This window comes from Shewanella sp. SW32 (genome assembly GCF_025653365.1).
GTDB classification, from domain to species: Bacteria; Pseudomonadota; Gammaproteobacteria; order Enterobacterales; family Shewanellaceae; genus Shewanella; species Shewanella oncorhynchi.
Genome location: NZ_JAKKSJ010000025.1, coordinates 1 through 57,671, shown reverse-complemented (window position 1 = coordinate 57,671; position 57,671 = coordinate 1). Strand labels below are relative to the sequence as shown.

The window sequence follows — 57,671 nt, the reverse complement described above, 5'->3', positions numbered from 1 at the left end:
AAAGGGATCTTTAACAACCGTGTTGTCTTTTCTAGAGTGAGATATCACCGAGCTTATGTAGAGTTTAAATTTATTAAATTGAGCATCCGTACTGATTTGCTGATCAGTTTCAGCTCTATCGTAGTGATGGCACACATATAGGAATTCAATGTAGGCTTTCAGGCGATTGAGGCGTTGATTAAACGTATGCGCTGACACTTCTGGCTGACTGTTGGATGTCGCATGTATCGCATCTCTGATCCTTTTATCAGTCAGGCTGACTACCGTGCTGTCTTTGTTATCGTCTTTTGTGTCCAAATAGAATTTACCAGCACGAATGTAGTCATCAATTTCCTCGATCGATAAAAACGATCCACATGCTACACGCCCAACAAGGTCAATACCGTTCTCCATGAAGAAGGAATATAAAAACTTCAACTCATAGGCATATTTCTTTCGGGTGTAGAATGAAAGTGACTGTTTTGAGGTGCGTGATCTCGTTTTGGAAAGTGGGGAGTTATGATTGTCGTTTAGGTAAGCATTCAGGTACAAGCAGCATGGGAGGCAGCCGTTCCTAACCACGACTGGAAACGAAGCGCCTTTTATATCCTTATATATCCTAACCTGAACATTATCCTTTAAATTATTCATTACATAATTTAATGTCGATTATACATAAATATACTATGATGGGTCTTTGTGGTTTTGTAAAGATAAAAAACAGATTATCTAAGGAATATGTGATACAAACTAAATCTGATTCTTTACTTTATTTTTGGTGGAGAGTATTCGCACAAGTCTTCAATGATACAACTACCACAGCGGGGTTTGCGCGCAAGGCAAGTGTAGCGGCCATGCAGGATAAACCAGTGATGCACATCGACTTTAAATTCTGCGGGAACCACTTTTAGCATTTTTTCTTCCACTTCAACCACGTTCTTGCCGGGCGCAAATTTAGTGCGATTGGCGAGACGAAAAATATGGGTGTCGACGGCGATGGTTGGCCAGCCAAAGGCGGTATTGAGCACTACGTTAGCCGTCTTGCGGCCAACGCCGGGCAGAGACTCTAAGGCTTCGCGGTTTTCTGGTACTTCGCCATTGTACTTTTCAATCAAGATCTCACAGGCTTTGATCACATTGATGGCTTTGTTGTTATATAAGCCTATGGTTTTTATGTATTGCTTTAAACCCTCTACGCCAAGGGCATAAATGCTGTGGGCTGTGTTTGCCACAGGAAAGAGCTTGTCTGTTGCCTTGTTGACGCTCACATCTGTTGCTTGGGCCGATAACGTCACTGCCACTAGCAGCTCGAAGGGACTTGAAAAATTGAGTTCGGTTTCAGGTTTGGGATTGTTATCGCGAAGACGAGTGAGGATCTGGATACGTTTTTCTTGATTCATGTACGATTCCTGCGCTGTGGTGGGGTTCAACTCTCAACCGCTCATTATTAATATCCTATTAATGATGATTGATGAGTTTACAACCCACGTTCGCTGATTTTCTGATGCTTTGAGTTTTGCCGCTCATCATGTGCTAGGCACACATTAAACGTGTTAACACTAGGGCATATCTGATCGCCATAATGCCTGTCGTTACTTGAAAGCCTAACCTACCTTAGTGATCCGTGCGCGGGTAACACTCGGCTCTGCGGCGACTTGAGGTTGGCGTTCTTTGACTTTTTTATCAATCACATTTTTCAATGCAATCAATAATCCCATCACGATGAATGCGCCGGGTGGCAGCATAGCAAGGAGAAATGGGGTATCGACTTGCCATAGATGCATGGTTAACGATTTAGCCCATGGGCCGAGCAGTTGATCCGCTCCATCAAACAGTGTGCCTTGACCTAAGATTTCCCGCGTTGCGCCCAGCACTGTAAGCACTAAAGTAAAACCAAGGCCCATCATTAGACCATCGAAGGCGGCACTAAACGCATTATTACGCGAGGCAAAAGCTTCGGCGCGGCCGATGATGATGCAGTTAGTCACAATTAATGGCAGGAAGATCCCAAGGGATAAATACAGGCCGTAGGCATAGGCATTGATGAGCAGTTGCACTGTGGTAACTAGCGCGGCGATGATCATCACAAACACAGGAATACGAATTTCTTTGGGTACATAGTCGCGCACCAGTGACACCAAAATGTTAGAGCCAATCAGCACCAGCATAGTGGCTAGACCAAGGCCAAGGGCGTTAGTGATCGTTGCAGTAACCGCAAGTAGCGGACATAAACCTAACAGTTGCACTAGGCCTGGGTTGTTTTTCCACAGTCCTTGCCACGCAATTTCGCGATAATTAGTCATGGTTGGCCTCACAATTTAGCGGCTGGCTGAAAATTTGTGCTTGGTTAGTGCTGAAATACCATACCGCGTTTTTGACTGCTTTAACATAAGCGCGCGGGGTAATGGTTGCACCGGTAAATTGGTCAAAATCGCCGCCATCTTTTTTAACTAACCATTGCTTATCATCTGCAGAGCCCAACACTTTACCAACAAACTGAGTGACCCAATTCGATTTACGTAGTTCAATTTTGTCACCCAGCCCAGGGGTTTCTTGGTGGGACAAGGTACGTACGCCTAAGACTTCACCTTGGATATTAATCCCAACAATTAATTTGATATTACCGCTATAGCCATCGGGTGCGATGGCTTCCATGGCGATAGCGACAGGCTTGCCTGCATGGGTAGCAATATAGGCCGGCATTGGACTATCCGTGCCTAATGCTTCTTTGTTTAATAGCAAGGTACACTGAGCGGTAAGCTCGTTATCATGTATTTCATCAGGGATTAATTGTTGCAATACTCGCATCAATTCCTGTTGTTCTTGCTGCTTAATCTTGTCAAAGGTTTGTTGATTGACCGCGGCGACGAGACCCGTGCAAATCAAGGCAAACAGCGCCAATAAAAAACCATTTTTAATCATCGGATTTTTCAACTCTTTTTCCTTAAGCTCTCGTTGCCAGCAGAATGACATTATCTTGTAGCATGACTTAGTCCGCCAAATGGCCTTAGCTAGCTGAATGACCATAGGTGCGTGGCCGCACATAGTAGTCAATAAAGGGGGCGCAGAGGTTAGCCAATAACACAGCAAAGGCAAAGGCGTCAGGGTAACCGCCTTTAATGCGGATGATATACACCAACACACCAATTAACGCGCCGAAGATAATGCGACCTCGGGGGCTGGTTGCAGCTGTGACGGGATCGGTTGCGATAAAAAATGCCGCTAACATGGTCGCGCCAGAAAATAAATGTAATAGGGGACTGCCTTGGGTATCGGGCGACAGTAAGAAACCAATACTCGATGCGACAAAGAGTCCCAATAACACGCCAGTACTGATGTGCCAACGAATGGCTTTCAGTTTAAGTAACACTAAACCGCCAGCCAGATAAGCTAAATTCACCCAGAACCAACCTACGCCTGTGCTGCCATCAAAGATGGCTTTAGTCAGGCTTTCAGTGGTGGTTAATCCTAGGGATAAATCGGTTTTAAGGGTATCGAGTGGCGTCGCCATTGCGATGCCATCTATTCCTAAACGAAACTGTTCCAAGTTAACGTGGGCGCCAATGTTGAAGATAAGTTGCAAGCTCTCAGCTAGGCTAGGCGAATGCAGCGCAACGGTACTCGGTGCTATCCAAGTGGTCATTTGCACTGGGAATGAGATTAACAGCAATACATACGCCGCCATTGCAGGGTTAAACAGGTTATGGCCTAAACCGCCGTAAAGGTGCTTAACGATAACGATCGCAAAGGCGGTGCCCATCACTATCATCCACCAAGGTGCTAGGGGAGGAATGGCGACACCAATCAAGATTGCGGTCAGCATGGCGCTGTTATCGCTAAGGCTGGCTTTGATATCACGATTGCGAAGTTTCATCACCGCGGCCTCACAGCTTAAGGCAACAAGGATCGCCAGCAGGACTTGCACGAGCGTGCCCCAGCCAAAAAAGGCGCATTGCACCACAAGGCCCGGCAGTAAACATAAAATCACCCTTTGCATCACAGTTGAGGTATGCAAATTACGTGTGACATGGGGTGATGAGGCTATTTTAAACGCCATTGTGTTCCCTTTTTATCATTCTGTTCTTAATCATTAGCAACATTTGAATCGCTCGAAGCTTCGGTTTGTTGAGCGAGTGCCGCTTTTTTGGCTTTCGCCTTGGCGATGGTCGCAGCAATCCGTGCTTTTTTAAGCTCATCGCCTGATAAGGCTGCCGTTTCAATGGGTTCTACAATTTGTTCAGCGGATGGTAAAACGGCTTCGGGTTTAGCTACGACGGCGTCAAGTGCTGCTATCGACGGCGATGCCACGTTAGCTTTAGTTTGAATGTCGTCAACGGACTCTATTTCAGACTCAGCTGCTGATGCCGCAGCTATTTTCTTCGCTTTAGCACGAGCAACAGCGGCGGCCACTTTGGCCTTTTTAATTGCTTCAGCGTCGTTAACGTCAGTAGCGGCTGCTTCTGTATCATCATTCACATCTGCTTGAACGCTAGCTGCGGAATCAACTGCTGGAGTCGCGGTCTGAGTTAAATCATTGTCAGCATTTGTCTCAGCTTGCTGCGCGGCTTTTTTCGCTTTAGCACGGGCAACCGCGGCGGCTACTTTGGCTTTCTTAATCGCTTCTGAATCATTAACGTCACTAACGCTAACATCACTAACGCTAACGTCAGTATTGCTAACTTCAATATCACTAGCGGCGGTTTCTGCTTGCTGCGCCGCTTTCTTGGCTTTTGCCCGCGCAACTGCGGCAGCCACTTTGGCCTTTTTATCATCGGCAGCGCTGGCTTCTGGTGTACTGTCAGCCGTTTCAGCCGTTTCAAGCGGCGCGGTATCGGCTTGCTGAGCCGCCTTTTTAGCTTTGGCGCGAGCAATGGCCGCGGCGACTTTGTCCTTCTGAGATAACGGCGCTTCTTGCGCGATTGCATCTGTTGCTAAGAAGGATTCAGCACTGGCATCAACATTCACCACATTGTTTGTATCAGCACCATTTGTATCTACACCATCGGCATTCACTTGGGCGGCTTTCTTCGCCTTAGCGCGGGCGATGGCTGCGGCAACGGCAGCTTTACCCTTGGGCGCGTCTGTCGTATCAGTGGTTATTACGTTTGATTGATGATTCAATGATTCTTCATTCGACAATTCTTCAGTTGCTGATTGTGCAGCTGCGGCTTTTTTCGCGGCGATCCGTGCCATGGCTTCAGCGACGGCATTTTTATCCGTGCCAGTCATAGTCGCTTGTCGGCGCTCTGCGGCTTCTTTGGCCTTAGCTTCACGGGCAAGCTTTTCTTCTTCAAGACGCGCTAAACGGGCATCGAAACGCTGTTTAGCGCGCTCCGCTTGCTGCTTTTCATCGGCGGCTTGTTTAAGTGCGGACTTGGCAATGCGGTAATACTCGACTAAGGGAATATCACTCGGGCAGACGTAACTACAACAACCGCATTCAATACAATCCTTTAGATTGTAGCTGGCAGCTTTGTCATATTCTTCGGCCTTGGCGTGCCAAAAGAGTTGCTGTGGCAATAAGAGTGCAGGGCAGGCATTGGCGCATTCGCCGCAGCGGATACAGGCTTTTTCTTCTGGCGTAGTTCCTATTTCTTGGCTGCTTGGCACCAGAATACAGTTAGTACCTTTTAAAATAGGCACTTGGATATTCGCCAACGCATGGCCCATCATAGGCCCGCCAATAATCACCTTTTGTTCCGGCTCTGGCGTGAACTCAGTCGCAGCCAGCACATGCTCAACAGGTGTGCCTATCGGTAACCAGTAGTTCCCCGGTTTACCGACATTTTTGCCCGTCACAGTCACAACACGCTCAATCAGCGGTTTACCTTGAGTAACCGCTTGATGAATTGCAAAGGCAGTGCCGACGTTATGCACGACGATACCGAGTTTGGCGGGAATAGCGCCCGAGGGCACTTCGCGGCCAGTAATGATTTGAATTAACTGCTTTTCACCACCAGAAGGATATTTTGTCGGAATGACGGTTACCCGAATACTATCCGCTGGGAGCCCACATTGGACGACTGCAGCTTGCATGGCTTTGGCCGCTTCTGGCTTATTATCTTCAATGGCGATAACAATACGTTTTGGCGTTAATAACCGATGAATAATGCCAATACCGGCGAGGATATCTTGGCTGTATTCGCGCATTAATCTGTCATCGGCGCTGATATAAGGTTCGCATTCGACGCCGTTGATGATGACTAAATCAATTTCACTGACCGGATTAAGCTTAATATGAGTTGGAAATGCCGCGCCGCCCATGCCTGCAATGCCAGCAGCACGGATCTTATCGATCATCTGTTGATGGCTTAAGTCATCAAGCTCATTTTGCACCAGCTCACACCAAGTGTCTTTGCCATCGGCTTGGATAATGCAAGTGTTAACTGGCAATGCTGAAGCATGGTTGCTAGCCCTTGGCTCAATGGCAACGATAGTGCCTGATGTCGGCGCATGCACAGGTAAATGCCAAATAGAGGTGCCTTGAGTTAACGGTGTGCCTTTTTGTACGCTATCGCCGATGTTTACCGCAAGTGTGCAGTTTTCACCGACTTGAGGGATGGGCACTAAGTACGTATCGGCTAAGGGCAGTTGGCTAATCGGCGTCGCGTTCGAGAGGAATTTGACTTCGGGTGGATGTATACCACCGGGTGAGCGCCAAAGGGTTCCTTTATCTAATTGATCTAATAAAGTTAACACCGCTTTTCCTCTTCTAACTGTGGGTCTTGGTTCTGAATCTCTTGAATGAGAGTCACTGGGATGGCATTTAAGCGCCAGTTCCAATTTTTAAGATTCTGGGTGACTGGGATCATATCAATACAATCGACGGGACAAGGCTCAACACAGAGATCGCAACCCGTGCAATCGGTCGTCAGCACAGTATGCATAAGCTTACCTGCACCGATAATCGCATCCACGGGGCAGGCTTGAATACACTTAGTGCAACCAATACATTCGTCTTCACGTATGTAGGCTACCTTTTTCACTTGAGATTGTGCTTCGGCATTCAGCGGCTCGGGCTCGACGCCCATCAGGGTCGCTAATTTTTCCATGGTGGCTGTGCCGCCAGGAGGGCATTTGTTGACTTTATCGCCGTTGGCAATCGCTTCAGCATAAGGGCGACAGCCAGGGTAACCACATTGACCACATTGGGTTTGTGGCAGAATCGCTTCGAGTTCATCGACAATCGGATTGCCTTCAACCTTAAATTTAACGGCGGCAAAACCGAGTAATAGTCCAAAGACTAATGCCAATAGGGTCAACAATATGACTGCAATTAAAATTCCGGACATCTTACTTAACCAATCCTGTGAATCCCATAAAGGCGAGGGACATAAGACCTGCGGTGATCATCGCTATGGCGCCGCCTTTGAAAGGTAAGGGGACATCTGCGGCAGCTAAACGTTCGCGCATCGCCGAGAAGAGAATTAACACTAATGAGAAGCCTAACGCAGCACCAAAGCCATAGATAGCCGATTGGATAAAATCGTGCTTCTCGTTAACGTTCAATAGGGCAACACCCAACACAGCACAGTTCGTTGTGATAAGCGGCAGGTAAATCCCTAAAGCCCGATGCAGTGCAGCACTGGTTTTTTGCACCACCATTTCAGTAAATTGCACCACAACCGCAATCACTAAAATGAAGCTCATGGTTCGCAGGTAGCTCAGATCAAAGGGTAATAATAGATACTGGTTGACGAGGTAACTGAGAATAGAGGCTAACGTCAGCACAAAAGTGGTCGCCATAGACATGCCAATAGCGGACTCCAGTTTACTGGATACCCCCATGAAAGGACACAAGCCTAAGAATTTCACTAAAACGAAATTGTTGACCAGTACTGTACTGATCAACAAGAGGAGATATTCAGTCATCTCAATACTTTTCTAAACGGATCTTGGCCGTATTATCGACTTTTCCGTTTGCATAAACAACATATAGAATGCAGGGTTAACCATCTTTACTGTAAATTTTGGCGACGAATTAACCCGTTAAAGTATTAAATTTGATCTGTAATCGCCATGGCTTGGGGCTGTGCTATGTAATAGCCTTGCAATCCATCAACTAAGAGTTTTTCGAGGGTGAGTTTTTCTTCTTGGCGTTCGACGCTGGTCGCAATAACCCGAATGCCTATCCGTCTTGCAACATCCACCATCATACGGACAAAGAACTTATTATTGCTGTCTTCATCGATGTTCGATGTGTAGCTGCCATCAAGCTTTATGTAGTCTGGGCGCACTTCGCTGAAGAATTTGAAGGACGTAAAGCTCATGCCAAAACGCTCTATCGACACTCGAGATCCAACGCTATGTATTTCGCGAACGAACTTATAGCTTGCCCCTAAGTTAGACTGCATACCTGACTCATTGATCTCAAATACTAAGCGCGAGGCGATGTATTTTTGCTTGCCTAAAATGTCCTTTAGCCAAGCGACAAACATATCCTGATGCGCAGAAAATGCGCTGATATTGATGCCGAAATTACCCGAAATTGTCGGGTTTTCCTTAAGCATTCTTAATGCACTGATCACCACCAGTTTATCTAATTCAGAACTCATACCGTGACGTTCGGCCATAGCGATCACTGTGGTGGTCGGTAAAAACTTACCTTCGCTATTGTAAAAGCGCGCCAACAACTCACGGTAAACCTCTACATCAGTTCGGCAGGGCTGAATTGGCTGTTGGTAGAATTTTAATGCTTGGCGAGTGACTAAATCATTGATCGCCATTTTCCAGCGATCATCACCAAACTGCTCGTCACCATTGAGTTTTTCTTGGATATGATAACTATTAGGTCCAAGGGTCTGCGCTATGCTGACTGCGGTATCCGCAATCGTCAGCAAATTAACCGCATCGGTACCTTGGTGATAGGGAACTAAACCGATATGGGCAACAGATTCCGCTTTTGTCATCTGCAAATATTCATCGAGATAAATTTTTAATTGATCTAAAAATTTTGGCGCATCCTTCAGCATGACATCAGGAATAAAGATGGCAAAATCAGCGCTCGATACCCTGAAACATTCTGCATCTGAATACTTACTACAGGCTTTGCGGATACAATTTGCCACCCTTGAAAGATAATCATCCCCCGCAGTTCGCCCTTGTTTTTGATTGATTTGCGCAAGCTCTGTGGCCTTAACCATTGCCATCAGCCCCAATTGAGGAATATCGGGATTGCTTATGGTTTCTAATTTTTGGGTAAAGCGCTGGCGACTACCAAAACCCGTCACTGTGTCTTGATAGGCCGCTTTATGCAGCTTTTCATTCTCTTGATTGAGTTTATCGATTTGGGCTTTAAGTTGAAGACGACACTCTTCAAGGGATATTCCAATGGGGTTGAGCTCACCTGTGAGTTTTGATGATGCGACAGCAGAAAACCCTAACTCAGGTATTTTTGAAATATAATCAGCAGCATAACGTATCGCCGCCCTATGTTTTGACATTAACAGAATAAACACTAACTGCAAGATAAGGTAAGCCACCAGTAACATGACACCGAGCTTTTGAGTATGACTAATCGAAGTTTCAATCGCTTGGTTTGCACTGAGTTTGACTTGTAAACGACCGGTTGCCAATTTTTGTGTATGACTGAGTTCGATAGAAAATAAACGGGCTAAAGGATGAGGATGTTGGCTGTCTAAACGACCTTCTGTATGACTCCGTTGGCCATCGGTATCATCAATATATTGGAAAAATTGGAATGGGTAATTTTCAGAAAGCTTTTTGAAGAGTTCGGCGCCATCACCTTGCCATTGTTGGTAGCGGGTTAAACTGGTTTTAAAGCTATCCAGTTCTTGCTGTTGTTGGATTTGTAATTGGCTATTTTCGCTTTGATATACCCAAGCAAAAAGACCTAAGAAAATAAGCAGTAAAAAAATTGGATATGATTTTGACATGGCCATAAAAATCCGCTCTATTTTTTTGGGTGAGCTCAAACAGGATAAGTTTAAGTCAAGAATACTTAACTGCAGCTATCTGTGTGATGACACTCATAAATTTTTATTAATAAGCTGATAACAGTGTAACTGCATTTGCTTAAAAACAAAACGGAAAAGAATAGGGTAACTAGAAGCCGGAAGAGGCAAAGGCACGAGAACAAAACGAAGAATAAATTGGCTCCCCTGACTGGACTTGAACCAGTGACATACGGATTAACAGTCCGCCGTTCTACCGACTGAACTACAGGGGAGTAGAGGGTGCGATATTGCTATCGACTTTACAGAAATAACACTTTTTAAATGGCTCCCCTGACTGGACTTGAACCAGTGACATACGGATTAACAGTCCGCCGTTCTACCGACTGAACTACAGGGGAATCGAGGTGCGATATTACTATCGACTTTTTAGCTTGCTTAAATTGGCTCCCCTGACTGGACTTGAACCAGTGACATACGGATTAACAGTCCGCCGTTCTACCGACTGAACTACAGGGGAATCATTTTAATGCTTCAGCTTGATAATGTAATTGGCTCCCCTGACTGGACTTGAACCAGTGACATACGGATTAACAGTCCGCCGTTCTACCGACTGAACTACAGGGGAATTGTTTACAACTTATCTTACTGCTTGTTCTAACTCATTTTTATCATGTGCTTAAAGTGGCTCCCCTGACTGGACTTGAACCAGTGACATACGGATTAACAGTCCGCCGTTCTACCGACTGAACTACAGGGGAATCGTTTCACACAATCGTAGCGACTCGTTGAGAACGGAGCGCATAGTAAAACGCTCTGTTGGATGAGTCAACTCGAGTTACTAAAAAAAGTGTAATTATGCTGTTAAGTGCTCATCTAATGTGCATCGTGGTGCAGAATTCGACATTTTTCGTGAAAAACCACTTAACAATTCGCAATATAGCCATAATTGAGTCCATCGTTTTTAAGCGGTGATTCTATGAAATTGAAATCATTCGCTAAATAATCGACACCGTTTTCGGTACTTGGTCGAGTACTTAAGACTCAAACCGCTCAAAAAAGGATCTCAGGTGGGGTAATGTGAATTTACTCAGTTCTTTATGCCGATAGAAAACGTGGGTTATCTTTTCGCTGTTAAAGCCCGTTTTTCTGTTTTAACAAGTTTGCTGTTGTTGATGGAGGTGTTAATTGAGGCTTTATCGAATTAGCGTGAGCTGTTTTTCAAATGAAGTGATGCACTTCAGTATTAGTTTGGCACCAGATGCGCTACAACAGCTCGCGTTAATTACAGTTAGTGAAATTGATACAAGTAGCAACATTTATCAAATGTAATTAAATTACTAAATGCTGCGAGCCGGTTGTTAAGGCATATGACAGCCTCCAATCCCGCGTGGTTTCTAGGTTATTTCGACTTATCAACAAAATCTGTGGATAACCCTGTGAGTTGTCCTGAAAAATGGCCGCCAAAGCCTTGGGGTATGGGCGGCGGACTTAAAATGCACTATTTTGGGGTTCAAAAATAAATTTAAGCATTATCAAATGCATACTAAAAGCAAGTGGTTTTTGTTGAGGGTGAAAACAAGGTTGCAATTTTGTAATCGAACGAAATTGATTTCTTGTGTATTAAATTGGCATTTTTGCTTAGTTTGCGGGTGTTTTGTGAGCAAAAAACGCTGAAAACGCCTTAGTTTAAAAGTTTCATGTTTCTTCCTTTAAATTGTCATCTTGCGGTTTTAGATCGTATTGATATGACGACAGGAAGGATAACTGTGGAGCTTAGTCGGTGACTTGATTAGAATGGGGCGACTCACTAAAAGGATATGTGCGCGTGTCAGAATCTGTTTTTCAGCTTGAATCGCAATTCGCCCCCGCAGGCGACCAACCTACAGCGATTGCCAAATTAGTCGATGGACTCGAAGCGGGTCTGGCCTGCCAAACCTTACTCGGGGTGACGGGCTCAGGTAAAACCTTCACGATTGCCAATGTGATCCAAAAGTTAGGTCGGCCCACGATTATCATGGCGCCTAATAAAACCTTGGCGGCGCAGCTTTATGGCGAGATGAAAGAGTTCTTTCCCCATAATGCGGTCGAGTATTTCGTTTCTTACTACGATTACTACCAGCCCGAAGCCTATGTACCCGCGTCAAATACCTTTATCGAAAAGGACGCTTCGGTTAATGCTCACATTGAGCAGATGCGTTTATCCGCCACTAAGGCGCTGTTAGAGCGTAAAGATGTGGTGCTGATTGCTTCGGTGTCGGCTATTTATGGCTTGGGCGATCCCGATTCCTATTTAAAAATGTTGCTGCATCTACGCCAAGGCGATGTGATGGGGCAGCGTGACATCTTAATTCGTCTCAGTGAATTGCAGTACAAGCGCAATGATATTGAGCTACAACGTGGTACTTATCGTGTGCGCGGTGAAGTGATTGATATTTTCCCCGCCGATTCTGAGCGTAATGCTATTAGAGTCGAGTTGTTCGACGATGAGATTGAACGCTTAAGTGAGTTTGACCCGTTAACGGGCCATATTATTAAACGTATCGCCCGTACGACGGTTTATCCAAAAACACACTATGTCACGCCGCGAGAAAAGATCATCGCTGCCACTGAGTTTATTAAAGAAGAACTGCGTGAGCGTAAACAATATCTACTCGATAACAACAAGTTAATTGAAGCCCAGCGTATCCATGAGCGGGTGCAATACGATGTGGAAATGATGGTGGAGTTGGGTTATTGCTCTGGCATCGAAAACTACTCGCGCTATTTGTCTGGCCGCGCACCGGGGGAAGGACCACCAACCTTACTCGACTACTTGCCTGCCGACGGCTTATTAATTATCGATGAATCCCATGTGACTGTGCCGCAAATCGGCGCTATGTACAAAGGTGACCGTTCCCGTAAAACCACACTTGTGGAATACGGTTTCCGCTTACCGTCCGCCTTGGATAACCGACCGCTCAAGTTTGAAGAGTTTGAGCAATTGATGCCGCAAACTATTTATGTGTCGGCAACACCGAGTGCCTACGAGCTGGAAAAGAGTGAAGGCGAGATTGCTGAGCAGGTCGTGCGGCCAACGGGATTACTCGATCCTGAATTAGAAGTGCGCCCTGTTGGGACCCAAGTGGACGATTTATTGTCTGAAATCGCCAAGCGAGTGGCCGTCAATGAGCGGGTGTTAGTGACGACGCTCACTAAGCGTATGTCGGAGGATTTGACTGAATACCTCGACGAACATGGCGTAAAAGTGCGTTATCTGCATTCGGATATAGACACAGTCGAACGGGTCGAGATCATCCGCGATCTGCGTTTAGGTAAGTTTGATGTGCTGGTTGGGATCAACTTATTGCGCGAAGGCTTAGATATGCCTGAAGTGTCATTGGTGTGTATTTTAGATGCCGATAAAGAGGGCTTCTTGCGCTCTGAACGCTCGCTCATCCAAACGATTGGCCGCGCGGCGCGTAACGTCAATGGTAAAGTGATCCTCTATGCCGATCGCATCACCAATTCGATGGAGAAAGCGATAGGTGAAACTGACCGACGTCGTGAACGTCAGCGGGCGCACAACTTAAAACACGGTATCACGCCTAAGGGCGTCGTTAAACGGATCACCGATGTGATGGATGTGGATGATGGCCGCGACAGTAAAGCTGTGTATGGCAAAGTGGCTGAGCCTAAGTCCCATTACCATAAAGCCGATGCGGCAGAGTTGAGCCATCAAATCGATCAGCTTGAGAAGAAGATGCATGAACATGCGCGCAACTTAGAGTTTGAACAAGCGGCGGCAATGCGTGATGAAGTCAAGCACCTGCGGGACCTGTTAATCAAAGCCTAGATTTATTCTTGCGCTCTGCATTAAAAAAAGCCGTCCAGCAATCATGCTGCGACGGCTTTTTAATATCTTGACTTGGATTAAGCAGGGACTTTTGATGGGCTCATTTTTAGCTTGATAAACACCGCTAAAGCGCAAATCAACCCGCAGATTAAGCCGACCAAATGCGCCTCGGTTGCTACGCGCGCACCTATCATGGCGGTGACATCACTGCTGGCACCATAAAGCTGTTCGTAACCGACTTTGATGATAACGCCAACGAGCAGCAGATAGCCTGAGCGCAGCTTACGGACAATATCCTGCACTGCGCCGTAGGCGAACAAGCCATGCAACATACCACTTAAGCCGACATAACCAAGCAATTGCGGATAGCCTAAATACAAGCCTATACCTTCAAGTAAACATAACACGAAAAATAGTGCACTTAAGCCTTTGAGATGATAATGAAAATGGTGCAAAAATAGCACCACCCACAGCCCTGCAAGGTTCATCAATAGATGCCATTGATTCGTGTGCAGTAAATTTCCACTGATTAATCGCCACCATTCACCCTCACTAATTGCACTGCGGCGATAGGCGAGCAGGTTGTCGACAGCAGGACTGGCTAAGCCTGCGACATACAAACCCGCACACATCAGACTCACTATCAGCGCGACCCAATAGGGACTGCGTGTCATGCATTTGGCTCGCTAGCGTCAAGCTCAGCCATGACTGTGGTTTTATCCTGCAGATAGTCGTCCAAACCACGTTTACGCAGATGACAAGCCGGGCAATTGCCACAACCATCGCCAATGATGCCGTTATAACAGGTGAGAGTATGGTGGCGAACCAGATCGAGTTGCTGATATTTATCCGCCAGCGCCCAGGTTTGAGCCTTATTGAGCCACATTAAGGGCGTGATGATCTTAAGTTGTTTATCCATGCCTTGAACTAAGGCTGACTCCATCGCTTTAACAAAATCGTTGCGGCAATCTGGGTAACCCGAAAAGTCGGTTTCACATACGCCGGTGATAATCGCTTCAGCGCCTAATTGATAGGCATAAATGCCCGCAAGCGTTAAAAACAGAATATTACGTCCAGGCACAAAAGTATTCGGCAGCCCATTTTCCATTAACTCATGTGAAACGGGAATCGCATCACGGGTAAGCGCCGATATCGCTAACTCATTGAGTAAGGTGACATCCATGACTTTATGGCTGGTGATCTTCAAGCGTTTTGCTAAGAATTTGGCGACTTCAATTTCTTCGCGGTGACGCTGACCGTAGTCAAAGGTGATCCCGTGTACTTCATCGTACTGGGTTAGGGCTTGGATAAGACAGGTTGTCGAATCTTGTCCGCCACTGAATACTACCACTGCTTTGGACGCTAAGGGTTTTGACACTAAGCTCGTTGACATAAAGGATTTCACTTAACCGTAGAACACTCATAAATAGGCCGTTAGTGTAACTCAGGCCATAGGGCTTGCAAACTCTGGCGATCTAGATCAAATAGGCTTTCTCGGCGCAAAAACTTGCAGCTCAAGCTAAAATCCACTATAAATGCCGCCCCAGAAAAGTGGAACGCCAGCATGAACTACCCAGTCAACGAAGTATTTGAAACCATTCAAGGTGAAGGTGTCTTTACCGGAGTGCCCGCCATATTTGTCCGCCTGCAAGGTTGTCCCGTGGGATGTGCTTGGTGCGATACGAAACAGACATGGGATGTGCTTGAAGTGAATAAAGTGACGCAAGAGCAAGTCATTAGCGTAGATGGCACTATTGGACGCTGGGCAGATCATACAGCGCAAAGTCTTATTGCGGCTTTTCATACCAAAGGTTTTACTGCGCGCCATATAGTGATCACCGGCGGCGAGCCTTGTATGTACGATTTACGTGAATTAACCGAAACCTTGCACTGCCAAGGCTTTGCGACTCAAATCGAAACCAGTGGCACCTTCGAAATCAACTGTGCTGATGACACTTGGGTGACAGTATCACCCAAGGTGAACATGAAAGGGGGCTATAAGGTATTAGCGCAGGCGCTTAACCGTGCCAATGAGATCAAGCATCCCATCGCCACTGAAAATCACATTGCTGAATTGGATGAGTTACTGCAAGACATCGATATTTCGGCGAAAACAATTTGTCTGCAGCCGATTAGCCAAAAGCCCAGAGCGACTGAACTGGCTATGAAGGTGTGTATTGCCCGTAATTGGCGTTTATCGATCCAAACCCATAAGTATTTGAATATTGATTAATGCCCTTCAGTTAATCTATAAACGATAAAAAACGCCTCACAATTGTGGGGCGTTTTTTATGGCTGACGTTTAGCGGTGGACTGTAAAGCCGTCGACTCAAGGGATTTCATCGAGTCGATTAATCAAGCTCACTTAACTGGCCGAAATGATTAAATGCTGCAAGTTGGCGCTGATAGGGCGCAATATCGCCGATGTTAGCTGTAATCCAATCTGTATCGTAATAAGTATCAAGGTAACGCTCACCCGAGTCACAAATGAGGGTCACTATTGAGCCTTGCTCTCCACGCGCTTGCATTTGTACTGCAAGTTGCAATGCGCCGTACAGGTTGGTTCCTGTGGATGCGCCGGTTTTACGGCCAATCAATTGTTCTAACCAATGAATCGTCGCCACTGATGCGGCGTCGGGAATTTGCAGCATAGTATCGACAACTCCAGGAATAAACGATGGCTCGACTCTCGGTCGACCTATGCCTTCAATCTTACTGCCATTACAACAGGTTAAGCTGACATCGCCGCTCTGATAGAAATCAAAAAAAACGGAGTTTTGCGGGTCGACTACGCAAAGTTGTGTTGCCAACCTCTGATAGCGAATGTAGCGGCCTATGGTCGCCGATGTGCCGCCAGTGCCTGGGCTCATCACTATCCAGCGCGGGATAGTGTGTGGCTCGCGCTCCATCTGATTGAAAATCGAGTTAGCGATATTGTTATTACCGCGCCAGTCGGTTGCACGCTCGGCGTAGGTGAATTGATCCATATAATGGCCGCCTAGCTCTGCGGCAAGGCGCGCCGATTCGGCGTAAATCTCACTGGAATGATCGACAAAATGACATTGACCGCCATAGAAAGTGATCTGCTCAATCTTCTTTTTAGCTGTGCTTTTGGGCATTACGGCAATAAAAGGTAAACCGAGTAAGCGGGCAAAGTAGGCTTCAGAAATCGCCGTACTGCCCGATGAGGATTCGATAATCGGCGTGCCTTGCTTAATCCAGCCGTTACACAGGGCATAGAGGAAGAGTGAGCGGGCGAGGCGATGCTTCAAACTCCCTGTCGGGTGGGTACTTTCATCTTTGAGATAAATATCTATGCCATCGAGCATAGGTAATTCAAGCTTAATCAAGTGGGTATCGGCGCTGCGCTGAAAATCCGCTTCAATCTTGCCTATCGCGTGGGCTTCCCATGTGGGGCAGAGTCTGTGAGCGCTGTGAGAATCCACTGGTGGTTGAATCGTGTTAGAAATCATAGTAGTCACATCGAAAGGGATCGTTTTCAGAGCATATCACAGGGACGGGCAAAGCGGGTTTTATTGGATGAGCTTGAACTCATTCGCTTAAAGTAGAGCACGACGTAATTGAAATCAAAAAATGTCGTTAACCAAGAGGTTTACTTAACATAGAAATACTAAGAATTTAATTAGATTAAGCTGGAACAGTCAGATTAAGTTGGAACAGACTAAGCGGAAGTGGAACAAGAAGGATATGCGATAGTGAAAGAAATGGTGGAGGGAGAAGGATTCGAACCTTCGAAGGCTGAGCCGTCAGATTTACAGTCTGATCCCTTTGGCCACTCGGGAACCCCTCCACAAACTTTCTTTTTAGCTTTACAACTGACTTTTAAAATTGTCTTTCAAAACATCATCAATAACGGACTTGTTTATCAAGACAAAACTAAACATTGGCCATGTTTAGTTTTTGAAAATGATTCTCTGCGTTAGAGATAAAGATGGTGGAGGGAGAAGGATTCGAACCTTCGAAGGCTGAGCCGTCAGATTTACAGTCTGATCCCTTTGGCCACTCGGGAACCCCTCCACGAATACCTTTAACGCTTTTGTAAAACTCTACATCATTTTCGAACAACACGATAAAACTTGCAGTGCAAATGGTGGAGGGAGAAGGATTCGAACCTTCGAAGGCTGAGCCGTCAGATTTACAGTCTGATCCCTTTGGCCACTCGGGAACCCCTCCTCAATTGCGGCCGCCATAGTAGTCAGAAACCTTTTCCATGTAAATACCCAATTTAAAAATATTCCTAAAGTTATGTATCAAATGGTCGATTAACTAACAACGAATTGTTTTGACGATGTTTTTTTATGCAAATTGATGTTCCTTTAGTCAACGAAGCCCAAATTGGCACCCGCTTAAACGCGGCGATAGAAAACGACAGACGGGGCGAATTCGCCCTGTTGCTGTCGTTACTGTCGGTTGACGCACGGGACATGGCACAATTCCAATGGCAAAATGAACTCGATATGGCGCAAAAATTACAGCGTCAGTTCGAATTACCACCGCAGCAAAGTTTAATGGCGGATTTATCGTCTGCTGAACCAGTGGTTGATAACAGCAGTATTTTTATGGCTCAAGGTCCACGTGCGTTTCAATTACAACAAGCATTGCGACCGGAAGCCTTAGTCATCCGTGGCGGCGAGTCAGTCGCAATGGCAGAAGCGTTAAGTAACTGTGACCATGTCACTCAGCTGAGGCAAAGGGGCCAACTAACCGCGCCCAAAGTCGAGATCATGCACTTTGCTGATCAATTGGCAATCCAACGTAATCTTGTGTCTTTGCTCGCCTCAGCCTAAGGCCGTCTTCCCGCAAGTGATCTTCAATACACATCGGGTCAATCTGATCCATTTCGATAAATAAGCGTGAGCTAAAGCCAGTTATCTTGAAGCTTAATTACCTATAATTCGTATTAACCTATCGAGTTAAAATTTACCACGTTAAAAATTTAACGAGCATATTTTAGTGATGCCGTTAATCAGTCGCTCTATACATTAAGGAATACAGATGAAAGGCATAATAGAAGCACAGAGCCCGACAGTGAACGACACTTGCACCGATTGCGGCAGCTTTGTCGATATCGGCGCCGTTATTGATGAGCACGATACGTTATTGACGTTAAATTTTGTTGGCGATAGCGCTCAAGCGGATGCCGAAAGCATGGCAACACGCGCTCAAACTCGATTTGCTGAAGTGCAAACTGAATTTGTGACTAAGACTGAAGGCGTCGACTTACTGCTGACCTTCAATGTCAGCGCGGAAAAAATGATTTTTCAATTGGAAAACGGCCTGTAATTTTTAGAGCAGCACTTTAGTTTTTAGTCGGTTATAGATGTCACGGAAATCGCGCTAATTGCCTAAAAATGCTGCTATTGTTAACCAAATTGTAATAAATTGTGCCACATGTTGCTGTGCTTACAACAGTTAGTGTAATCTGCCTCCAAATAAGAATAATTCAATCAGCTTAATTCTAAATTTCAAGGTAAGTTTGCTAACAGCAAAGACCTTTAGCCCAACACGAAGTTTTGTAGGGAACCAGCGTGAAGCGACGTCAGCATCAGCATTTATTGGAGTCTTTGGTACAGTCAACTGCAAAACAGCAGGGCGATTTCACAAAGACGGCAGAGTTAACCACAGAGTTGTTGTGCCAGAATTTAGCGGTTTCTTTGGTATCAGTGTGGACTTTTTCATCTGATCAACAAACCCAATCACTCGTCGCACAATTTGGTTCTATGATGTTGCAAGACATTCATCGACCTAAGTTATTACAAGATTGTCCCCGGTATGTACACGAGCTCAAAACTCTGCGCCATATCGATGCAGGCAATGCCCTGACCGATCCACGTTTAAGTGAATTGGCTGAGTGCTATTTTATCCCGCGGCAAATCAACTCGAGTCTCGACATCGCCATTCGCATCAATGGTCATCTCGAAGGTGTGCTCTGCATCGAGCGGGCACAATTGACTCCCCACTGGCATGACAGTGAAATTCACCTCGCGTGCCAGATGGCCGACCAATTAGCCCTGACCTTAGCGACAAAGCACAGCTACGATAAAGAAGAAAGCTTGAGTTTATTTCGCTGTGCCACTGAACAATCGCGACAAATCAGTATGTTAATTAATTTGCATACTGAAAAAGTCGAGTATGTGAATCAGGCGCACAGTGAAATCACCGGCATACCCCGTGAGCAGATTATCGGCGCGAATATTCGTGAGTTGGCTTTTTTCAAGCAGCATGCCCAATTAGCCGAGCAAACCCTAGCGCAAATCTTTAGGGGGGAAATTGCCAAAGGCGAAGTGCAGTTTAGTCGTGCCGATGGCAGTCGTTATTGGCTGACATACGTGCTGAGTCAATTCATTACCGATCGCGGCAATCATTATGCCTTGGTCTCGTGTGAAGAAAATACCGATGAGCATAACTATAAGTCAGAGCTTGAACGGCTTGCTTGGCGTTGTGGATTAACGGGACTACATAACCGTACTCATTTTAATCGAGTCCTTGAACGTACCACGAAGGGACTGTTGTTATTAGTTGATTTAGTGGGATTTAAGCGTTTTAACGATACTTATGGCCATGAAAATGGCGATAGCTTGTTGATAGAAATTGCCCGCCGTTTGAAACATTTTTCTGAGATTAATAAGGCCACCGAAATTGCCCGCGTCGGCAGCGATGAATTTGCAGTGCTATTGACCGATGATAATGCCGTTTACGATCTCGATTATTTTAGTACTCGCCTGTATCAACATCTTGCTATGCCTATTTTAATCGGCCGTGAGCAAGTCGAACCAAAGCCTGCTTTAGCTGTGGTTGATATTGCCTCTGTGGCGAGTTTGTTTGCCCCATTAACCTGTGCCGATATTGCAGTGCAGTATGCTAAAAAGAAAAAAGGCACTGCAATCCAAGTATTTAACAGTACGTTATTGAGCGCATTTAAAGAGGATGCGCAGATAGAACGTGATTTACACAGTGCGATCCGTGGTCGTCAGTTTGAGCTTTATTATCAGCCACTGAGGGATCTTGAGCAGAATACCTATATTGGCGCCGAAGCCTTAATCCGTTGGCACCACCCTAAAAGAGGCGTGTTATTTCCAGCTTCCTTTATTGATATTGCTGAGCAGTCGGGGATGATAAATTCTATCGGCAGTTGGGTTTTAGAGGCCGCATGTCGACAGTTAAACCTATGGCAGCATCATAATGCAGATATGACAATGCATGTGAATGTGTCGGCCCGCCAGTTCTTCAGTGGTAATTTATTCGAGCAAGTGTGGCAGTTGTTGACGCGTTATCGCTTGAAACCTAAGACGTTAATCTTAGAGATCACAGAGACTGAATTGATGGGTGATATTCGTCACGCGACCTTGTTATGTCAAGAGTTAGCGGAATTAGGCGTAGGGCTCGCGATTGACGATTTTGGGACGGGTTACTGCTCTATGCGATATTTGAAGCAGTTTCCGATCAGTAAACTTAAGATTGATCGTTCGTTTATTTCAGATCTTACCGTCAGCCGCGAAAGTCGCGAAATTGTGTCAGCCATTATCGCCATGGCGAATGCATTAAATATATCTTTGACGGCAGAAGGGGTTGAAACCCTTGAGCAAGAAGCATTTTTAGCGAAAAGTTTTTGCCATCAGGCACAGGGTTATCTCTATAGCCCTGCATTACGGGAGCCTGAGTTTGCACAATTTATCTTGTCGGCTAAAAGCGCTTCGGTCATAACCCATTAAAGTTACACATAATCCACTAAGTCACAATTATTTCAAATGTGCTGCTCACGATAAAAAAAAAGGCAACCTAGGTTTGTAATCTAGGTTGCCTTTATTATTCATCTCTGTGCTTGTTCAATCAGCACTATAAACCTTCACCGTCATTCTCCAGTGCAGTTCAGCACTGTATACCTATTAAGATTTTAAGCAGCATTGTTTGAATTTTTTGCCACTATGGCAAATACAGAGATCATTTCTACCGGGTAATTTAGCCGTCATTTGCTGGCCTTGGCTGTAATACCAGCGACTTGCTTGATAGATAAATTCGGATCGCTCATAGATAGCATCAATTTCACCATCGAGCTTATACCAAGCTTTAAAAGTAACAGTGCCATGTCGTTGTTCAGCTATCGCCGCTTGAGCATTGTGGATTGGTGTTTCAGTGCTGCTCTGTACATCTAATCCTAACCAATGTGGGTGAGGACCAGCATTGAGGCTCGTGAGAGTAAGGCCATTTAGATAGTCTGGATGATGTGTTTTTAAAATGTAATCAAAATTTTTCAATACAAATGCGCAGTAGCGTGAGCGCATAAGTTGTTCAGGTGTACGGGCAATGATTTGCCCAGAGTCTACATGCGTATGCAGTGGACCACAGCAATCTTGATAGCTTATCCCACTGCCACAGGGGCAGGCTTGTTTAGTTGTAGTCATGTTAGCTAAATCTTTAGTTTAATTGTATTTGTTTGAATTTATTCGATTTATATCTAAATGCGTTAGATGTGAGACAGTCCATTTAAACGTAATCGGCATTAACATTAGGGTAATTTTTTACCCGCAGGTAAAGGCGGAAATTGGCGACCATAATATAAGTTAGGTACTGGTTTCGCATTCAGATAATAGCTAGGTTCTGCACGGTTATTGGTATCTAAGCTCACTTTCCATTGGGTGGATGAGACTTTTTCTGTACCAATAGCAAATTTGCCCGCAAATTCACTCACAGGTTCGCCAGTTTCTTGTGCTGGGTAAAATCGAACCAAATAATAGCCTGTATCTATGGCACCATTACCGATAATTTTGCGTTTAGTAATGCGAAAATCCACGTCGATAGTGGCTTTTTTGGCGCGGATTTTATCGAAAAACTTCTTGTAAATGGCGATAATATTGTCTCGTCCATAGTAAATTTCTTTACTTTGACTCTCAGATAAGTAGCTAGCGTCATCAGCGTAAATCTCACGGGTCACCTCAGGGGACAATTGATTAAAAGCGCTAATAAACAAAGGATAATTAGCGTTGATCAATTGATCATCAGTGGATTTTGTATGAGTTTTAGCTGGATTGGCTAAGCTTGGTAGTGACAATAAGCACATCAGGACTAGCGGCAAAAATTTCATTACTTTATTCTAATCTGGCAATCATGGCGTCACTATAATGGAGGCGCCCGCTGAACTAAAGCCTTGAATGTTTACAAAGTGTGTTTCTGTACAAGAGTGTGAAGTAAAGGAGCTTGCCATGCTGGATGATGAATCAGCACTGTTTTTTGAGGAAATGGCTGGAGTCGTACCACTAAAAGGCGATATGCCAGTGGTAAATTTAGCACCGAAAGCGTTGACGGCTGAGCAAATACACAGACGCGATGCTTTACAACGGGAAGCCTTCCTAGCGTGTATGCCACTGGATTTAAAAGCGTTTCCACAGCAAGCGCCAGATGACATTGTGAGCTTTAAGCGTGAGGGGGTACAAGGCGGCGTTTTTAAACGACTCCGAATGGGGCAATACAGCATCAAGATGGAGCTTGATGTGCATGCTTATCGGTTAAACCAAGCTCGTGATGCCGTCCTTAACTATTTACTGGCAGCGCAGGCACATGGTGAACGCTGTGTCATGTTGATCCACGGTAAAGGCTATCAGAGTCAACCCTTTGCGGGATTGCTCAAATCCGCTGTGTGCTATTGGTTATCACAACTCGACATGGTGCTTGCCTATCATTCGGCGAAAACCGAGCAGGGCGGTGCTGGGGCACTTTATGTGATGTTAACTAAGTCAGAACAGCTTAAGCTTGAAAACCGTGAAGCCAATCGTAAAGGAATGGGATGGCGTTAGATTAAACAGATAAGTATTGAATAAAAATGCCCAATTTTATTGGGCATTTTGTTTTATGTTATTGGGTGATGATTTTATGAACCCTTACCAACCACACTGGCGGTTTGCGGTGGTATTTTGCTCATCTAACCATGTTTTAAGTGGGGCGAAGTAATCGAGCACCGCTTTTGCATCCATCGTTTCTTTGCCGGTGACTTCTTTCAATGCTTCTGGCCAAGGTTTACTTAAGCCTAACTCGAGCATCTTATTGAGTTTCTCTCCCGCGGCTTGATTACCATAAATACTGCATCTGTGTACCGGACCTTTATCGCCTGCAGTTTCACACAGCGCTTGATGGAATTGGAATTGCAAAATATGCGCTAGGAAGTAACGGGTGTAGGGTACATTGCCTGGTACATGGTATTTAGCACCCGGATCAAAATCTGCTTCACTACGTTCAGTCGGTGCTTTGACGCCTTGGTATTTTTCCCTCAGATCCCACCAAGCTTGGTTATATTGGGCGGGCGTGATTTCGCCGCTAAACACTTTCCAGCGCCACTGATCTATCATCAGGCCAAAGGGCAAGAAAGCAATTTTGTCTAAGGCTTGTTTTAGTAAGAGGCCGATATCCTTAGATGCATCAGGTACTTCTTCTAATAAGCCGATTTGCTTTAAATAGCTTGGCGTAATCGACAGTGCAATTGTGTCACCAATGGCTTCATGGAAACCATCGTTGGCGCTGTTTTTAAACAGGAAGGGTTGTTGCTTATAAGCGCGTTGATAGAAGTTATGCCCAAGTTCGTGGTGGATAACGCTAAAATCTTCGGCAGTTTTTTGGATACACATTTTAATGCGGATATCGTCGAGATTATCGAGATCCCACGCCGAAGCGTGACAAACCACATCACGGTCCTTTGGTTGTACGAATAGAGAACGCGCCCAAAAACTTTCTGGCAATGGTGCGAACCCTAATGATGTGAAGAAGCCTTCGGCTTGTTTCACCATTTTATGCTCGTCATAGCCTTTCTTTGCCAGTAACTCAGTGACATCGTAACCCGGATCGGCATTGTCAGGGGCGACGAGATCATACACATTGCCCCATTGCTGGGCCCACATGTTGCCAAGTAAGTGTGCAGGGATGGGGCCAGTGGTCGGTGCGACGCTATCGCCGTATTCTTTATTGAGTTCACCGCGCACATAACAGTGCAAAGATTCATAAAGGGGTTTTACTTGGCCCCAAAGACGATCGAGTTCCTGTGAAAAATCATCGGGCTTCATATCATATTGACTGCGCCATAGCTCAGACAGGTTGGCATAACCAAGATCCTTCGCGCCTTCATTGGCCAGTTCCACTTCACGTTGAAACAAGGGACGCATAGGTTTGGCGATTTCACGCCAGCCTTTCCACGCTTCCAGTAATTTTACGGGATCACGTGATTCGGCCATTAAGCTCGATAGCTCAGGCTGAGTCATACACTTGCCGTCGGCAAAACAGTATTTTCCTTTGCCGTACAAGCCATTTAATTCTGAACTAATTTGTGCCAGCTCGGTATTCTTCGCAGGATCGAGCGGCGCGGGTAACACTAGCGCACTGCGCAGGATATTGAGCTTGCGGGCATTAATAGGATCGAGTTCTACATTGGCGTACTTAGCCGCCTCGGTTGCAAATTTTACCGACGCTGCACTGACCTTTTCGCCGACTGCAGCAGACAGGGCCGCGGTATCATCAGTAATAAAGTTGCTGTAAATCCACTCGGCGCGATTAGATTCAATCGATAATTCGGCCATCTTGGCTTCAGCATCATTAATAAAAGCAATGGCTTGTGCTTTATCTGGGGCGGTATTGATGACAGCTGCTTCTGCTGTATCTGTCTTGTCTGTTTTACTTTGAGCATCATTACAGGCCGTTAATCCCAGCGAGAGTGCCACTGTGAGGGCGATTTTACTGCGACGATTCAATGAAATAACCATGTCTAGTTGTCCTTGTTGTTTTTGTGTTAAACAGTTTACCTAAACCACAGGGTTATTGCACAAGGGTTAATTGACTTGTTTTTAACACTTATTCGGACATGTACGACATACCGCTTGTATCACAGACTAGAAAGCGGTGAATTTGTCCAATTTTAGTTTGACATCCGTGGTGCCAATGTTTAATTTAAACGAGTGTTTTAAATTAATTCAAGGTCACGGAATGGCAAGTCGATCCGATACAAAAACTAGAATACTTGATGCCGCAGAAAAACTGTTCGCCGAACGGGGCTTTTCTGAGACCTCTTTGCGACTCATTACCAGCAAAGCTGAGGTGAATTTAGCATCGGTCAATTATCACTTTGGTTCTAAAAAAGAGCTTATCCGTGCAGTGTTAGCCCGCTATTTAGACGTGTTTATGCCTGCCGCTTCAAGCCAAATTCATCGTTTAAATGCCGCTCCAGCACAAGCAACACTCGAAGAGATCCTGTCTTCTTTGGTCGATCCTTTATTGGATTTAAACGCGCTACGTACCGAAGGCACCACGATCTTCCTGCAGCTTTTAGGCCGTGGCTATATCGAAAGCCAAGGGCATTTACGTTGGTTTATCACGACCCATTACGGCCAGCATCTGGATGCTTTTGTTAAAGCCGTTTCGGCCAGTGCGCCACATATTCCACCCGCTGAAATGTTTTGGCGCTTACACTTTACCTTAGGCACTATCGTGTTCACTATGGCGTCCGCTGATGCCCTAAATGACATTGCTGCTGCTGAGTTTGGTGAGCATAACGACATCGAAGCCGTGATCCGTAAAGTGATCCCCTACATGGCGGCTGGCGTATCAGTCCCCGTTTCTTCTTAATTAAAAGGTCTTGATAATGTTGACGATTATAATTCTTGCCCTGATAGCCATTGTCGTGTTGTTTGCGGTGAAAAATATCCGGATGCAGTTTATTACCCGCCCAGTTTTTAGTTTTTTCAAGAAGGTCTTGCCGCCACTTTCCGATACAGAGCGTGAAGCGATGGAAGCGGGTGATGTTTGGTGGGAAGGGGAGTTATTTCGCGGAAATCCTAACTGGAATACCTTGCATAGCTATGGCAAACCCACGCTAACTGCAGAAGAAAAAGACTTTATTGATAATCAAGTGATGACAGCACTGACGATGATCGATGATTTCGACATAGTGCATAACCGCAAGGATTTACCGCCAGAGCTGTGGGAATACTTTAAGAAAGAAGGTTTCTTCGCACTGATCATTCCGAAGAAATTTGGTGGTAAAGCTTTCTCTGCCTATGCAAACTCGACCATTGTCAGCAAATTAGCCAGCCGCAGCGTAAGCGCTGCTGTTACAGTAATGGTGCCGAACTCTTTAGGCCCTGGTGAGTTGCTGACCCACTATGGTACGAGCGAGCAGAAAGAACGCTGGTTACCTGCTTTAGCTAAAGGCGATGAAATTCCTTGTTTTGCATTAACTGGTCCAGAAGCGGGCAGTGATGCCGGCGCTATCCCCGATGTAGGTATTGTGTGTCGTGATATTTTCAACGGCGAAGAAATGCTTGGGCTTAAACTTACATGGGATAAGCGTTATATCACGCTGGCTCCTGTAGCAACAGTTCTGGGGTTAGCGTTCCAAATGCGCGATCCTGAAGGTCTGCTTGGCGATAAGAAAAACTTAGGCATTACCTGTGCGTTGATCCCAACGGATCATCCTGGTGTGGTGATTGGTCGTCGTCATAATCCGCTGGGTATGGCGTTTATGAACGGTACTACTCAAGGTAAAGAAGTGTTTATCCCGCTCGATTGGATTATCGGTGGCCCTGAGTTTGCAGGTAAAGGCTGGCGTATGCTGGTTGAGTGTTTGTCAGCGGGCCGCGGTATTTCATTGCCAGCATTGGCAACGGCTTCTGGTCACATGGCGACTAAGACGACAACGGCTTACAGCTACGTGCGTCACCAGTTTGGTATGGCAATTGGTCAGTTTGAAGGGGTGCAAGAAGCGCTGGCGCGTATTATTGCCAACACTTATCAGTTAGAAGCTGCGCGTCGTTTAACAACCACGGGTATCGATCTAAAAGTCAAACCTTCGGTCGTGACCGCGATAGCTAAGTACCACATGACTGAATTAGGCCGTTCAGTGATGAATGATGCCATGGATATTCAATCGGGTAAGGGCATTCAATTAGGACCTAAAAACTATTTAGGCCACCCTTATATGTCGAATCCAATTTCGATCACTGTGGAAGGCGCGAATATTCTAACCCGCTCATTGATGATTTTTGGTCAAGGTGCGACTCGCTGCCATCCTTACGTACTTGCCGAAATGGAAGCCGCAGCGATGGAAAACCAACATGAAGCCTTAGAGCGTTTTGATGCGTTATTAATGGGTCACATGGGTTATGCCACGCGTAATGCTTTCAGTGCTTTGTTTAGCGCGTTAAGCGGTAGCCGTTTTGGCAGTGCGCCAGTGAGCGGTGAAACTAAGCAGTACTATAAAGATATGTCGCGTATTTCGTCTGCATTAGCCTTAATGACAGATTTATCAATGCTGATCATGGGCGGCGATTTAAAACGCAAAGAAATGCTCTCAGCACGTATGGGTGATGTGCTCAGCCAGTTATATTTAGGCTCAGCAACCTTGAAGTTGTTTGAAGATAATGGCCGTCAACAGGACGATTTGCCTGCGGTACGTTATGTAATGGCCAATCGTTTGCACTTGGCGGCTAAAGCGTTGGAAGACACGATTCGTAACTTTCCAAGCCGTCCTGTGGCATGGTTACTGCGTGGCTTAATCTTCCCGCTGGGTAATCACTTCACTGCACCGAGCGACAAAATGGCGACCGATTTAGTTAGCGGTATGTTGAAGCCTGGCCCAGCTCGTGAACGTATTACTTTCTTATGTCCTGAATTTGAAGGGGATAAGGGCGGTATTGCTGAAGTTGAGCAAGCATTTATCGCGCAATATGCCTGTAAAGATATCTATAAAAAACTGAAGAAAGCGCAGCGTGCCGGTGAGTTGCCAGCAAAAGTGCCTAATCAAGTCTTGTTTGCAAAAGCACTCGAGACTGGCGTTATCACTGCCGACGAAGAACAAAAGTTACAGCATGCTGATAAGCTGCGCTTAGCGGCAATTAATGTGAATGATTTCGAAGCGTTATAGTGATTGCTAGTGTTTGATGTTAGCGTTTAATGTTAGTGCAGTTTGGTCTAGATGGTTACGTCGCTTGGGCAGCTTGGATTTCCCTCAGCAATGAGAGTCTGGCAAATTTTCATCAACATAAATCAGCACTTACAGAAAACAGTCAATATAAAAAAACCACCTTCATGAGGTGGTTTTTTATTGGCTGTTTTCTAACGAGCTTGAGTTGTTAGAGGAAGCTTAAGCTACTTAAGCTACGATCAACACTTTACAGGTGTTAGTGCCGCCGATGGTTTCCATTGCATCGCCTTTGGTCATCAGCACCATATCACCGCTATTCAAATAACCTGCCGCTGTTAATGCTTCTAACGCTTTTTGCGCTAGCTCATCGGCTGGGTGGATAGTTGAATCGAAGTAGATTGGCAACACGCCGCGGTACAAGGCCATTTTGGCTAGGGTTGTTGCGTGACGTGATAAACCCAGGATTGGCAGTGAAGAACTGATACGAGACATCAACTGTGGTGTTGCACCTGATTCAGTCAGAGCGATAATCGCCTTAACGCCTTCTAGGTGGTTTGCTGCATACATAGTTGATAGCGCAATGGTTTCTTCAACTGAAGTGAAACGCACATCTAATCTATGCTTAGACACAATCACACTTGGGTGAGATTCAGCGCCAACACACACGTTTGCCATTGCCTTAACGGTTTCTTCTGGGAAGTCACCGGCAGCAGTTTCAGCAGATAACATCACAGCATCGGTACCATCAAGCACAGCGTTCGCCACGTCCATCACTTCGGCGCGGGTTGGCATTGGGCTTGAAATCATCGATTCCATCATCTGAGTGGCAGTGATGACGACTTTATTCAGTTGGCGTGAGCGGGCGATTAACTTCTTCTGCACTGCAACGAGTGCAGCATCACCAATTTCAACACCTAAGTCACCACGGGCAACCATAACCACGTCAGACGCTAAGATCACATCGTCCATAGCCGCATCGGTCGCAACCGCTTCAGCACGTTCTACTTTAGCCACGATCAAGGCATTGCAACCGGCTTGACGGGCAAGATCACGGGCGTAATCTAAATCAGCACCACTGCGCGGGAAAGACACGGCTAAATAATCCACTTGGATCATTGCCGCAGTCAAAATGTCAGCCTTGTCTTTTTCGGTCAGCGCAGCAGCAGAAAGTCCGCCGCCTTGTTTGTTAATACCTTTGTTGTTAGATAAAGGGCCTGCCACAGTCACTGTGGTATGCACTTTACGGCCTTCAACACGCTCAACGCGTAATTGAACACGGCCATCATCTAACATCAGGATATCGCCAACAGTCACATCGTCTGGCAATTGCTTGTAATCGATACCCACTTGGGTCTCGTCGCCTTCACCTTTGGCTAACTCGGCATCAAGTACATAGGCTTGACCTAATACGAGTTGTACTTTCTTATTGTCTTTGAAAGTAGAAACGCGGATTTTAGGGCCTTGTAAGTCACCAAGAATGGCCACATGAACGCCTAACTCTTTAGCGATTTCGCGCGCTTGAGTTGCTCGTTTTAAGTGATCTTCTGGGGAACCGTGGGAGAAATTAAGACGTACAACGTTTGCACCTGCCGCGATGATGCGGCGTAGATTATCATCACGATCGGTAGCGGGACCTAGAGTGGTGACGATTTTGGTTCTGCGGAACATAAGGATACTCCGTTAAAGTTAAAAAAAATCTTGGGACTATATTACCATGCAATTCCAAATTTTGTAGTAAAGTTACAATCAAATTGATCTAAAGTTATGTATGAAAATTGTGAGGTATCGCTGATATTTGCACGATAAATGGCTAGGTTAAGGATCAACACTAGCCATTTTTAGAAAAGGAAGTGAGTTACAGTATCGGATCTTTATTGATGCGAGACTCTTTTAACACTTCTTTCACTCGTTTCAAATTATCGCGGAAACGTGGGCCTCTACGTAAGGTAAAACCCGTTGCCAATACATCTATAGTGACTAATTGGGCTAAACGCGAGGCCATAGGTAAATACATGTCTGTATCTTCTGGCACTTCCATTGTCACGGGCAGTGTACATTCCATTGACAAAGGCGAGTTGCGGGCGGTAATACCAATCACAGCTGCACCATTTTCTCTCGCTAAACGCGCGATTTCAATCAATGACTTAGTACGGCCAGTGTGGGAAATCAATACCACCACATCGCCCTCATTACTGTTGATACAGCTCATGCGTTGCATTAGAACATCGTCAAAACAGATGACAGGGACATTAAAGCGGAAGAATTTATTTTGCGCGTCATGGGCAACTGAAGCGGATGCGCCTAGGCCAAAAAAGGAAATAGTCTTAGCTTGAGTGAGAATATCAACGGCTTTATTAATGGCTGAAATGTCTAGGCTTTGACGTGCGGTATCGAGCGAAGCCATTGAAGATTCGAATATTTTTGTCGTGTAAGACTCAGTTGAATCATCTTCTTCAACGTGGCGGCTCACATAAGGTGTACCGTTCGCAAGACTTTGCGCTAGATGTAACTTAAAATCAGGGAAACCTTTAGTATCTAAGCGGCGGCAGAAACGATTCACAGTAGGTTCACTGACATCTGCCATCTTAGCCAGTGTGGCGATGCTAGAATGTATAGCTGTCTGTGGTGATGCTAAGATCACCTCTGCAACTTTGCGTTCTGATTTACTAAAATGGGTGAGGCTTTTTTGAACCTTTTCTAGGGTATTCATACGCGTATGTCCGCTAAATTGAGAATGTAATTTTATTTATTTTTATTTCGTGGGAGCAGATCAAGACTGGCGGCCCACTAATAGACTCTATGTAGTAACTTTTCAGTACAATTTTGAAATAAGACTTTACTACCTTCAGTAATTTAAGCACAAAAAGCATATCAGATTTATGCAGCAAGTGACTAGTTAGCTAGAATGTTAATATTTATAAAAATAGATGCATTTAACAAATTCTGTTGTTATATTACAACAAAAGTGTGGATTTCTTCATCGACATGAAGGGACACGACATACAAAGGAGATCGTAACGCAATGGGCAAAACAACATCAGGCGCCAAAGCTTGTGACTTCGTACTCTTTGGTACTAAAGGCGATTTGGCACGACGCAAGTTGTTACCTTCTTTATACCAGCTAGATAAAGCTGAACTTCTCGATAAAGATACGAAAGTGATCGGTGTCGCGAAAGACGAGTTTACTCAAGATGAGTTTATCGAATTAGTCACGCTTGCATTAAACACCTTCGTGAAAGAGCCTTTGTGCGAAGAGACTCTCCAACGTTTCCTGTCCCGCTGCCACTATATTGGCACTAACTTTACCGATTCAGCGGGCTACAGTGCCTTCCATGATCTGCTCAAACCAGAAGAGCGCGTTATGGTCAGTTACTTTGCTACGCCACCTGCAATATTCGGCGACATTTGCCGTTGTTTGCATGAACAAGATCTTATCCACCCAGATTCACGCGTGGTGCTCGAAAAGCCCATCGGCTCAGATTTAGACTCTTCTCGTGTTATCAATGACCAAGTTTCCGCTTACTTCAAAGAACGTCAGGTTTACCGTATCGACCATTACTTAGGTAAAGAAACCGTACAGAACTTGATTGCCCTGCGTTTTGCCAACTCTTTATTTGCCTCTAAGTGGGACAACCGTACGATTGACCACGTCCAGATCACAGTAGCAGAAGAAGTGGGTATCGAAGGCCGTTGGGGTTACTTCGACAAAGCGGGTCAGATGCGCGACATGATCCAAAACCATTTGCTACAAGTGTTAACACTCGTTGCCATGGACCCACCTGTTAACTTAGACGCTGACAGTATCCGTGATGAAAAAGTTAAAGTGCTCAAATCACTGCGTCCGATTAATTCTGACAATGTGTATGAAAATACCGTACGCGGTCAGTACAGCGCAGGCTTCTTAAAGGGCAGTCCAGTACCGGGTTATTTAGAAGAAGAAGGCGCCAACCTTCAATCACACACAGAAACCTTCGTGGCTATTCGTGTGGATATCGACAACTGGCGTTGGGCGGGCGTGCCTTTCTATTTACGTAGCGGTAAACGTATGCCGTTTAAGAGCTCTGAAATTGTGGTGTATTTCAAAAACCCACCGCATAACTTATATCGCTCAAGCTACCGAAATCTGCCACCGAACAAGCTGACGATCCGTCTGCAGCCCCATGAAGGGGTTGAAATCCAGATGATGAACAAAGTGCCAGGTTTGGAGCAGAAACAACGTCTACAAACCACTAAACTCGATTTGAGCTTCTCCGATACCTTTAAAAATGAACGCATCGCCGATGCCTATGAGCGTCTATTACTCGAAGCTATGCTCGGTAATCAAGCGCTGTTCGTGCGCCGCGACGAAGTCGAGCAGGCATGGACTTGGGTGGATGGCATTATCCAATCGTGGGAACAAAGCAACGAAAAACCAAAACCTTATCCTGCGGGTACTTGGGGTCCAGTTGCGTCAGTTGCTTTGATCACCAAAGATGGCCGTTCGTGGGACGAGTAGGAGACTTTGATGATTAAAGAAACCGTATTCAAATCTTTCGATACGCCAAGTGCGTTAGAACAACAGCTTGCGAATAGAATTGCGAGCCAGTTGCAGGAAGCCGTCGATGCCCGCGGAAAAGCGAGCTTAGTGGTTTCCGGTGGTTCGACGCCGCTTAAGTTATTTCAACTATTGAGCATGAAATCCATCGATTGGAGTGATGTTTATATCACGCTTGCCGATGAGCGCTGGGTTGAAGCCGACGCCGATGCATCTAATGAGCGTCTCGTGCGTGAACATTTATTACAAAACCGTGCGGCGAATGCCAAATTCCGCGGTTTAAAAAACATGTTTTCGACCGCAGAAGCGGGCGCCGATATGGCCGCCGAGTCCTTGTCTAACTTCCCACGTCCTTTTGATGTGGTGGTGTTAGGCATGGGTAACGATGGTCATACCTGCTCTTGGTTTCCCTGCAGTGCTGAGCTTGAAAATGCGCTCACAACCCAAGCCCTGTGTGTGGCGACGAACCCCACCACAGCGCCCCATGGTAGAATTACGCTCTCTAAGAGTGCGATTCTGAACAGCAGACAAATTTATCTGCACTTGGTCGGGGAACAGAAATTATCCGTATATCGTCAAGCGTTAGAAAGTGATGATGTCCATGCTATGCCTATCAGAGCCGTATTAGCGCAGCGTAAAACGCCCGTTGATGTGTTCTGGAGCGCTTAAGGAGTCACTATGCACTCAGTAGAAATACACTCAGTAGTTCAAGCTGTTACCGACAGAATTATTGCCCGTAGCAAAGCGTCACGTGAAGGTTATCTCGCCGCATTGAATGATGCTCGTAACCATGGTGTACACCGTAGCTCATTGAGCTGTGGCAACTTAGCCCATGGTTTTGCCGCCTGTAATCCAGACGACAAAAATGCATTGCGTCAATTGAATAAGGCGAACATCGGCATAGTGACGGCATTTAACGATATGTTATCTGCGCACCAACCCTATGAAAGCTATCCTGAATTGCTTAAAAAAGCCTGTCAGGAAGTCGGCAGTGTTGCACAAGTGGCGGGCGGTGTTCCGGCCATGTGTGACGGTGTGACTCAAGGTCAACCCGGTATGGAATTGAGCTTACTGAGTCGTGAAGTGATTGCGATGGCAACGGCTGTGGGCTTGTCTCACAACATGTTTGATGGCGCTTTACTGCTCGGCATTTGCGATAAAATCGTACCAGGTTTGCTTATCGGCGCCTTAAGCTTTGGTCACTTGCCTATGTTATTCGTGCCTGCTGGGCCGATGAAATCAGGTATCCCGAACAAAGAAAAAGCCCGTATTCGTCAGCAATTTGCCCAAGGTAAAGTGGATCGCGCGCAACTGTTAGAAGCTGAAGCCCAGTCTTACCACAGTGCAGGAACCTGTACTTTCTACGGCACGGCAAACTCGAATCAGTTGATGCTTGAAGTGATGGGCCTGCAGTTACCTGGCTCGTCATTTGTGAATCCTGATGATCCACTGCGCGAAGCGTTAAATAAGATGGCAGCTAAGCAAGTGTGTCGTTTAACCGAAATGGGCACCCAATATACCCCAATCGGTGAAGTGGTCAGCGAAAAATCTGTGGTTAACGGCATTGTGGCACTTTTGGCTACTGGCGGTTCTACTAACTTGACGATGCACATTGTCGCCGCGGCTCGTGCTGCCGGTATTATTGTGAACTGGGATGATTTTTCTGAATTATCCGATGCTGTACCATTAGTGGCGCGCGTGTATCCAAACGGTCATGCCGATATTAATCATTTCCATGCAGCCGGTGGCATGGCGTACTTAATCAAAGAATTGCTCGATGCGGGGCTATTGCATGAAGATGTGGATACCGTTGCGGGTTTTGGTTTACGCCGTTATACCCAAGAGCCAAGGCTGCTCGACGGTGAACTGCGCTGGGTCGATGGTCCAACGACTAGCTTAGATACTGAAGTGTTAACGTCAGTCGCATCACCTTTCCAAGGCAACGGTGGCTTAAAATTACTCAAAGGTAACTTAGGCCGCGCTGTGATCAAAGTGTCAGCAGTACAAGAACAACATCGTGTCGTTGAAGCGCCCGCAGTGGTGATTGACGATCAAAACAAACTCGATGCCTTGTTCCAAGCCGGTGCTTTGGATAGAGATTGTGTTGTGGTGGTTAAAGGTCAAGGCCCGAAAGCTAACGGTATGCCAGAACTGCACAAGTTAACCCCATTATTGGGAACGCTTCAGGACAAAGGCTTTAAAGTCGCGCTGCTGACCGACGGTCGCATGTCTGGTGCGTCGGGTAAAGTCCCTGCGGCCATTCATTTAACGCCAGAAGCCTTAGATGGCGGTTTAATTGCCAAAGTCCAAGATGGCGACTTGATCCGTGTCGATGCGTTAACAGGCGAACTGAGCCTGCTTGTCTCTGAAGCTGAACTTGCCACCAGAGCCGCGGGAATAGTGGATTTACATCGCTCACGTTATGGCATGGGCCGCGAGTTATTTAGTGCGCTACGTTCAAATCTAAGTAGTCCAGAAACTGGTGCGCGTTGTACTAATGCCATCGATGAACTTTATTAATACAAAGGAAGAATAACGCAATGCTTGAGAATAACTGGTCACTACAGCCACAAGATATTTTTAAACGCAGCCCTATTGTTCCTGTTATGGTGATTAACAAGATTGAACATGCGGTGCCATTAGCGCGAGCACTGGTTGCCGGCGGCATTAGCGTGTTAGAAGTGACTTTGCGTACGCCTTGTGCACTCGAAGCTATCACTAAAATCGCTAAAGAAGTGCCTGAGGCCTTAGTGGGCGCAGGGACTATCCTAAACGAAGCTCAGCTTGATCTTGCGATTGCCGCGGGTGCGCAGTTTATTATTACCCCAGGCGCGACGGTTGAACTGCTCAAAGCGGGTATGCATGGTCCAATCCCTTTAATTCCAGGGGTTGCGAGCATTTCAGAAGTGATGACGGGGATGGCGCTCGGTTACACCCACTTTAAATTCTTCCCAGCTGAAGCTTCGGGTGGTGTCGATGCCCTTAAAGCCTTCTCGGGTCCGCTAGCGGATATTCGCTTCTGCCCAACAGGTGGCATTACGCCAAGCAGCTATAAAGATTATTTAGCGCTGAAAAACGTCGATTGTATTGGTGGTAGTTGGATTGCGCCAACGGATGCAATGGAACACGGCGATTGGGATCGTATCACTCAACTTTGTAAAGATGCCATTGGCGCTTTATAAATCGAGTTTGAAATAGTGACAAAATAAAAAACCACCGCGAGGTGGTTTTTTGTCTTTTATCTTTCGCATTTTGATAAAGAACGGCTGTGATAGCTGACTCTGTAGAAAGTCGGGTTTTTACAGTAACACGAGCATTTACAAACAGTCTGGCTTTATAGAAAGCCGGGCTGCGAAATGATCGCTTGCCTACATTTCCTTACTCAGCTCCACATTCGAGCCCGCTTTGGGGCTAAATAGCTGTTGATACAGTCTGCCTGCAAACTCATCGGTCATTCCCGAAATATAGTCCGCCAACACTCTGTGACTGTTTAAACCTTGTTGCTCACTTTCGCGCCAGCGCTCTTGGGTGTTCAGTGGCAGTAAACGCTCTGGATCGGAAGCGAAGGCTTCGAATAAACCCATCACAATTTGCTGGCCTTTATATTCGAGCATTTGGATCTCAGGTTTACGGATCACGTATTTATAAACCAGTTGCTTGAGCACATTGAGCGCAATGGCAAATTCTGGCTCTAACGTCGCATTAAAGCGCAATAATGGCTCTTCGAACACGTCATCTTCTGAGATAACAATAGCGGTGACAAAGCCATTAACGAGTGTGCCTATGGCATCTTTACGCAGGTGATGCTCATGGGAAAACAGCTTGTTGCCAATATCTGCCAGCTCTTGTTTGATCCACGCATCACTGCTGTTGGTCAGTGTCGGCGCCACATCTTGATGCCACTGGGACGCTGTGACTATGCCCATCACAATCGCATCTTCGAGATCGTGCACCGCATAGGCGATGTCATCAGCCAGTTCCATAATCGAGCAATCGAAGGATTTAAACTGGGTTCGCAGATGCGGATAGTGGTGGAGGGCGGGGTGTGAACCTTGCTGAGTCGATGTAAAACGACGGCTATCTGCCTCAGACAAAGGCTCAAGCACCCAAGCGAAGATGTCGTTATCATCGTCGAAAGTGCCCTTAACCGGCGGCCATTGTGACGGCTTGAGCTGTCTATGGTTGGTGATTTCATTATGTTCACCCGCGACAAACAGCTTCGAGTGCGGCGCGGGGTATTTTAAAATCCCGAGCATGGTACGCCGACACAAGTTCATCCCAAAATCTAAGGTGTAGGGCTCAAGCTTAGAGAGAATTCGAAAAGTTTGGCCGTTACCTTCAAAACCGCCGTGGTCGCGCATCATGTAATTCAATGCGACTTCGCCGCCATGGCCGAAGGGAGGATGACCAATATCGTGGGCTAAACATAAGGACTCTAATAAGCTCATAGAGCAAAGCAGCTGTTTATGTTGTGGATATTTACGTCTGAGCTGCGCGGCTATGCCGGTGCCAATTTGCGAGACTTCGAGTGAGTGGGTTAATCGGGTGCGATAGAAGTCATTCATGCCAACGCCGAGCACTTGCGTTTTGGCCTGGAGGCGGCGAAAGGCGGCCGAGTGGAGAATACGCGCCCTATCTCTTTGGTAAGGGCTGCGGTGATCGTTACGCCGTTGTTTATCTTCACCATGACGGCGTTCTTGCCAAACACTTGAAGTCATATGCATTCCTAGCGAGAGTGGAAAATCAAAGCATCTTGTTAATTTCGTCTAAATTCAAAGTGAAACTGGGTACAAAGCAGCTCATAAAATACTGTACTGAGGGATCAGGATTCGTCGACAGCATGTCTTCGAGACGCTTACGGGCGGTATTGAATTCACTGTTGCCAGCGCGGTTTTCCTCAAGGCATTTAAGATAGGCACACAGAGTATCAGCCGATTTCACTATGGTCTTGTAAACGGGATCGGCGTAATCGCTGATGAACAGACTGCGATAATCCTCTTTAAATTCCTCAGGTACCATATCTAACATGCGCTGCTCGGCAATCGCCTCAATCTTTTTATACTCGGCTTCAATTTCTTTATTGAAGTATTTCACCGGCGTCGGTAAGTCACCCGTGAGAATTTCACTGGCATCGTGAAAAATCGCCAGACTCGTGGCTTGATGGGGATCGAGCGTCGTGCCGAATTTCTTATTACTGATGATCACCAGTGCATGGGCCACCATGGCAACTTGCAGCGAGTGTTCTTGAACATTTTCAGTGCGAACGTTGTACATCAAAGGCCAGCGTTGGATAAGTTTCATGCGAGCTAAATGCGCAAATAAGTGACTCATAGTTTTCCTGCTAAAGAGTGAAATCGGTAGGCGACAAGCTGCAATGGAAGACATGATACGAGTGAATAGGCAGTATTGACGCTAGTGAAGTCTTAGATTATCACAGCCTTGGATGACACGTGAGCATGAGCGTGGAGGATTTAAAGAAATAGCTAAAAATAAAGCGACCACTAGGATCGCTTTATGACTCAAACTGTTAACTGAGGATAAACTTACTGCCGATAGTTTTCGAGGAAGGCGCCAAACTCGGTAAATGCTTTTTTCAGATCTTCTTTATAGGGCAAGAAAACCACTCGCAAATGGTCAGGCTCAGGCCAGTTAAAGGCGCTGCCATGGACCAACAGGATTTTCTTTTCTCTGAGTAAATCCAGCACTAAACGCTCATCATCCCTTAGGTTGAATTTCTTCATATCCAGTTTAGGGAAGGCATAGAGTGCGCCCTTTGGTTTTTTAACGCTCACACCTGGAATTTGGTTAAGCAATTCGTAACAGGCATCCCTTTGGACTGTGAGGCGGCCATTAGGCAAAATAAGCTCGTTAATACTCTGATAACCGCCGAGCGCGGTTTGAATTGCATGTTGATTGGGCACGTTTGCACAGAGGCGCATCGAGGACAGCATTTCTAAGCCTTCGATGTAACTTTTAGCAGCCTTAAGATTGCCAGATAACATCATCCAACCAACACGAAATCCTGCTGCACGATAAGCCTTTGATAAGCCGTTAAAAGTAACAGTTAAAATATCGTCTGATAGACCCGCAGCAGGAATATGCTTGGCTTCGTCGTATAAAATTTTATCGTAAATTTCATCGGCAAAAAGGATCAGATCATGTTGACGACACAGTTCAACCACTTGCAGCAGTAATTCTCTGCTGTATACCGCTCCGGTTGGGTTGTTCGGGTTAATCAGCACTATGCCGCGAGTACGTGATGAAATTTTACTTTTAATGTCGTTGAGATCGGGGAACCAGTCCGCTTCTTCATCGCAGCGATAATGCACAGCCTTGCCGCCCGCGAGATTCGCCGCTGCTGTCCACAGGGGATAGTCTGGTGAGGGGATTAAGATCTCATCATCGGTATTCAGCAGGCCTTGCATTGCCATCATAATGAGTTCTGAAACGCCGTTACCTATATAGATATCTTCGATATCGACACCAAAAATCCCTTGGGCTTGATAATGCTGCACTATGGCCTTACGGGCAGAGAATAATCCTTTTGACTCACAGTAGCCTTGGGCACTGGGTAAATTGAGGATCACATCGCGCACAATTTCTTCAGGCGCTTCGAAACCGAAGGGGGCCGGATTACCAATGTTGAGTTTGAGGATTCGATGCCCCTCGTCTTCTAAACGTCTGGCTTCCTTGTGCACTGGGCCGCGGATGTCATAGCAAACGGTATCCAGCTTGTTGGATTTGATGATAGGGCGCATTTACACCTCGGAACATGCATAAAGTTTTGGCTTAAGTTAGCGCACCATAACGAAATTTCATTGTAGATGAAAGGGGGGATAAGCACAGAATTGCGCTTTTTTTATAAATATCCCTCAGTTAAATATGCTTTAACAGACGATTAAAGAAATCTGCACAAGTTTTATGTTCTGACATTGGCATGATTTTAAGATTGTTTATCTATTGGGTTGGTAGGGGAATCTTGTTTATGTTTTTTCATTTCGAAAGATGAAAATGCGTTTTCATTAGCTGACTCATATTTGATTTCTCTATATTAGCCATATTAATCGTAACAGAAGAAAATGTATTTTAGCTGATACTTAATGGTTGATTTTTAATCACAGATTTTTGATAAGGTAAATTTATGCAAGCGGCATTTTATCTTGTGATAATTAGGCATATTTATTGAATGCTTATTAAGCTAAGAAGATCATAAATGTTTAAGTTACAATCGCGTTAAAAGTCTTCTAGATTATACGGTTATGTAAAATTGTCTCGCGGGAAATAAATTTATTTTCTATCAAGTTAAATTTATAGTTGACTCAATATTCGATGCGCTTTATTTTCTGCGCGATGTTTTTGGCAAGGCACCTTAGATAGCAAGCAATTCGCGGGTTTTATCTTCAGGGTTAGTCATCATGAAGCAGCTGTGTTGACGTTCTAAATCGTGTTGATTTCAGACGTTATTCTAAAACCATTTGCCTTTTAGGCGATTTATTTAGAGGACCTAAGTGCATGTCTGAACCGACAGCGTTAAGTCTCATTCCACCTTTGGTGGTATTGGTGTTAGCTATTTGGTTACGCCGTCCTATTTTATCTTTGATCATAGGTGCGGTAACCGGTTTCCTGTTACTCGATCCCAGTCAAGTCTTAAACAATTTTGCTAGTGTGTCATTGAAGGTTATGGCCGATGAAACCATAGGTTGGTTGATTCTGGTGTGTGGTGGTTTTGGTGCGCTCATCGCACTTTTAGTACGAACTGGCGGCGCATTAGCGTTTGGCCGCAATGCACTTAAATTGGCGAAAGGACCTAAATCTTCCCTATTAATGACATTTATCCTTGGGATCGTGATTTTTATCGATGACTATCTCAATGCGTTGACCGTGGGTGAAACCATGAAGCGTGTAACGGATAAATTTAAAGTGTCCCGTGAAATGCTCGCCTATGTCGTGGACTCCACCGCCGCGCCCGTGTGCGTGTTAGTGCCATTATCGACTTGGGCAGTATTTTTTGGTGGATTACTGGTGGATAACGGTGTGGCAGCCGAAGGTCAAGGCATTGCAGTTTATATGCAAGCTATTCCTTACATGCTTTATGCTTGGTTAGCTGTGGCTATGGTGCTACTTGTCGCATTAGGTATTGTGCCCGCCATTGGTCCAATGAAGGCTGCGCAGCTGCGCGCTGCCCAAGGTGAACCCGCTGAAGCGCAAGTGGATTTCGACCAAGTGCAAACTTCGGATGAATATGCGGTTAAAGCCATAGAAGAGGAATTTAAGCACGCCGATAATCAGGGCAAACTGCATAACTTTTTAGTGCCTATTGGTTTGTTAGTTGCCTTTACCGTGTACTTTGATATCGACGTGTGGAAAGGCTTGCTGGCGACCTTAGTTATCACGATTCCTTATTATGCAGTGCAGCGTTTGATGCCATTTTCAGAGATGATGGACCAAATGATCGATGGCTTTAAAAGCATGCTACCAGCCATTAGCACTGTGATTGCGGCGTTTGTGTTTAAGGATGTGTGCGATCAGTTATTACTGCCGCAGTATGTCATTGAATCATTAAGCCCGTTTATGACACCTAAATTGCTGCCTGCGGTAGTGTTCTTATCTATGGCTATACTCGCATTTGCCACAGGTTCGAGCTGGGGTATATTTGCCGTGACGATTCCTATCGTGATGCCATTAGCGCAAGCGGTTGGGGCGGACATCCCATTAGTCATTGGGGCCTTATTGTCTGCATCATCATTTGGTAGCCAAGCGTGCTTCTACTCAGATTCAACCGTATTGGCCGCCCAAGGCTCAGGTTGTAACTTAGTGAGCCATGCTGTGACTCAGTTACCTTATGCACTTATCGCAGCAGTAATAGCATTTATCGGCTTTATTGTGATTGCATAACTTCTGTCACGATTAATATAAGAAACCAGCTACGGCTGGTTTTTTTATGTCTGCCGTAATGGGGTTAGGCGGCTAGAATGAGTAAAAGGTGAGTAAAGAGTGAGGAGGCTTGAACTAGGATAAACACGATTACACTGTTAAATGAATATTTTCAACTGATGTCAAATTATATTTTACGGAATTGTCATTTATATTTTACATATTTCATCGTCGCCATGTAGCTTTTCAAATCAAAGCCTGATTATACTTTGCATCCTTCAGGGCATTATTTTCAACATTAGTGGCAAACGAATCAAATGGACTCAACTCTTCTTACTGCGTTTTTCGAGCACGGCACAATACGTGATGTCGAATGTTTATTCCCTGATATTTCAGGCTATCCAAGGGGAAAGCTTATGCCAGCCCGAAGTTTTGCTCAGGGTGCTGAATTACGTATTGCCCAAGCGATTTCGATGCAAGCGATTACCGGTGAGTATTCTTACGATCCTGTTTTCCCTGATGCTGATCCTGATCTTTTACTCGTCCCCGATTACAGCACTCTCAAGATGATCCCATGGAGCACAGTGCCGCGCGCATTTGCCATCCATGACTGCGTATTACTGGATGGCAATTTATGTCCATTTGCGCCGCGCTCTATGTTAAAAAATGTGTTGGCCCGTTACCAAGCCCTTGGGTTAACGCCCGTGGTGGCCCCTGAGATTGAGTTTTATCTGACTGAAGCCAATACCGATCCGAGTGTGCCGTATCAGGCACCCATTTCAAAAAGTGGCCGAGCTGAAAATGGTCAATCTGCGTTTAGCATGAATATGCTCAATGAACTCGCGCCATTTTGGGATGAGTTTAATGCCGCCATCGATGTGATTGGGATTAAAGGTGATACTTGGATCCACGAGATGGGGCTATCGCAATATGAAATTAACTTAGTGCATGGCGATCCGCTGGCCTTAGCGGATCAAGCCTTTATGTTCAAATACGCGGCGAAAGAAATCGCCATAAAACATGGCTTGAATGCGATATTTATGGCGAAACCCATAGCGGGTCAACCCGGCAGTTCTATGCATTTACATCAAAGTGTCATCGATGATAAAGGTAATAATATTTTCAGCCATGCTGATGGTAGCGACACTGACCGTTTTCACCACTACATCGGCGGATTACAAAAGTATCTACCTGATTTAATGTTGTTATTCGCACCCAATATCAATTCATTTAGACGTTATATTTCCGGCAGTCAAGCGCCGATTAATTTAAGTTGGGGCGTTGATAATCGCACCACTGGCTTACGTGTGCCATTAAGTGCTCCTGTAGCGAGACGGGTAGAGAATCGTATTGCGGGCGCCGATGCTAATCCGTACCTGATGATTGCCGCATCTTTGGCTGCGGGCCTTGCCGGAATGGAAGAAAAATTATCGCCAAGTGCACCAGAAACAGGGAGCGCCTACGATAGCAGCCATGACCTAGCGCAGACATTTTTAGCTGCGTTAACGCAAATGCGCCAAAGTGATTCGGCACGACGCTTACTCGGGGACGATTTTGTCACTGGCTTTGTATCGGTGAAGGAAATTGAATTCCAAAGTTATTTGAGTGAGATAGGGGCTTGGGAGCGACGTTTCTTAGGGCCGCAATGCTAACGCTTATTTAATGAGGGGATTTTGCTGGATAACACCTATTCCCTTGAGTGACTCGACACATCACTAAAAAAACAGCAACAAAAAAGCCAGTGCAAGCACTGGCTTTTCTGTGTCTGGAAACGAGAAGGGCGATTAAACGCGCTTCTTGAATTCACCAGTACGAGTGTCGATTTCAATTTTGTCGCCTACTTTCACGAAGTCAGCAACACTCACTGTGCCACCGCCAGTGATAGTCGCTGGCTTCATCACTTTACCTGAAGTATCGCCACGAGCTGAAGGCTCAGTGTAGATCACTTCACGTACGATAGTGGTTGGCATTTCAACAGAGATAGCTTTGCCATCATAGAAAGTCACTTGGCAAGTTTCTTCCATACCATCAACGATATAAGCCGCTGCATCACCTAGGTTTTCAGCTTCTACGTCGTATTGGTTGTATTCTGCATCCATGAATACAAACATAGGATCTGCAAAGTAAGAATATGTGCAGTCAAGACGATCTAAGATGATGTCTTCTAACTTATCTTCACCTTTGAAAGTCGTTTCAGTACCAGAGTTAAGCAGTAAGTTTTTCAACTTTAACTTAACGATAGCAGCGTTACGGCCAGAACGAGTTGTTTCAGTTTTCTGCACAACCCATGGGCTGCCATCTAACATGATCACGTTACCAGGACGGATTTCATGAGCAGTTTTCATTACACTATTTCCTATATTTAGATTTTTCTGTTTTCGCGCAGTATCTTAGCTGTTTTTAACGAACTGAACTAGTCGAGTAGCGAGATCTGCAGCATTTAATGCATTAATTGGCCATTGTTTAGCATGGTGATGCAACAAGGGCAAATTAACAGGATTAAGGTTTTGCCAGTGAAGGCTCACGGCTGATTGCTGTGCTTGGTTGAACGCGAGATTCAATTCAGACCAATAACAAGCAATTTTAGGTGGCAGATTATCGCAGTAAAGTTTGAGAAAAGCTTCTAATTTTACGAGGTGATAATCATCTTCTTGGGGATAAATGTGCCAAATGAAGGGTTTTGCGGCCCATTGGGCACGTAAAAAGGAATCTTCACCGCGCACGATATTAAAATCACAGCTCCAGAGCAGGCGATCAAACCCCTGTTGGTCTGTCATAGGTAAAATGTGCAGGGTTAAATTACCATGATTTATCTGTTGACCCGGCACTAGATCGGCAATCTCACAGGGCAGTAAATGTGTCAGACTGTTTAAGCTACGCCCCTTTGGGAGCAGCGCATGGATTTTTTCTACCGATTGCTGCCATAACTCACATAATGCGGGTAGCGCCTCGGTCTCATAGCTAAAAACGCTAATCACTGTGTCTTGTGCCTGAATGTCCTTAAGACCTAGATCAGTAAAAAGCTGCAATTTATTGGCAGTATCAGCTTGCCAAGCATCACGCTCTGCAAACAAATTTTGCTCGCAAATGAGTCCACCCGTTTTGGCGCTAAAACCGGGAAAGTAGAAATACTTTTTCAAACCATTGGCTTGTAACGATGGCAAACCATGGCAGCCTTCAACCCAATCCTCTGCGCTTAAATACTCTAAATTCAGCCAAACAGGTACAGATTTTGGGGCGTTCTGATGTAAATAAGCCAGCTGCTCTTTTACCTGTTCGGGGAGTTCACAGGCAAAGGCTTCGATGAGCACTGCTCCTGCGACAAACTCTATAGGTAAAGGCTCTTTCCAATGAATAATATTCACACCATTGAAGGTTTGAGTGGCTTTTAGTGGATCGAGTGTCGGTAAGATATGCGAGAAGCTTGCGAGGTCGTCGACCCACAAATTAACGGGGATCTGATACTCATTGGCTATTTGTTTGGCTAAACGCCAAGTGACGCCAATATCGCCATAGTTATCAACGACGGTGCAAAAAATATCCCAATGATTGGAGCGAGGTGTGTTGCTCATGAGTGTGGTATGTCGTTATTCTTAGTCAGAAATATATGCATAAAAAAAGCGGCGTTAAAGCCGCTTTAATCAAATGGTTAACAGAATTAATCTTCTAATTCAGCTAAACACATTTCTTCGTAAATTTGCTTAACCCAAGCATCAACACGTTCTTCAGTCAGCTCTGGCTGGCGATCTTCATCGATACCTAAACCAATAAAGTGGTCGTCATCGACTTGACCTTTAGAGGCTTCAAAATTGTAGCTTGCAGTTGGCCAATGGCCGATGATGATACCACCACGGGCCTGAACAATATCGCCAACCATGCCCATGGCATCAAGGAAGTACTCAGCGTAATCTTCTTGATCACCACAACCAAAAATAGCGACAAGTTTGTCAGTAAAATCAATTTGCTCTAATTCAGGGAAGAAATCATCCCAGTCACATTGCGCTTCACCGTAATACCAGGTCGGGATGCCGAACAGCAGCAAGTCATACTCTGCAATCTGTTCTTTGGTACTTTTGGCGATATCTTTCACCTCAACCATTTTTTTACCCAGTTTTTTCTGGATCATCTTGGCTACAGCTTCGGTGTTACCTGTGTCGCTACCGAAAAAAAGACCTACAGTTGCCATTGTCTATCCTTTAATGTCTAGTTCACTTATTAGGTTAATCTTGCTGGTACTCGTTCAGCACTCAACTTGTTGCTGAAGAATTAATTCGATTAACTGGCTACGGCTGATGTTACTGGCCAATGCCTGCTCATTCAAGGCGTCATACAAATCTTGTGACACCTTTAACTCTATTCGCTTTAATCCGTTGGCTTTATCGCGCTGGATTTGATTGCGTTTGTTGACCTTAAGCTGTTGGCTACGGGACAAAGGATTGCTACGTGGTCGGCCCCGGCGCTTTTCGTTGGCAAAAAGGTCAATAGTGGTTCTGTCTGTCGCTTCTTTTGCCATGTTCTTATTGTTAACCGATCCCTGAGCCTTCCCAAGTGATCTGGATAATACCTTTTACAATAAACCCGGCGCAGCCGAGAAATAACACTAACCAAACAATAAATCGACCAAATTTTGGCACGTTACCTTGTTTAAGCACATCGTGGATGGCCATGCCGATAAAGAAAAATATCGAGGCAAAAAACAGGTTCAGGCCGATGGTTTCAATTTGTTCCATGTACTGAGATAACATACTTTCTTAGTCCTTGAGAGTGTTCTAAGGCCAAAAGAGGCGCGAATATATCACAACAAGATGGTGGCTGCCATATGCTTTCGGTCGAGTTTGCTGCTGATTTACATTGAATGTTTGTCAATAAATTCAGACACGATCCGGTTAAAAATGACGGGTTTTTGCGCATGCAACCAATGACCACATCCTTCAAGTGTTTTTGCCTGTGCCGCGGGGAATTGCGCCATGATAGCGCTTCTGTGCTCGCTAGTGACATAATTTGAGTCGCCGCCGCGAATAAACAGACTTGGTCCAGCATAGCTTTGTACTGGATTTAGTGTCTGATTTTGCCAGCCAATAATATTAGGATAACAAGCCTTTAGGCCACTTAAGTTCATTTTCCAACGAAAGCCAGTATCCGTGCGTTGTAGATTTTTGAGTAAAAATTGTGCCGTTGCTTCGTCAATACCATTGTCAATTAAATGGTTTAGGGCAAAGCGTCTGTCGGTATGGCCTTCTAAGGGCAGGCTTTCTAATGCCGCAAACACTGTGTCGTGTCTTGGCTCATAGGCGACGGGGGCGATATCGGCTGCCACCATACTGATAATGCGCTCTGGAAAGGCTAACGCCGTCGCCATGGCGATTTTACCCCCCATGGAGTGACCCACAATATGGGCGCGTTCAATAGCCAGTTCGTCGAGCAAGCTGATCATTGCAGTGGCCAGACGAGGGTAGTCCATTTGATCCCAATGCTCACTTAAACCATGATTGGGCACATCGACACGAATAACTTGATACTGATTTTCTAATACTTGCCCTAGACCTTTGAGGTTATCTAGATTACCGAACAAGCCGTGGATCAAGAGCACTGCGGGTCCTTGGCCTGTGGAAACAAAGTTCATGGTGATTCCTGTTGGAGATTTTTAGCTTAGCGTGACGCGAATTGTGCCCTTAATGCCGTTGGCTTGACAAGTCAGTTGCCATTTCTATAGTGGGGGCGGCCAGTAACTTGTGTGCTTTTTCGGCAATTGTCGATTAACTGCTAGTTTGCTGTGCTATTTCCCGCACTTTTAGAATAATGGCGCTTTATCAGATTGATAGAGATAGATACACTGGTAACAGATCGCAATGATCTGCCCCGATCGCTGTGGTAAACTTTTTTCGGTTAAGCCTGTCGAATAACAAAGGATAATTAAGGTTATGAAATATATCGAAGTAGATGAAGAGCTCTATCGTCATATTGCCAGCAAAACAGAACGTATTGGTGAGAGCGCCTCTGACATTCTTCGTCGATTACTCGGCCTGTCCGTCGATGCGGTCGAACAACCCCAGCCTTTGGCGATTAGCCAACCGAGCCTTGAAGCTGAACCTATTCAGCCAATCGCGGCGCAAACAGTGCCAGCAGTGAATGATTTTAGTCGCTTAGTCGATGAACATCAGTTATCGCAGCAAAAAGGCGCAGTAGGTCGTTTTCTGTTTTTGCTCGAAAGTTTGTATCAATTAGCCCCAGAGCAATTCTCACAAATTTTGCAGATCCAAGGGCGCGATCGTTTGTATTTTGCTCGCTCTAAGGAGCAACTGCTCGAAGCGAGTGCTTCGGCTAACCCAAAAGAAATTGGTACAAGTGGTTTCTGGGTAACGAGTAACAACAATACCGCCAAGAAACGCACTATTTTATCGGAAGTTTTAGTGCAATTTGGTTGTGATGCGACAGTAGCAGCGGGTATCTCCGAGCGCGTTTAATCCGCGGATGAGCCAAGTTAGTACGACATTTTTCTACTTTTTCTAATTGTAATTGAGTGCAGGAGAGCCATAGGTGGCAATACATCAAAGGGCAGGACAAATCGCTAATCAGACGGATCTGGTCAATATTCCAAAACTGATGAGCCATTATTACAGCATCACGCCAAATATGGATGACGTACAACAACGCGTCACCTTTGGCACTTCTGGGCACAGAGGCTGCGCCTTCAATGGCAGTTTTAACCAACAACACATTTGGGCGATTACCCAAGCTGTAGTGGACTACCGTCAATCGGCAAATATCGATGGGCCGCTGTTCCTTGGGATTGACACCCATGCGTTATCCTATGCGGCCTATTTGTCGGCCATTGAAGTGCTGGCGGCAAATAAAGTCACAGTGAAAATCCAACAGAACGACGGATTTACGCCAACGCCAGTGGTTTCCCATGGGGTGATTTGCGCCAATCGCGAAGCCAATATTACGGGTGCGGCATTGTCCGATGGTTTGATCATTACGCCTTCCCATAATCCTCCTCAGGACGGTGGCATCAAGTACAATCCACCCCATGGTGGACCGGCCGAAGGTAATATCACGGCTTGGATTGAATCGCGGGCCAATGATTACTTGCGCCAAGCGTTAGCTGGCGTGCAAAAATTAGCGTATGCCAAAGCGCTGGCATCAGGCTATGTCAACGCCATTGATTTGATCACGCCCTATGTGGCTGATTTAGAAAATGTTATCGACATGCAGGCGATTGCCAACGCTAAGCTGCGTATCGGCGTTGACCCGCTCGGTGGTTCAGGGATTTTCTATTGGGCACCGATTGCCGCGCGTTATGGGCTCGATATCACCTTAGTCAATGATAAGGTTGATCCAAGCTTTAGCTTTATGCCGCTGGATAAAGACGGCAAAATCCGCATGGATTGCTCATCTCCCTACGCGATGGCCGGGTTACTCGCCCATAAAGAATCCTTTGATTTATGCCTTGGTAATGATCCCGATTATGACCGTCACGGCATAGTTTGCCCTGGTACGGGTTTGATGGATCCGAATCATTATCTTGCGGTCGCTATTGATTATTTACTGACACACAGACCAGATTGGAGCGATACCTTAGCCATAGGTAAAACCTTAGTATCGAGTGCGCTTATCGATAAAATCTGTGCTTTCCACGGCAAAACGTTACTCGAAGTGCCAGTGGGCTTTAAGTGGTTTGTCGACGGTTTAGCCGAAGCCACAATCGCCTTTGGCGGTGAAGAGAGTGCTGGCGCGGCATTTTTACGCCGTGATGGCTCTACTTGGTGTACGGATAAAGACGGTTTTATTCTAGGGTTACTTGCGGCAGAAATTCTTGCGGTGACAGGTAAAACCCCAGGTCAGCGTCACCAAGAGTTAGTAAAACAATTTGGCCAAAGTTTCTATAAGCGTATCGATAGCCCAATCAGTCTTGAAAACAAAGCCAAGTTTGCTTTGCTCAATGCCGATACCTTAAATGCCACTGTGCTTGCAGGTGAGACAATCGAAAACGTGTTAACCCATGCGCCAGGCAATAATGCGGCGATTGGCGGCATCAAAGTTACCACAGCTAATGGGTGGTTTGCGGCGCGTCCATCGGGCACTGAAGCGTTATTTAAAATCTACGGCGAAAGTTTTATCAGTGAGCAGCATTTGGCTGAGATCATCAAAGATGCGCAGGCATTAATTGATAAGGCGCTAAACGCTTAATGCAGTAGTAGGTTTAGCTAACGTCTCAAAATAAAAAACGCACTCAGATTTGAGTGCGTTTTTGTTTGTGTCTAATTCAGCTGTGAGTAGTTGATCTAATACTAATTTGACCGTATTTAGTACTCGATATGACAACTCGGTAAGTTATTCTTATCGATGTAATTTTGGTGATATTCCTCAGCCACATGGAACTGTTGCAGTGGCACTATTTCTGTGACGATATGGCGTAATCCCCAACGCCCCGAGCGGGCAAAAGCTAACTTTGAGGCTTCGGCGGCCGCTTTTTGCTCACGGTCGTGGAAGAAAATGGTGCTGCGATATTGAGTGCCAATATCTCCGCCTTGCATGTTCAGACTCGTTGGATTGTGGTTTTTCCAAAATACATCGAGCAAGTCTTCATAACTGACAAGGGCAGGATCGAATTCCACTTGCACCACTTCGGCATGGCCCGTTTTGCCTTTTTTGACTTCTTCATAGGTCGCCGCGCTATTATTGCCGCCCATATAGCCGCAGGTGGCATTCGATACGCCGTTCACTTGTCTAAAAAAATACTCTACGCCCCAGAAACAGCCGGCACCAAAGGTTGCTAACGCCATAATTAAATCCAATAGAAGTCTAGATGGCTAAGGATTGTGATAAAACTTGAGTGCAAAAGCAAGCCTCAAGCTGGAATATTTATCATGGGAAATTCTTAGGGAATGTCCTGATAATTTAACAAACAGCTTAGTTGAATGTCATTCCGTTTAAAACTGGGTCCTACGGTAATAAATGTCTGAGAACAGCACTAAAAACATGTGTTAGTATTGAAGCCGTTTTTTAGGTGCGAGTGAGACTAACCGCGGTGAGAAAAATGCTTAAGTGGTTATTACTGCCTGTACTTATGCTATTGCGCCAATACTGTTACACATCATTATAAGGAGAATTCTGTGTTACAAGCTCTGTTAGATTCAAAGGATTTTTTAGCGCTCACCTTAGCCCATCCTGAACAGTTCGATGGCGAATTTTCATTTAACTTAGGCGATCATACTCAAGTGGAAGTATGGGATACCGGTGTTATTGTTTTCGAACCAATACAGAATGAAGGAAAAGATATTGTGCTTTCCTGCGGTGTTCACGGTAACGAGACCGCGCCCATTGAACTCTGCAATAGCTTAATTAAACAACTTCTACAGCAAAAGATCATCGCAAAACAGCGCACTTTATTTCTCATTGGTAACCCATTAGCGATTAATAACGGCACGCGGATTATTGACGAAAACATGAATCGTCTATTTAGTGGTGAGCATTCCAATCCACCAGGGTTAGTGAACCCTGAGCGAGTACGCGCGAAAAAACTCGAAGCCTATGTCGATCGTTTTTATACTGCGGTTGCCGATGGACGTCAGCGCATCCATTATGATTTGCACACGGCGATGCGCGCCTCGAAGCATGAAAAGTTCGCTATCTATCCCTATCGTCCAGGGCGCGCCTTTAGCGGCGAGCAAATTATGTTTTTAGCCGCAAGCGGCGTCGATACAGTACTTTTCCACCACGAACCGACCACGACCTTCAGCTATTTTTCCTCTGAATGCTACGGCGCCGATGCCTTTACCATTGAGCTTGGCAAAGTGTATCCCATGGGGCAGAACGACATGACGCGTTTTATCGCCACCCATGAAATGTTCATGCGCTTGATCACCGCTAAGTCGTTGGAGCTGGATGCATTTGATGCCGATAAGGTTAACTTGTACCAAGTGTGCCGCGTCATCAATAAACATTTCGATGATTTTGAATTTACCTTCGCAACAGATGTCGAAAACTTCAGAGCTTTCCCGAAGGGCTTTGTTTTAGCGCGGGAAGGTGGGCAAGAAATTAAAGTGGAGCACGAGTTTGAGTCTGTCGTGTTCCCTAATGCCAAAGTGCCTATTGGCAATCGCACTGTGATTTGCCTGATCCCTGCGGTGAATGCGGACGTGCGTTAGGCTTGTAAAGCAATATATACATGCGTGGCAGGGATAACTTGTGGTTTGAGCTATGCCGATGGTTGATAGGTAGTTTACGTTAACGTAATGTTCGTCGGGCATATTCGTATAAACAGACGCATCAAAACGCTTTGATGCGTAATGAGATAACAAGAGCACAATATGAGCAAAGCAACACTCAACACTGATACAGTGCACCGTGTCGGCTTCTTGGATAAGGCATCGCTACACATTCCTATCCTTCGAATTCTACAAGCCGACGGCACCACTTATGAAACCGCGGTTTTGCCTGTGATAGATGAAACCTTAGCCACTAAAATTTACGATACCTGTGTATTCACTCGGGTACTTGATGAACGTATGCTTGGCGCCCAGCGTCAAGGACGCATCAGCTTCTACATGACCTGTACGGGTGAAGAAGCGGCGATTGTCGGCAGTGTGGCCGCACTCGATCAAGAAGACGTTATCCTCGCGCAATATCGTGAGCATGCGGCGTTGCGTTATCGCGGCTTTACCACTGAACAGTTTATGAATCAGATGTTCAGTAACGAGAAAGATCTTGGTAAAGGTCGACAAATGCCAATCCATTACGGCAGTGCGGCATTGCATTATCAAACGATTTCCTCACCGTTAGCCACGCAAATCCCGCAGGCAACTGGTGTGGGCTACAGCTTAAAAATGCAAGGTAAGCGCAAAGTCGCGGTTTGTTATTTTGGCGAAGGCGCTGCATCGGAAGGGGATTTTCATGCTGGTCTAAACATGGCCGCGGTACTGAAATGCCCAGTGATTTTCTTCTGTCGTAACAATGGCTACGCCATTTCAACGCCCACCGAAGAGCAGTTTGCCGGTAACGGTATTGCCAGCCGTGGTGTCGGTTATGGCATGCACACCATTCGTGTTGATGGTAATGACATGTTGGCCGTGTTAGCCGCAACTCAGCAAGCCCGCGCCTATGCGATTGAGCATAATGCGCCTGTGCTGATTGAAGCCATGACTTACCGTCTCGGCGCGCACTCTTCTTCAGACGATCCCTCAGGTTATCGCTCGAAAGATGAAGAAGCCAAGTGGCAGCAACACGATCCGGTTAAACGCTTCAAATTATGGCTTATCAACAAAGGTTGGTTGGCTGAAGCGGATGATGTGAAACTGCATGAGAAATATCGTGAAGAAGTATTGGCTGCGGTAAAAGTGGCTGAAAAAATTCCTGTGCCTATGCTGGATGAAATTATTGAAGATGTGTACGACAAGCCGACGCCAGTGCTGAAAAAGCAACTCGCCGAGCTTAAAGAACATATCAAGAAATATCCGCAAGCCTATCCAAAAAGTGCAGGGAGACTATAAGCCGTGGCTGAAATGAATATGTTACAGGCCGTCAATGAGGCCTTGTCGATTGCCATGCAAGCCGATGAACGCATGGTGGTTTTTGGTGAAGATGTGGGCCACTTTGGCGGGGTATTTCGCGCCACCTCCGGTCTTCAAGAAAAATTCGGGCGCGATCGCTGCTTTAATACGCCGCTGACAGAGCAAGGTATTGCCGGTTTTGCCAATGGTTTAGCCTCAAATGGCATGACCGCCGTGGCTGAAATTCAATTCGCCGATTATATCTTTCCGGCGTTTGATCAAATCGTCAACGAGTCGGCTAAGTTCCGTTACCGCAGCGGTAATGAGTTCGATGTCGGTGGATTAGTGTTCCGTACGCCCTATGGCGGCGGTATCGCGGGCGGCCATTATCACTCACAATCACCTGAAGCCTATTTTACCCAGACGCCGGGGTTAAAAGTGGTGGTGCCACGCAACCCTGAACAAGCCAAAGGACTGCTGTTGGCGTCAATCCGTGACAAAAACCCGGTGATCTTCTTTGAGCCTAAGCGTTTATATCGTGCATCGGTTGGCGAAGTGCCCGCGGGCGATTATGAAATTGAACTGGGTAAGGCTGAAGTGGTTCGCGAAGGTAAAGACATCACCTTAGTGGCGTGGGGCGCGCAAATGGAAATCCTTGAAAAAGCCGCCGACATGGCCGCTAAAGAAGGGATCTCCTGCGAAATTATTGATTTACGCACCTTGTCACCCTGGGATATCGATACCGTTGCCGATTCAGTCAAAAAGACCGGACGTTTGCTGGTTAACCATGAAGCGCCATTAACCGGTGGTTTTGCTGGTGAGATAGCGGCGACGATTCAGCAAGAATGCTTCTTGTATCTAGAGTCGCCCATCAGCCGCGTTTGTGGTTTAGATACCCCGTACCCACTCATTCATGAAAAAGAATACATGCCAGATGCATTCAAAACGTTTGAAGCCATCAAAGCATCAGTGACCTTCTAGGAGTCCGGTATGATTAAAGATTTTATTTTGCCGGATATTGGCGAAGGTGTTGTGGAGTGTGAGTTGGTTGAATGGTTGGTCAAAGAAGGCGACACCGTCGTTGAAGATCAGCCGATTGCCGATGTCATGACAGACAAAGCCTTAGTGCAAATCCCTGCGCCTTTTGCGGGCGTAGTCACTAAGCTGTATTACGCCAAAGGCGATATTGCGAAAGTGCATGCGCCGCTCTATGCCGTAAAAATTGAAGATGCCGTTGAAATCGCAGGCGAATCTGTTACGGCTGAACCTGCTGCGACAATCGCAAAGGCTGCTGAGCCTGTGACGGCAACAACTGCTGATACGTCATCCCGTTCATCTGTCAGCATTGAAGAATTCTTACTACCTGATATCGGCGAAGGCATTGTTGAATGTGAGCTAGTTGAATGGTTGGTGAGTGAAGGTGATTGGGTTGAGGAAGATCAACCGATTGCCGACGTGATGACAGATAAAGCGTTGGTGCAAATTCCTGCCATTAAAGCGGGTAAAATAGCCAAACTGCATTATCGCAAAGGTCAGCTTGCCAAAGTGCATGCGCCTTTATTTGCCATTGAAGTTGAACAGGCGGCTTCTGCACCTGCGGCGACAACAAATACAGATACTGTGGCCAATGCGGCACCTGCAGCGCAGGCTGTGAATGCAGAACCTGCTCGTCAAGGTAAAGCCTTAGCGAGCCCCGCAGTTCGCCGTATGGCGCGGTCGTTAGATATCGATTTGAGCCAAGTACCTGGTACAGGAAAGCATGGCCGTGTGTATAAGGAAGATATCAATCGCTTCCAACAAGGCGCAAGCAATGTTTCTGCTCCAAGTGTGGCTCAGGTAAAAGAGGCGCCAGTTCAAGCGACTCAAACATCTCAAACCCAAGTTCCAACATCTACAGTGACTCAACGCGCTGACACGGTTGAGCCGATTCGCGGCGTAAAAGCTGTGATGGCACGCATGATGGTGGAATCTGTATCGAGCATTCCGCACTTTACCTATTGCGAAGAGTTTGATTTAACAGACTTAGTTGCACTGCGTGAAAGCATGAAAGTGAAGTATTCGTCAGATGAAGTGAAGCTGACCATGATGCCTTTCTTCATGAAGTCGATGTCGCTCGCGTTAAGTCAGTTCCCTGTGATGAACAGTCAAGTGAATGCGGATTGCACTGAACTGACTTATAAGGCGCGTCACAATATCGGCATGGCGGTGGATTCTAAAGTCGGTCTCTTGGTGCCCAACATCAAAGATGTGCAGGACAAGAGCATTTTAGAAGTGGCCTCAGAAATCACCCGCCTGACCCAAGCAGCCCGTAGCGGCCGCGTGGCGCCAGCGGATCTGAAAGACGGCACTATATCTATTTCTAACATTGGCGCCTTAGGTGGCACAGTGGCGACGCCTATTATCAACAAACCTGAGGTGGCGATTGTGGCCTTAGGTAAGTTGCAAACCCTACCGCGCTTTAACGCGAAAGGGGAAGTCGAAGCTCGCCAAATCATGCAAGTGAGCTGGTCAGGTGACCATAGAGTGATCGATGGCGGTACGATTGCTCGCTTCTGTAATCTGTGGAAACAGTATCTTGAGCAGCCTCAAGAGATGTTATTAGCGATGCGCTAAGCCGCTGGCACGAATAACTGACGCTAAAAGGACGCTAAAAGCGTCCTTTTTTATTTGCTTTGCACAAATGGGTTAATCTTTTGATCCAGATTACGTATAATTCCCGAACGTAGTTATCCTGATGGATGTGTTATGAGTCAGTTAGCCCCCAGCCCATTTGCTCCAACAATAGAAACCATTGATTACCCGTTTCCGCCTAAACCAGTGCCTTTGTCCGATGCGCAAAAAGCCGATTACAAGGCGCGTATCAAGCAACTGCTCATTGAAAAAGATGCCGTTCTGGTTGCCCACTATTATACCGATCCTGAAATCCAAGCCCTTGCCGAAGAGACTGGCGGCTGCGTTTCAGACTCCTTAGAAATGGCGCGCTTTGGCCGCGATCACCCAGCAAAAACCTTAATCGTTGCTGGGGTCAAGTTTATGGGCGAAACCGCCAAGATTTTGAGCCCTGAAAAAACCATTTTAATGCCGACCCTTGAAGCGACCTGTTCATTGGATTTAGGTTGTCCGATTGATAAGTTCAGCGCTTTCTGCGACGCGCACCCAGATCATACTGTGGTGGTTTACGCCAATACCTCGGCTGCGGTTAAAGCGCGCGCCGATTGGGTGGTGACCTCAAGCATTGCTCTCGAAATCGTTGAGCACTTAGACAGCGAAGGCAAAAAGATCATTTGGGGACCAGACCGTCATTTAGGCAGCTATATTGCCAAACAGACGGGCGCCGACATGTTGATGTGGCAGGGCGATTGTATCGTTCATGACGAGTTTAAATCTAATGCGCTGCGCGATATGAAAAGCGTTTACCCAGATGCGGCGATTCTTGTGCATCCTGAGTCGCCAGCCAGTGTGGTGGCGATGGCCGATGCTGTTGGCTCGACCAGTCAGCTGATCAAAGCTGCGCAGACCATGCCGAATGAGCGTTTTATCGTGGCAACCGATCGCGGTATTTTCTATAAAATGCAGCAGGCGGCGCCAGGTAAAATTTTAATCGAAGCGCCAACCGGCGGAAATGGCGCAACCTGTAAGAGCTGTGCCCACTGTCCTTGGATGGCGATGAACGGTTTGCAGGCCATTGAAGCGTCACTCGCCGACAGCGATAAAACCACCCATGAGATTTTTGTGGATGAAGACTTAAGAGTTAAAGCGCTGATCCCACTGACGCGTATGCTGGATTTTGCCAAGACACTGAATATGAAAGTGAAGGGTAATGCCTAAGCCCATTATTTAGCTTTTCTTCAGCCTAATAAAAATCCCCGCCATAGAGTCTGTCTCTTGATCACATCTTTTGCTCAAGAGACAAGGCTAGCTGGTAACCTTCAAGGATGGTTTGCAGTTTAAACCATCCTTGCCATAACCTTTCCCAGCCCACAATTCCGCTTCGTTTGCTGTCATTCCAGCCCGCGAGTTTTCCTAATCTTAGATAAGCCCAATGCACACTGGGGACTTGTTCGGGCGGTTGGCTTTTTTCCGTCTTTAGCCATAACAACTTCCAGGCCAATGGGCTTAACAGGCT

The 57,671-nt window shown here is 46.0% G+C and carries 48 protein-coding genes, 8 tRNA genes and 1 pseudogene (1 of these 57 running past the window's edge); 21 read left to right on the top strand and 36 right to left on the bottom strand.

What is annotated here, in order from left to right:
- From L5M28_RS15630 to L5M28_RS15565, 14 genes are all read right to left on the bottom strand, one after another.
- A protein-coding gene (locus L5M28_RS15630) for a tyrosine-type recombinase/integrase (RefSeq protein ID WP_263203803.1) crosses the window boundary here: on the bottom strand, window positions 1–417 show its beginning. 693 nt of this gene lie to the left of the window's left edge; only the first 417 of its 1,110 coding nucleotides appear in the window; it begins with the start codon at window positions 415–417; its stop codon lies off the left edge, out of view.
- Window positions 418–743: 326 nt separating this feature from the next.
- Window positions 744–1,379, bottom strand: a complete 636-nt coding sequence (gene nth, locus L5M28_RS15625; RefSeq protein ID WP_219233611.1) for an endonuclease III — start codon at window positions 1,377–1,379, stop codon at window positions 744–746.
- 204 nt (window positions 1,380–1,583) lie between these two features.
- The gene (locus L5M28_RS15620; protein WP_028760019.1) at window positions 1,584–2,282 is read right to left on the bottom strand and encodes an electron transport complex subunit E; all 699 of its coding nucleotides are present in this window, start codon (window positions 2,280–2,282) and stop codon (window positions 1,584–1,586) included.
- Window positions 2,275–2,913, bottom strand: coding sequence for an electron transport complex subunit RsxG (gene rsxG, locus L5M28_RS15615; protein WP_105252444.1), 639 nt, complete (start codon window positions 2,911–2,913; stop codon window positions 2,275–2,277). Before rsxG ends, L5M28_RS15620 begins: the two co-directional genes overlap by 8 nt.
- A 73-nt stretch (window positions 2,914–2,986) precedes the next feature.
- Window positions 2,987–4,036: an electron transport complex subunit RsxD gene (rsxD, locus tag L5M28_RS15610; protein WP_263203801.1), complete on the bottom strand. Its 1,050-nt coding sequence runs from the start codon at window positions 4,034–4,036 to the stop codon at window positions 2,987–2,989.
- Window positions 4,037–4,062: 26 nt separating this feature from the next.
- On the bottom strand, window positions 4,063–6,678 hold the full coding sequence (rsxC, locus tag L5M28_RS15605) for an electron transport complex subunit RsxC (protein ID WP_263203800.1): 2,616 nt from the start codon (window positions 6,676–6,678) through the stop codon (window positions 4,063–4,065).
- Window positions 6,672–7,271, bottom strand: a complete 600-nt coding sequence (rsxB, locus tag L5M28_RS15600; protein ID WP_063884360.1) for an electron transport complex subunit RsxB — start codon at window positions 7,269–7,271, stop codon at window positions 6,672–6,674. The genes rsxC and rsxB overlap by 7 nt, the downstream gene beginning before the upstream one ends.
- A 1-nt stretch (window position 7,272) precedes the next feature.
- Window positions 7,273–7,851 (bottom strand): electron transport complex subunit RsxA, encoded by a 579-nt coding sequence (rsxA, locus tag L5M28_RS15595; RefSeq protein WP_006081543.1) that lies wholly within the window; start codon window positions 7,849–7,851, stop codon window positions 7,273–7,275.
- Window positions 7,852–7,976: 125 nt separating this feature from the next.
- The gene (locus L5M28_RS15590) at window positions 7,977–9,881 is read right to left on the bottom strand and encodes a GGDEF domain-containing protein (protein ID WP_263203798.1); all 1,905 of its coding nucleotides are present in this window, start codon (window positions 9,879–9,881) and stop codon (window positions 7,977–7,979) included.
- Window positions 9,882–10,092: 211 nt separating this feature from the next.
- Window positions 10,093–10,168, bottom strand: a tRNA-Asn gene (locus L5M28_RS15585).
- Between the two features lie 50 nt (window positions 10,169–10,218).
- Window positions 10,219–10,294 (bottom strand) — tRNA-Asn (locus L5M28_RS15580).
- Window positions 10,295–10,337: 43 nt separating this feature from the next.
- Window positions 10,338–10,413, bottom strand: a tRNA-Asn gene (locus L5M28_RS15575).
- A 32-nt stretch (window positions 10,414–10,445) separates the two neighbouring features.
- Window positions 10,446–10,521 (bottom strand) — tRNA-Asn (locus tag L5M28_RS15570).
- Between the two features lie 57 nt (window positions 10,522–10,578).
- Window positions 10,579–10,654: transfer RNA gene (locus tag L5M28_RS15565), tRNA-Asn, on the bottom strand.
- A 1,067-nt stretch (window positions 10,655–11,721) separates the two neighbouring features.
- Here L5M28_RS15565 and uvrB point away from each other — a divergent pair.
- Window positions 11,722–13,728 (top strand): excinuclease ABC subunit UvrB, encoded by a 2,007-nt coding sequence (gene uvrB / locus L5M28_RS15560; protein WP_028760013.1) that lies wholly within the window; start codon window positions 11,722–11,724, stop codon window positions 13,726–13,728.
- 77 nt (window positions 13,729–13,805) lie between these two features.
- Here the strand turns inward: uvrB and rrtA are convergent, their stop codons facing one another.
- On the bottom strand, window positions 13,806–14,402 hold the full coding sequence (gene rrtA / locus L5M28_RS15555; RefSeq protein WP_263203796.1) for a rhombosortase: 597 nt from the start codon (window positions 14,400–14,402) through the stop codon (window positions 13,806–13,808).
- Complete coding sequence (queC, locus tag L5M28_RS15550) at window positions 14,399–15,121, bottom strand: 7-cyano-7-deazaguanine synthase QueC (RefSeq protein WP_263203795.1); 723 nt, start codon at window positions 15,119–15,121, stop codon at window positions 14,399–14,401. The genes rrtA and queC overlap by 4 nt, the downstream gene beginning before the upstream one ends.
- Before the next feature lie 171 nt (window positions 15,122–15,292).
- Here queC and queE point away from each other — a divergent pair, with 171 nt between their 5' ends.
- Window positions 15,293–15,961, top strand: a complete 669-nt coding sequence (gene queE, locus L5M28_RS15545; protein WP_263203794.1) for a 7-carboxy-7-deazaguanine synthase QueE — start codon at window positions 15,293–15,295, stop codon at window positions 15,959–15,961.
- Window positions 15,962–16,079: 118 nt separating this feature from the next.
- Here the strand turns inward: queE and L5M28_RS15540 are convergent, their stop codons facing one another.
- The 4 genes from L5M28_RS15540 to L5M28_RS15525 all read right to left on the bottom strand — a co-directional run bounded on the left by L5M28_RS15540 (window position 16,080) and on the right by L5M28_RS15525 (window position 17,922).
- Entirely contained in the window at window positions 16,080–17,201 is a 1,122-nt protein-coding gene (locus L5M28_RS15540) for a PLP-dependent cysteine synthase family protein (protein WP_263203793.1), read from the bottom strand.
- Between the two features lie 253 nt (window positions 17,202–17,454).
- Window positions 17,455–17,539 (bottom strand) — tRNA-Tyr (locus L5M28_RS15535).
- A 142-nt stretch (window positions 17,540–17,681) separates the two neighbouring features.
- Window positions 17,682–17,766: transfer RNA gene (locus L5M28_RS15530), tRNA-Tyr, on the bottom strand.
- Between the two features lie 71 nt (window positions 17,767–17,837).
- A tRNA-Tyr gene (locus tag L5M28_RS15525) sits at window positions 17,838–17,922 on the bottom strand.
- 125 nt (window positions 17,923–18,047) lie between these two features.
- Between L5M28_RS15525 and L5M28_RS15520 the strand changes: the two genes are divergently transcribed.
- From L5M28_RS15520 to L5M28_RS15510, 3 genes are all read left to right on the top strand, one after another.
- Window positions 18,048–18,536 (top strand): VC2046/SO_2500 family protein, encoded by a 489-nt coding sequence (locus tag L5M28_RS15520; protein ID WP_263141936.1) that lies wholly within the window; start codon window positions 18,048–18,050, stop codon window positions 18,534–18,536.
- A gap of 208 nt (window positions 18,537–18,744) precedes the next feature.
- Window positions 18,745–19,032 carry a DUF406 family protein gene (locus tag L5M28_RS15515; RefSeq protein ID WP_113939682.1) on the top strand — a complete coding sequence of 96 codons (288 nt, stop codon included), beginning with the start codon at window positions 18,745–18,747 and terminating at the stop codon, window positions 19,030–19,032.
- A gap of 245 nt (window positions 19,033–19,277) precedes the next feature.
- Window positions 19,278–21,461 (top strand): putative bifunctional diguanylate cyclase/phosphodiesterase, encoded by a 2,184-nt coding sequence (locus L5M28_RS15510; RefSeq protein WP_263195809.1) that lies wholly within the window; start codon window positions 19,278–19,280, stop codon window positions 21,459–21,461.
- A gap of 174 nt (window positions 21,462–21,635) precedes the next feature.
- Here L5M28_RS15510 and L5M28_RS15505 read toward each other — a convergent pair whose 3' ends face one another.
- Both L5M28_RS15505 and L5M28_RS15500 read right to left on the bottom strand, forming a co-directional pair.
- Window positions 21,636–22,151, bottom strand: coding sequence for a YchJ family protein (locus L5M28_RS15505; RefSeq protein WP_263203791.1), 516 nt, complete (start codon window positions 22,149–22,151; stop codon window positions 21,636–21,638).
- A gap of 104 nt (window positions 22,152–22,255) precedes the next feature.
- The gene (locus tag L5M28_RS15500; RefSeq protein WP_198573475.1) at window positions 22,256–22,831 is read right to left on the bottom strand and encodes a nuclear transport factor 2 family protein; all 576 of its coding nucleotides are present in this window, start codon (window positions 22,829–22,831) and stop codon (window positions 22,256–22,258) included.
- A gap of 118 nt (window positions 22,832–22,949) precedes the next feature.
- Here L5M28_RS15500 and smrA point away from each other — a divergent pair, with 118 nt between their 5' ends.
- The gene (gene smrA, locus L5M28_RS15495; RefSeq protein ID WP_198573474.1) at window positions 22,950–23,540 is read left to right on the top strand and encodes a DNA endonuclease SmrA; all 591 of its coding nucleotides are present in this window, start codon (window positions 22,950–22,952) and stop codon (window positions 23,538–23,540) included.
- A gap of 84 nt (window positions 23,541–23,624) precedes the next feature.
- Here smrA and L5M28_RS15490 read toward each other — a convergent pair whose 3' ends face one another.
- Window positions 23,625–25,490 (bottom strand): M2 family metallopeptidase, encoded by a 1,866-nt coding sequence (locus L5M28_RS15490; RefSeq protein ID WP_263203790.1) that lies wholly within the window; start codon window positions 25,488–25,490, stop codon window positions 23,625–23,627.
- 220 nt (window positions 25,491–25,710) lie between these two features.
- On the opposite strand from L5M28_RS15490, the gene L5M28_RS15485 reads away from it, so the two are divergent.
- Complete coding sequence (locus L5M28_RS15485; RefSeq protein ID WP_028760001.1) at window positions 25,711–26,349, top strand: TetR/AcrR family transcriptional regulator; 639 nt, start codon at window positions 25,711–25,713, stop codon at window positions 26,347–26,349.
- A gap of 16 nt (window positions 26,350–26,365) precedes the next feature.
- Entirely contained in the window at window positions 26,366–28,645 is a 2,280-nt protein-coding gene (locus L5M28_RS15480; protein ID WP_263203788.1) for an acyl-CoA dehydrogenase, read from the top strand.
- Between the two features lie 228 nt (window positions 28,646–28,873).
- Here L5M28_RS15480 and pyk read toward each other — a convergent pair whose 3' ends face one another.
- On the bottom strand, window positions 28,874–30,313 hold the full coding sequence (gene pyk / locus L5M28_RS15475) for a pyruvate kinase (RefSeq protein WP_105252459.1): 1,440 nt from the start codon (window positions 30,311–30,313) through the stop codon (window positions 28,874–28,876).
- 187 nt (window positions 30,314–30,500) lie between these two features.
- Window positions 30,501–31,355: a MurR/RpiR family transcriptional regulator gene (locus L5M28_RS15470; protein WP_006081563.1), complete on the bottom strand. Its 855-nt coding sequence runs from the start codon at window positions 31,353–31,355 to the stop codon at window positions 30,501–30,503.
- Window positions 31,356–31,667: 312 nt separating this feature from the next.
- Here L5M28_RS15470 and zwf point away from each other — a divergent pair, with 312 nt between their 5' ends.
- Genes zwf through L5M28_RS15450 form a run of 4 tightly spaced genes read left to right on the top strand, consistent with a single transcriptional unit; the run spans window position 31,668 to window position 36,361 of the window.
- Entirely contained in the window at window positions 31,668–33,140 is a 1,473-nt protein-coding gene (gene zwf, locus L5M28_RS15465) for a glucose-6-phosphate dehydrogenase (RefSeq protein WP_028759998.1), read from the top strand.
- 9 nt (window positions 33,141–33,149) lie between these two features.
- Entirely contained in the window at window positions 33,150–33,848 is a 699-nt protein-coding gene (gene pgl, locus L5M28_RS15460; RefSeq protein WP_105252460.1) for a 6-phosphogluconolactonase, read from the top strand.
- Between the two features lie 24 nt (window positions 33,849–33,872).
- The gene (gene edd, locus L5M28_RS15455; RefSeq protein WP_263182370.1) at window positions 33,873–35,699 is read left to right on the top strand and encodes a phosphogluconate dehydratase; all 1,827 of its coding nucleotides are present in this window, start codon (window positions 33,873–33,875) and stop codon (window positions 35,697–35,699) included.
- A 20-nt stretch (window positions 35,700–35,719) separates the two neighbouring features.
- Window positions 35,720–36,361: a bifunctional 4-hydroxy-2-oxoglutarate aldolase/2-dehydro-3-deoxy-phosphogluconate aldolase gene (locus tag L5M28_RS15450; RefSeq protein ID WP_028759995.1), complete on the top strand. Its 642-nt coding sequence runs from the start codon at window positions 35,720–35,722 to the stop codon at window positions 36,359–36,361.
- Window positions 36,362–36,547: 186 nt separating this feature from the next.
- Here L5M28_RS15450 and L5M28_RS15445 read toward each other — a convergent pair whose 3' ends face one another.
- From L5M28_RS15445 to L5M28_RS15435, 3 genes are all read right to left on the bottom strand, one after another.
- Window positions 36,548–37,897, bottom strand: coding sequence for an anti-phage deoxyguanosine triphosphatase (locus tag L5M28_RS15445; RefSeq protein ID WP_263203787.1), 1,350 nt, complete (start codon window positions 37,895–37,897; stop codon window positions 36,548–36,550).
- Between the two features lie 25 nt (window positions 37,898–37,922).
- Window positions 37,923–38,510 carry a 5'-deoxynucleotidase gene (yfbR, locus tag L5M28_RS15440; RefSeq protein ID WP_168825242.1) on the bottom strand — a complete coding sequence of 196 codons (588 nt, stop codon included), beginning with the start codon at window positions 38,508–38,510 and terminating at the stop codon, window positions 37,923–37,925.
- Window positions 38,511–38,722: 212 nt separating this feature from the next.
- Window positions 38,723–39,937, bottom strand: a complete 1,215-nt coding sequence (locus L5M28_RS15435; RefSeq protein WP_131524175.1) for a pyridoxal phosphate-dependent aminotransferase — start codon at window positions 39,935–39,937, stop codon at window positions 38,723–38,725.
- A gap of 754 nt (window positions 39,938–40,691) precedes the next feature.
- On the opposite strand from L5M28_RS15435, the gene L5M28_RS15430 reads away from it, so the two are divergent.
- Both L5M28_RS15430 and L5M28_RS15425 read left to right on the top strand, forming a co-directional pair.
- Window positions 40,692–42,074 carry a Na+/H+ antiporter NhaC family protein gene (locus tag L5M28_RS15430; protein WP_028759992.1) on the top strand — a complete coding sequence of 461 codons (1,383 nt, stop codon included), beginning with the start codon at window positions 40,692–40,694 and terminating at the stop codon, window positions 42,072–42,074.
- A 296-nt stretch (window positions 42,075–42,370) separates the two neighbouring features.
- Window positions 42,371–43,705: a glutamine synthetase family protein gene (locus L5M28_RS15425; protein WP_263203786.1), complete on the top strand. Its 1,335-nt coding sequence runs from the start codon at window positions 42,371–42,373 to the stop codon at window positions 43,703–43,705.
- A 132-nt stretch (window positions 43,706–43,837) separates the two neighbouring features.
- Here the strand turns inward: L5M28_RS15425 and efp are convergent, their stop codons facing one another.
- From efp to L5M28_RS15395, 6 genes are all read right to left on the bottom strand, one after another.
- Complete coding sequence (gene efp / locus L5M28_RS15420) at window positions 43,838–44,398, bottom strand: elongation factor P (RefSeq protein WP_105252465.1); 561 nt, start codon at window positions 44,396–44,398, stop codon at window positions 43,838–43,840.
- 45 nt (window positions 44,399–44,443) lie between these two features.
- Window positions 44,444–45,625 (bottom strand): elongation factor P maturation arginine rhamnosyltransferase EarP, encoded by a 1,182-nt coding sequence (earP, locus tag L5M28_RS15415; protein ID WP_028759989.1) that lies wholly within the window; start codon window positions 45,623–45,625, stop codon window positions 44,444–44,446.
- Between the two features lie 86 nt (window positions 45,626–45,711).
- Entirely contained in the window at window positions 45,712–46,239 is a 528-nt protein-coding gene (fldA, locus tag L5M28_RS15410; RefSeq protein WP_006081576.1) for a flavodoxin FldA, read from the bottom strand.
- A 54-nt stretch (window positions 46,240–46,293) separates the two neighbouring features.
- A complete protein-coding gene (gene ybfE / locus L5M28_RS15405) occupies window positions 46,294–46,566 on the bottom strand; it encodes a LexA regulated protein (RefSeq protein ID WP_006081577.1) in 273 nt (90 codons plus the stop codon).
- 10 nt (window positions 46,567–46,576) lie between these two features.
- A complete protein-coding gene (locus L5M28_RS15400; protein WP_006081578.1) occupies window positions 46,577–46,798 on the bottom strand; it encodes a DUF2788 domain-containing protein in 222 nt (73 codons plus the stop codon).
- A 101-nt stretch (window positions 46,799–46,899) separates the two neighbouring features.
- The gene (locus L5M28_RS15395) at window positions 46,900–47,676 is read right to left on the bottom strand and encodes an alpha/beta fold hydrolase (protein ID WP_173496693.1); all 777 of its coding nucleotides are present in this window, start codon (window positions 47,674–47,676) and stop codon (window positions 46,900–46,902) included.
- A 298-nt stretch (window positions 47,677–47,974) separates the two neighbouring features.
- Here L5M28_RS15395 and seqA point away from each other — a divergent pair, with 298 nt between their 5' ends.
- Window positions 47,975–48,517 carry a replication initiation negative regulator SeqA gene (gene seqA, locus L5M28_RS15390; RefSeq protein ID WP_173244937.1) on the top strand — a complete coding sequence of 181 codons (543 nt, stop codon included), beginning with the start codon at window positions 47,975–47,977 and terminating at the stop codon, window positions 48,515–48,517.
- Window positions 48,518–48,590: 73 nt separating this feature from the next.
- The gene (pgm, locus tag L5M28_RS15385) at window positions 48,591–50,243 is read left to right on the top strand and encodes a phosphoglucomutase (alpha-D-glucose-1,6-bisphosphate-dependent) (protein ID WP_263203784.1); all 1,653 of its coding nucleotides are present in this window, start codon (window positions 48,591–48,593) and stop codon (window positions 50,241–50,243) included.
- A gap of 116 nt (window positions 50,244–50,359) precedes the next feature.
- Here pgm and msrA read toward each other — a convergent pair whose 3' ends face one another.
- Entirely contained in the window at window positions 50,360–50,839 is a 480-nt protein-coding gene (gene msrA, locus L5M28_RS15380; RefSeq protein ID WP_263203782.1) for a peptide-methionine (S)-S-oxide reductase MsrA, read from the bottom strand.
- A gap of 330 nt (window positions 50,840–51,169) precedes the next feature.
- Here msrA and astE point away from each other — a divergent pair, with 330 nt between their 5' ends.
- From astE to nadA, 5 genes are all read left to right on the top strand, one after another.
- Window positions 51,170–52,204: a succinylglutamate desuccinylase gene (gene astE, locus L5M28_RS15375; protein WP_263203781.1), complete on the top strand. Its 1,035-nt coding sequence runs from the start codon at window positions 51,170–51,172 to the stop codon at window positions 52,202–52,204.
- Between the two features lie 162 nt (window positions 52,205–52,366).
- Window positions 52,367–53,545 carry a thiamine pyrophosphate-dependent dehydrogenase E1 component subunit alpha gene (locus L5M28_RS15370; protein ID WP_113939702.1) on the top strand — a complete coding sequence of 393 codons (1,179 nt, stop codon included), beginning with the start codon at window positions 52,367–52,369 and terminating at the stop codon, window positions 53,543–53,545.
- A gap of 3 nt (window positions 53,546–53,548) precedes the next feature.
- On the top strand, window positions 53,549–54,526 hold the full coding sequence (locus tag L5M28_RS15365) for an alpha-ketoacid dehydrogenase subunit beta (protein ID WP_006081587.1): 978 nt from the start codon (window positions 53,549–53,551) through the stop codon (window positions 54,524–54,526).
- Window positions 54,527–54,535: 9 nt separating this feature from the next.
- Window positions 54,536–56,158 (top strand): dihydrolipoyllysine-residue acetyltransferase, encoded by a 1,623-nt coding sequence (locus L5M28_RS15360; RefSeq protein ID WP_263195819.1) that lies wholly within the window; start codon window positions 54,536–54,538, stop codon window positions 56,156–56,158.
- A 132-nt stretch (window positions 56,159–56,290) separates the two neighbouring features.
- Complete coding sequence (nadA, locus tag L5M28_RS15355) at window positions 56,291–57,373, top strand: quinolinate synthase NadA (RefSeq protein ID WP_028759980.1); 1,083 nt, start codon at window positions 56,291–56,293, stop codon at window positions 57,371–57,373.
- A gap of 61 nt (window positions 57,374–57,434) precedes the next feature.
- Here the strand turns inward: nadA and L5M28_RS15350 are convergent.
- Window positions 57,435–57,671: pseudogene (locus tag L5M28_RS15350) on the bottom strand (IS4 family transposase); the annotation flags it as partial.

Bases quoted from the DNA above. Each gene is read 5' to 3' on its own strand.
- efp (WP_105252465.1), bottom strand. From the start codon at position 44,398: ATGAAAACTGCTCATGAAATCCGTCCTGGTAACGTGATCATGTTAGAT.
- ybfE (WP_006081577.1), bottom strand. From the start codon at position 46,566: ATGGCAAAAGAAGCGACAGACAGAACCACTATTGACCTTTTTGCCAAC.
- L5M28_RS15450 (WP_028759995.1), top strand. From the start codon at position 35,720: ATGCTTGAGAATAACTGGTCACTACAGCCACAAGATATTTTTAAACGC.
- L5M28_RS15480 (WP_263203788.1), top strand. From the start codon at position 26,366: ATGTTGACGATTATAATTCTTGCCCTGATAGCCATTGTCGTGTTGTTT.
- fldA (WP_006081576.1), bottom strand. From the start codon at position 46,239: ATGGCAACTGTAGGTCTTTTTTTCGGTAGCGACACAGGTAACACCGAA.
- L5M28_RS15485 (WP_028760001.1), top strand. From the start codon at position 25,711: ATGGCAAGTCGATCCGATACAAAAACTAGAATACTTGATGCCGCAGAA.
- yfbR (WP_168825242.1), bottom strand. From the start codon at position 38,510: ATGAGTCACTTATTTGCGCATTTAGCTCGCATGAAACTTATCCAACGC.
- msrA (WP_263203782.1), bottom strand. From the start codon at position 50,839: ATGGCGTTAGCAACCTTTGGTGCCGGCTGTTTCTGGGGCGTAGAGTAT.
- L5M28_RS15540 (WP_263203793.1), bottom strand. From the start codon at position 17,201: ATGATTTCTAACACGATTCAACCACCAGTGGATTCTCACAGCGCTCAC.
- L5M28_RS15505 (WP_263203791.1), bottom strand. From the start codon at position 22,151: ATGACTACAACTAAACAAGCCTGCCCCTGTGGCAGTGGGATAAGCTAT.
- L5M28_RS15470 (WP_006081563.1), bottom strand. From the start codon at position 31,355: ATGAATACCCTAGAAAAGGTTCAAAAAAGCCTCACCCATTTTAGTAAA.
- L5M28_RS15435 (WP_131524175.1), bottom strand. From the start codon at position 39,937: ATGCGCCCTATCATCAAATCCAACAAGCTGGATACCGTTTGCTATGAC.
- queE (WP_263203794.1), top strand. From the start codon at position 15,293: ATGAACTACCCAGTCAACGAAGTATTTGAAACCATTCAAGGTGAAGGT.
- zwf (WP_028759998.1), top strand. From the start codon at position 31,668: ATGGGCAAAACAACATCAGGCGCCAAAGCTTGTGACTTCGTACTCTTT.
- pyk (WP_105252459.1), bottom strand. From the start codon at position 30,313: ATGTTCCGCAGAACCAAAATCGTCACCACTCTAGGTCCCGCTACCGAT.
- L5M28_RS15620 (WP_028760019.1), bottom strand. From the start codon at position 2,282: ATGACTAATTATCGCGAAATTGCGTGGCAAGGACTGTGGAAAAACAAC.
- rsxB (WP_063884360.1), bottom strand. From the start codon at position 7,271: ATGTCCGGAATTTTAATTGCAGTCATATTGTTGACCCTATTGGCATTA.
- rsxD (WP_263203801.1), bottom strand. From the start codon at position 4,036: ATGGCGTTTAAAATAGCCTCATCACCCCATGTCACACGTAATTTGCAT.
- L5M28_RS15400 (WP_006081578.1), bottom strand. From the start codon at position 46,798: ATGTTATCTCAGTACATGGAACAAATTGAAACCATCGGCCTGAACCTG.
- L5M28_RS15500 (WP_198573475.1), bottom strand. From the start codon at position 22,831: ATGAAATTTTTGCCGCTAGTCCTGATGTGCTTATTGTCACTACCAAGC.
- earP (WP_028759989.1), bottom strand. From the start codon at position 45,625: ATGAGCAACACACCTCGCTCCAATCATTGGGATATTTTTTGCACCGTC.
- L5M28_RS15430 (WP_028759992.1), top strand. From the start codon at position 40,692: ATGTCTGAACCGACAGCGTTAAGTCTCATTCCACCTTTGGTGGTATTG.
- L5M28_RS15490 (WP_263203790.1), bottom strand. From the start codon at position 25,490: ATGGTTATTTCATTGAATCGTCGCAGTAAAATCGCCCTCACAGTGGCA.
- L5M28_RS15395 (WP_173496693.1), bottom strand. From the start codon at position 47,676: ATGAACTTTGTTTCCACAGGCCAAGGACCCGCAGTGCTCTTGATCCAC.
- nth (WP_219233611.1), bottom strand. From the start codon at position 1,379: ATGAATCAAGAAAAACGTATCCAGATCCTCACTCGTCTTCGCGATAAC.
- L5M28_RS15360 (WP_263195819.1), top strand. From the start codon at position 54,536: ATGATTAAAGATTTTATTTTGCCGGATATTGGCGAAGGTGTTGTGGAG.
- L5M28_RS15370 (WP_113939702.1), top strand. From the start codon at position 52,367: ATGAGCAAAGCAACACTCAACACTGATACAGTGCACCGTGTCGGCTTC.
- queC (WP_263203795.1), bottom strand. From the start codon at position 15,121: ATGTCAACGAGCTTAGTGTCAAAACCCTTAGCGTCCAAAGCAGTGGTA.
- smrA (WP_198573474.1), top strand. From the start codon at position 22,950: ATGCTGGATGATGAATCAGCACTGTTTTTTGAGGAAATGGCTGGAGTC.
- L5M28_RS15590 (WP_263203798.1), bottom strand. From the start codon at position 9,881: ATGGCCATGTCAAAATCATATCCAATTTTTTTACTGCTTATTTTCTTA.
- seqA (WP_173244937.1), top strand. From the start codon at position 47,975: ATGAAATATATCGAAGTAGATGAAGAGCTCTATCGTCATATTGCCAGC.
- L5M28_RS15515 (WP_113939682.1), top strand. From the start codon at position 18,745: ATGAAAGGCATAATAGAAGCACAGAGCCCGACAGTGAACGACACTTGC.
- L5M28_RS15520 (WP_263141936.1), top strand. From the start codon at position 18,048: ATGCAAATTGATGTTCCTTTAGTCAACGAAGCCCAAATTGGCACCCGC.
- rrtA (WP_263203796.1), bottom strand. From the start codon at position 14,402: ATGACACGCAGTCCCTATTGGGTCGCGCTGATAGTGAGTCTGATGTGT.
- L5M28_RS15445 (WP_263203787.1), bottom strand. From the start codon at position 37,897: ATGACTTCAAGTGTTTGGCAAGAACGCCGTCATGGTGAAGATAAACAA.
- nadA (WP_028759980.1), top strand. From the start codon at position 56,291: ATGAGTCAGTTAGCCCCCAGCCCATTTGCTCCAACAATAGAAACCATT.
- L5M28_RS15425 (WP_263203786.1), top strand. From the start codon at position 42,371: ATGGACTCAACTCTTCTTACTGCGTTTTTCGAGCACGGCACAATACGT.
- pgl (WP_105252460.1), top strand. From the start codon at position 33,150: ATGATTAAAGAAACCGTATTCAAATCTTTCGATACGCCAAGTGCGTTA.
- rsxA (WP_006081543.1), bottom strand. From the start codon at position 7,851: ATGACTGAATATCTCCTCTTGTTGATCAGTACAGTACTGGTCAACAAT.